Raw genomic sequence first — 57,671 nt, 5'->3', positions numbered from 1 at the left:
TACATTAGACGAAATGAGATAATATTTTTGATTTTCATTAGAAAATCAATACAGTGGCTCAGCCATGTAATTGTATAGGAGGAGAAAAATGACAAACCAAGAGCTAAAGAAAATTGCTACTGAGGTTCGCAAAGGCATCATTGAAGGTGTTCATGCTGCAAAAGCCGGACATCCAGGCGGATCACTTTCAGCAACAGAGGTATTTACTTACCTTTACTTTGAGGAGATGAACATCGATCCAAAGAACCCTAAGAAGGCAGACAGAGATAGATTCGTGCTTTCAAAGGGACACACTGCACCAGGTCTTTATTCTACACTTGCACAGAGAGGATTCTTCCCAGTTGAGGATTTGAAGGGTCTTCGTAGCATTGGAAGCCATCTTCAGGGACATCCATGTGTACAGCACACACCAGGTATTGATGCATCATCAGGTTCACTTGGACAGGGGATTTCTGTTGCAGTTGGTATGGCACTTTCTGCAAAGCTTTCAAATGATTCATACAGAGTATACACACTTTTAGGTGATGGTGAGATTCAGGAAGGTCAGGTTTGGGAGGCAGCTATGTTTGCTGGCGCTAAGAAGCTTGATAATCTTGTTGTAATCGTTGATAACAATGGTCTTCAGATTGATGGACCAGTTGATGTAGTTAACACACCATATCCTATTGCTGATAAGTTTAAAGCATTCAACTTTAACGTAGTTGAAGTAGCTGATGGTAATGATTTCGACCAGCTTCGCGATGCTTTCAATAAAGCTAGAGAGACAAAGGGAATGCCAACAGCTATCATCATGAAGACTGTTAAGGGTAAGGGCATTTCATTTATGGAAAACCAGGTAGGATGGCACGGAAAAGCTCCTAACGATGAGGAGTATGCTATCGCAATGGAAGAATTAGGAAAGGCTGGTGAGTAAGAATGGCAGACGTAAAGAAAATCGCAACTCGTGAGAGCTACGGTAACGCTCTTGTTGCTCTCGGTGAGAAATATGATAATTTAGTAGTTCTTGATGCAGACCTTGCAGAGGCTACAAAGACAGGTATTTTTAAGAAGGCTTTTCCAGAGCGTCACATTGACTGTGGTATTGCAGAGTCAAACATGGTTGGTATCGCTGCTGGTATCGCTAGCACAGGAAAGGTTCCATTCTGCTCTTCATTTGCAATGTTTGCAGCAGGACGTGCTTTTGAGCAGGTACGTAACTCAGTTGGTTACCCACACCTTAACGTAAAGATTGGTGCTACACACGCTGGTATTTCAGTAGGTGAGGATGGAGCATCACATCAGTGTAACGAGGATATCGCACTTATGCGTACAATCCCTGGCATGACAATCATCAACCCTTCTGATGATGTTGAGGCTAAGGCAGCAGTAGAGGCTGCTTACAAGATGGATGGTCCAGTTTACCTCAGATTTGGACGTCTTGCAGTACCTGTAATCAACGACAGACCAGATTATAAGTTCGAGATTGGCAAGGGTGTTGTTCTTAAAGAGGGCAAAGACCTTACAATCATTGCAACAGGTCTTGAGGTTAACGAATCTCTTGAGGCTGCTAAGAAATTAGCAGAGGATGGAATCGATGCTGAGGTTATCAACATTCACACAATCAAGCCTATCGATGCAGACCTTATCGTAAAGAGCGCATCAAAGACAGGAAAGGTTGTTACTGTAGAAGAGCATTCTATCATCGGTGGTCTTGGTGGAGCTGTTGCTGAGGTTCTTTCAGAGAAGTGCCCAACAAAGATGCTTCGCATCGGCGTAAAGGATACATTCGGCGAGTCAGGCCCAGCTGTTAAGCTACTTGAGAAGTACGAATTAGATGCTGCTGGAATTTACAAGCAGATTAAGGAATTTATATAAAAAAAGCCTTCCCCCTTTGGGGGAAGGTGGATGCGAAGCAGCCGGATGAGGGTCAATTGTAGTAATGCCCTCATCAGTCACCTTCGGTGCCAGCTTCTTCTCCGCTTCCGCTCCGGTCGGCTCAAAGCAGAGGTCCACTGGACCTCTTTCGCCCCAAAGGGGGAAGCCTTATTTTTTATACAAATTTATAAATTGTGGTTGAGTGAGCTTTAACGCCTGCTTTTGCGATTGGCTGATCAAACTCAGGTACGTTGATGGCATTTGGGAAGTACTGAGACTCGAAGCATACGCCGTGGCGCTTGTCGTAGACACATCCGCCCTTGCCAATGTGGCTTGTATCGAGGTAGTTACCAGCATAAAGCTGCATACCAGGTAAATCTGTGTAAACTTCCATCTTTCTGCCGCTCTGAGTTGACTCAAGTGTGCAACTTGGCTTATCTAATGTGTGGTGATTTAAGCAGTAGTTGTGGTCAAATCCACCTGCCCAGTTAAGCTGGTCGTAATCAACATCTGTATCCTTGCTAAGAGCCTTTGGAGTAGTGAAATCCATTGGAGTTCCCTTAACTTCGCGGCATTCGCCATGTGGGATAGACTCTGAATCTGTGTGAGTATATCTGTCTGCATCCATCCAAACAATGTGATCCATAACAGAACCAGTGTCATGACCATTTAAGTTAAAGTAAGTATGGTTAGTTGGGTTGAATATTGTATCAACATCTGAAACCCCTGAATAATCAAGGCGAATAGAGTTGTCATCACCTAATGTATATGTGATAGTGATATCCATTTCACCAGGGAAACCACATTCCATATCAGCCTTGTGGCATGTAAATGTAATGTGCTTATCATCAACAGATTCTACATCCCAAATACGCTTGTGCATTGGGTTAAAGCCTGAGTGAAGATTGTTCTTGCCATCATTAGCATCAAGCTTGTATTCTACTCCGTTAAGAGTGAATTTGCTGTCGCCGATGCGGTTGCCGTTAGGGCAAATGCAGCAGCCAAAGCCAGGTCCATTAACAAAATAATCTTCGATTTTATCATATCCTAAAACAACATCTGAAAGAATTCCCTCTGAATCAGGAACCCAAAGATCCAATAGATTACAGCCGAAATTCATAATCTTTGCCTGCATACCATTCTCGTTGATAAGAGTGTATGCAATAATATCTTCACCGTTTTTGGTGACGCCAATTTTTTCTTTTTCCACGGTTAAAACCTCCCTATTTTTTAGACTATATCTATCATACGAGTATGATGGTATAATTACAAGATTTTCAAAATAAAAAACAAATTTTTAAAGGTAAAAATGTCAAAGAAATGACATTATGGTACTATAGAAGTAGGACACATTTGTGGGGGTAAAAAAGATGAAATCCAGGGATAGGAAAATCCTTAGATTAATCAAAATTCAGATTGCATTGCTGCTTTTATTAATTGCAGGTGTTACCTACTATTACGTCAGCGGTTATGCAAAGACAGTCTCTGACCTAAAGACAGAGGCTAATCTTTTAGTGCGCAAATCTAATCCGAATACCTTTAGGCAGACAGAGACAAGTGAAGTTTATGATATAAATGGGGATACTATTTCTGTGCTAAAAGGGGAAAAGGATGTCTATTATATCACCTATGAACAAATTCCGGAGGATGCTGTAAAAGCCCTTATTTCTATTGAAGACAAAAAGTTTTTTAGCCACGATGGTGTGGATTATAAGGCTATAGCAAGAGCTTGTTATGTGATGCTAAAGGATAAAGAGATGACCCAGGGTGGAAGTACCATTACAATGCAGCTGGCGAGAACTATATTCTTAAGTAATGAAAAGACATGGCAAAGAAAGATAGAAGAAATCTACATAGCCTCAGAGCTTGAAAGAAAGTATTCAAAGGAGGAAATCCTGGAATTTTATCTTAACAATGTGTATTTCGCTAATGGCTATTATGGCATAGAAGCTGCGGCAAAAGGGTATTTTAGTAAAGATATATCAGAGCTTGATTTGGCAGAGATTTGCTATTTGCTGGCCATTCCAAATTCTCCCACCTATTACGATCCTGTAGTGAATCCAGATAATACCATCAAAAGAAAGAACTTGATTTTAAATGCAATGAAAGATGATGGCGTAATATCTGAAAAACTATATGATGAGGCAAAGGATGAGGTTATTAGCCTGACCCGTCCGGATAGTATAAAGAATAATTATGTTGAAACATACGTGTATACATGTGCTACCAGAGCTTTAATGGCTCAAAATGGATTTGAATTTAAGACGGATTTCAAAAATGATGATGCAAAAAAAGCATACGAAAAGGCTTATGACGAAGCCTATAACGAGGCAAATAAAAGCTTATTTACAGCTGGATACAGAATATATACATCCATTGATTTAAAGATGCAGCAGCAGCTACAGGATTCTATAGACCAGCAGCTAGAGGAATTTACCGATGTAAATGAAGAAGGAATCTATGCCCTACAATCAGCAGGAGTGTGTATTGATAATGAAACGGGAATGGTAAATGCTATAGTGGGCGGTAGGAGCCAGGAAGTAAACGGCTATACCCTAAATCGAGCATTTCAAAGCTTTAGGCAGCCTGGAAGCTCCATAAAACCTTTAAATGTGTATACGCCGGCATTAGAGATGGGGTACACTCCTGATTCCATTGTTATAGATGAGAAGCTGGAGGATGGCCCTGAAAATGCCAGTGGAAAATACAGTGGAGAGATAACTTTAAGGCAGGCAGTAGCTGCCTCTAAGAACACAATAGCGTGGCAATTATATACAGAAATAACACCAGATAAGGGCATGAGCTATCTTAAAGATATGGGATTTAGTCATATTGAAAAAGAAGACTATGGAATGGCTGCATGCCTGGGTGGATTAACTGTAGGAGTCAGTCCACTTGAGATGGCAAAAGGATATGCGACCATAGAAAATGATGGATATACGAGAGAACCGACCTGTATTTCAAAGATATTAGATGCTAAAGGAAATACAATCTATGAAGTAAATCAAGAAGATATTAAAATATATGAAGAAAATGATGCACGAAACATGACAGATATGCTACAATCTGTATTGACTGACGGCACGGCAAGGGGTGTATCACTTGGTGATATGCCTGCAGCAGGCAAGACAGGTACTACCAATGATAACAGAGATGGATGGTTTGTTGGATACACTAAGTATTACACAACCAGTATCTGGGTAGGCTATGATCAGCCTAAGAAGGTGCCAGGGCTTACCGGCTCTTCATATCCAGCTGCTATCTGGCAGGATTTTATGCTGGCTATTCATGAAGGTAAGGTGCCGGCAGAGTTTAAAAAGCCTGCAGTGTTTACAGGTCCACAGGAGCAGGAAGAAGATCCAGAGGCTGACTTGGAAGAAGGCGAGGAGCCTTATGGTGAATTTGATGAAGAAAATCCTGAGGAAATCCCTGAAGAACAAACTTATCAGGTTATAACACAGACATTTGACGGTCCAGAGGTTCCTGAGGGCATAATACCTGATAATGCCACAGATGTACAGATTACTACCACAACAGAACCAGTGGTTGAAGAATAGTTTTAAAATGGAGGATACAAAAAAGAAATGGCAAATTATGGATTTGGACTTGATTTAGGTGGCACAACATGTAAATGTGGTTTATTTACTGCAACAGGAGAGCTTCTTGAGAAGTGGGAGGTTCCAACAGACACATCTAATGGTGGTGTTAATATTCTTAAGGATTTGGCACAGACTGTTGTTAAGAAGATGGAAGAAAAAAATATTACATCTGACGATGTTCTTGGTGTAGGTATCGGAATTCCAGGACCTGTTTCAGATGATGGTGTGGTTAATAGATGCGTAAACCTTGGATGGGGCGTATTCAATGTTGAGAAGGAATTTTCAGAGTGCCTTGGTGGAATTAAGGTAAAGGCTGGTAATGATGCTAATGTGGCTGCTCTTGGTGAGTCTTGGATGGGTGCTGCTAAGGAGTACTCAAGCTCAGTAATGGTTACACTTGGAACAGGTGTAGGCGGTGGTGTAATCCTTAATGATGACATTATCCCTGGCGCTCATGGTGCAGCAGGTGAGATAGGACATATCAGAGTTAATTATACAGAGGAAAATACATGCGGATGTGGTAATCACGGGTGCTTAGAGCAGTATTGCTCAGCTACAGGTATTGCACGTCTTGCTAAGATTAGATTGGCTCAGAACGATGATGAAAGCACACTTAGAAGCGTAGAATCTCTTGATGCTAAGGCCGTATTTGACGAGGCTAAGAAGGGTGATACTGTTGCAAAGGAAATTGCAAAAAGAGCTTGTGAATATCTTGCACAGGGATTACAGGTAATTTCATGTGTAGTAAACCCAGAGGCATTTGTTATCGGTGGTGGAGTTTCTAAGGCTGGCCAGTACTTAATCGACGAAGTTGAGTACAGATTCAACCAGATTGCATTCCATGGCTGCCGCAATACAAAGATTGTACTTGCTACACTTGGAAACGATGCAGGTATTTATGGAGCTATGAAGCTCATTCTATAATAAAACAGCCTTCCTCCAAAGGGGGAAGGCTGTTAATTACTTATTTACAATACCTGAGTATCCACTGCCTAATAGCTTGCTGGCAGTTTCAGTAAGTACAGAGAAATCTGTGTCGCGCCCAGCTAGCAGCCAATCCTTATAGATAGCTGTGATAGCCTTTGTATACGAACGTACGATAGAAGGATACTTGGTCATAGAGAAGAATTTAGAAAATTCATCACTCTTTAGAACAGTATCTACAACTTCGTTATAGAAGAATGCATAGTGCTCATCACACATTAGCTTTTTTTCTACCTTTGAGCATGATTCAAGATATTTGTAGAAATAAGTAATACATCCTTCTAAATCCAGCTTTCTGGCATACTCGCCAATGTTATCTAAAATATCTTTAGACATTTCTTCCTCAACCTCTGCAACTAAATCATCAAGTGAAGAATAATGCAAGTAAAATGTTTTTCTGTTAATTCCGGCTTTTTCAGTGAGGTCAGTGATAGAGATTTCATTGTAATTGCGGGTTAGCACTAAGTCATTAAAAGCTTTTCTGACTGCAGTTAGGGTTCTCCGCACCCTTAAATCTTTACTTCGTTCTCTCATGTTTTCGCTCCTTTTTTCTATTATTAATTATTTATACTGACAAAATAATAGATTCATACTCTTTGTCTACTATACCACGTAATAAACCCCACGTGGAATTTTTAATAGATTTTTTAGAATTTGTTTATTGAATGAACACAAATTGACGTGTATAATACGAAATAGTTCGAATTCGGACAATACGGATTCGAACATTCCGAACTCGGACGAAAGGAGAAGTATGGACCATAAAGAATTTGATAGTAGAACACATTTAGGTTTTTTATGCGATTGCCTTAGCCGCGAAGTGAAGAATGCGGTAAACAGGGGGCTAAAGGATGCAAAGGGTTTGAGTGCAGCATCAAAGTATGGCTGGCTGTTAGCTTATTTTGTCCGCCAGACAGAGCCTATTTTCCAACGAGATTTAGAGCAAATCTTTCATCTTCCAAAATCTACATTAGCAGATATTATCCAGATATTTGAAAAGGAAGATTTAATCGAAAAGGTGCCTGTGGACGGGGACGGCAGAAAAAAGCAGATTGTAGTAACAACCAAGGGTCGTGAATTAAACCTCATTACCGAAGCTATGATAATGGAGGTTGAAGACTTTATGATGGAAGACATTTCAGAGGAAGAAAAAGAGGTTGTTGCAAAGGTGTTAAATAAAATGCAGCAGAATGTCAGAAAGTATAAATCACATATAATGCTAAAAAAGGAGGACTAAAGATTGGTTAAGAGATTATTACAGGAGACGAAAGAGTACACTCTTTCAGCTATACTTACGCCTGTATTTATGATTCTCGAGGTAGCAATGGAAATGATAATACCACTTCTTATTGCAGACCTGGTGGATAAGGGCGTGGAAGCTGGAAATATGGGTGAAATATATCGCATAGGTGGATACATGCTTATCTGTGCGGTAATAGGACTTTTCGGAGGTGTTATGGGTGGTGTCCTTGGTTCCAAGGCATCAGCAGGATTAGCTAAGAACCTTCGTAACAAGATGTTTGAGAATATCCAGACATATTCATTTGAGAATATTGATAAGTATTCAACAGCAGGTCTTGTAACACGTCTTACAACAGATGTAACAAATGTGCAAAACGCTTTCATCATGGTTCTTAGAATGGGATTTAGAGCTCCAGTAACAGTTATTGTAGCAATGATTTTATCATTCAAGATAAATGCAAAGCTTGCTTCTAATTTCCTTATTGCCATGATAATAATCCTGGTGTTTATGGGATTTGTTATGGTGGTAACCAGGAAGCTATTTGAAACATTGTTCAGAAAATATGATGATTTGAATGCATCTGTGCAGGAAAACATCACAGGCATCAGGGTTGTAAAGGCATACGTAAGAGAGGCCTTTGAAAAGACAAAATTTACAACTGCAAGCCAGGGCATTTATAAAGCCGCAACAAGCGCTGAAAAGATGATTGCAACAACAATGCCAATGATGAACTTGGTTGTATATGTATGTATCATACTAATAAGCTGGTTTGGAGCACATTTTATTGTTATAGATGGAACACTTACAACAGGTGAGCTTGTATCCCTATTCTCATATTGCATGAATATTCTTATGTCGCTTATGTTCTTTGCTATGATTTTTATCATGATAACAATGTCTATAGCAAGTATAAAGCGTATATATGAGGTACTTGAGGAAAAGACAACTATTACAAATGGCGACAATCCAATTTTTGAGGTACCAGATGGTTCAATCCAGTTTAAGGATGTGGTATTTGGATATAACAAGACAGCTGAAAGACCTGTGCTAGACCATATTAATCTTGATATTAAATCAGGTGAGACTATTGGTGTGTTAGGTGGAACAGGTTCAGCAAAATCTACATTGGTATCTATGATTTCTCGTCTATATGATGTGGACGAAGGCGAGGTAATCGTAGGTGGCCACAATGTAAAGGATTATGATGTGGAGACAATCAGAAACCAGGTTTCTGTAGTGCTTCAGAACAACGTGCTCTTCTCTGGAACTATTGCAGAGAACCTTCGCTGGGGTGACAAGAATGCAACAGATGAAGAAGTAAGACGTGCAGCAAAGCTTGCCTGTGCAGATGAATTCATCGAGAAGTTCCTAGATGGCTATGATACTTATATCGAGCAGGGCGGTACCAACGTATCTGGTGGGCAGCGTCAGAGATTATGTATTGCAAGAGCTCTTCTTAAGAAACCAAGAATCCTTATCCTTGATGATTCTACATCTGCTGTTGATACAGCAACAGATGCAAGTATTAGACGTGCTTTCAGAGAAGAGATTCCAAACACAACAAAGCTTATTATTGCGCAACGTATTTCATCAGTAATGGATGCAGATAGAATCATTGTTATGGATGATGGTAAGGTTAACGATTTTGGCACTCATGATGAGCTTATGGCCAGAAATGAGATATACAAAGAAATATTTGAGCAGCAGACAGGCGCCGGCAGCGGCGACTTCGATAAAGCAGAGGAAGGAGGCGAGGACTAATGCCTAGAGGACCACAACCAGGATCAGTACCAAAGCTGACAAAAGAACAAAAGGCCGCTAGACGAGGAGTTTTAGGCCGCCTTGTAAAATATGTTGGTGGAAGATATCCAATCCACCTTGTTGCAGTAGTAATCTGCATCTTCCTATCGGTAATATGTAATGCCAAGGGAACAGCATTTATGCAGCAGCTTATCGATTCCTACATCCTTCCAATGCTTGAAACTGGAAGCAAGGACTTTGGCCCACTTAAGGCTGCCATCTTCCACTTGATTGGATATTATGCAGTAGGTATCGCAGCAACATTTGCTTACAACTGGATTATGATTTTCGTAGGTCAGGGAACACTTAGAGACCTTCGTGACGAGATGTTTGAGAAGATGGAGGATTTACCAATCCGCTACTTCGATACACATGCACACGGTGATATCATGTCTATCTACACAAACGATATTGATACACTGCGTCAGATGATTTCGCAGTCATTCCCACAGATGTTTAACAGTGCAATCACTATTGTGACAGTGTTTGTGTACATGCTTATGTTATCACCAACACTTACAGGTGTTACAATCGCAATGATTGTTGTAATTATTCTTATTACTAAGACACTTGCAGGTACATCAGGTAAGTACTTCCGTGAGCAGCAGAAGGCTCTTGGTGCAGTAAACGGTAACATCGAAGAAATCATGAATGGTCAGAAGGTTGTTAAGGTATTCTGCCATGAGGATGAAGTAATTGATAAATTTAAGGATTTAAATGAGCAGCTATACAATAATTCATACAGAGCCAACAGATTAGCAAACTGCTTAGGACCTGTAAATGCACAGCTTGGTAATGTAAACTATGTTATCTGCGCTGTTGTTGGTGGAACACTTGCTCTTAATGGATGGACTGGACTTACACTTGGAGCACTCGTATCATTCCTTCAGTTTACCCGTTCATTTATCATGCCTATCATGCAGGTATCACAGCAGTTCCAGTCTATCGTACTTGCTATGGCTGGTGCCGAGCGTGTATTTGGCCTTATCGATGAAAAGCCAGAGACAGATGAAGGCTATGTAATGCTTGTAAATGCCAAGGAAGAAAACGGTGAAATCGTTGAGTGCGAGGAGCGTACAGGAATGTGGGCTTGGAAGCACTATCACAAGGCAGAGGGCACCACAACTTACGTGAAGCTTACTGGTGACATTGTATTTGATGATGTGGATTTCGCTTACAATCCTGATAAGACAGTACTTCACAACATCAAGCTGTTTGCAACACCAGGTCAGAAGATAGCCTTTGTAGGTGCAACAGGTGCCGGAAAGACAACAATCACAAACCTTATCAACAGATTTTACGATATCGCTGATGGTAAAATCAGATACGATGGAATCAACATTAACAAGATTAAGAAGGCAGATTTACGTCGTTCACTTGGTATCGTACTTCAGGATACACATTTGTTTACAGGAACTATTGCAGACAACATCCGCTACGGAAAGCTGGATGCTACAGAAGAAGAGGTTATTGCAGCAGCTAAGCTTGCAAATGCAGATAGCTTTATCCGCAGATTGCCACAGGGCTACGATACAGTAATCAAGGGAGATGGTGGTAACCTTTCCCAGGGACAGAGACAGCTGCTTGCTATTGCACGTGCTGCAATTGCAGATCCACCAGTGCTTATCCTTGATGAGGCTACATCTTCTATCGATACCCGTACAGAGAAGATTGTACAGGATGGTATGGATAAGCTGATGCATGGACGTACTACATTTGTTATCGCCCACAGACTTTCAACAATCAGAAACTCTGATTGCATCATGGTTCTTGATCAGGGCCGTATCATTGAGCGAGGCAACCACGAGGAGCTTATCGCAGAGGGTGGTAAGTACTACCAGTTATATACAGGAAAGATTCAAAATGCTTAAAATAAAGGCTGTAGTTGATAGAAATATCAACTACAGCCTTTTTGTGAACTAGGTTTTTAAAGATATTTAAATATGCTATAATAAAACCATATTTTGAAGGTACGAAGTGAATATTTAGGGGAATGGTTAGAAAATATGGAAATTAGACCGATAAATAAGGAGAGACTAATGTCTACAGATGAGAAAATCGCTAGTGTATCAGCTTCTTTTGCGATGGAGGATATGATTCTGACACCTCAGGAGCTAGAGCGAGGCAGAATGATTATTGAAAATGAGGTTGATGTAGAGGATGTAGTCCGTGAGATTACATCAAGGTATGTTTCAGTAGGATAAGCCTATGATGGATGAATATTACCGTTATGAGTACGAAGATAACGGCCAGTACTGTTATCCACACACTCATATCCTAAAGAACAAATTGGATATTCGCGATAAGGATGAGCTCTTTAAGGTAGAACAGGAGCTTAGTTCAGCGCGGTATTTTGAAATCGTCAAGCGTCCTATACCTGGCGATTTTTCTTTAAAGCATTTGCAGGCTATTCATAAGTATCTGTTCCAGGATATCTATGATTGGGCTGGGGAGATTCGCACAGTTGATATTTCAAAGGGCACCATTTTCTGCCTGACACAATTCATTGAAATCGAATTTAATAAGGTGCAGGAGTGGATAATCCAGAACAATTATTTATTGGATGTGGATGACAAGATAGTTATGTCTAAAAGACTGGCATACCTGATTGGTGAGATTAACATGATTCACCCATTCAGAGAGGGTAACGGCAGGGCTCAGAGGGTGTTCATTGAATACATCTGCAAGAACAGTAAACATTTCGATATTGATTTTTCAAAGACTACTAAGAATGATATGATACTTGCCAGCAAGGAAAGCTCTGTGCTGAACTACGCTCCATTCGAAGAGCTGTTGTTCAAGTGTTTAGTAGATATCTAGAGTTAAATTCTTAATATATATTTCATAGAAAATTCATATTTATAACGCGGGTTGTCTATAAACTTAATAATGAGATTTTCCGATATGGAAATTGTAGTGGAATGTCCATGTCTATTTTTTGTATCCAAAATTAGGGCAAGCACTGCAAAACACTTATTAGAAAAGATGTTAGAAATGGGTAACGCAAAGGGGAATTGGCCTATGAACAACAGATTAAATTTCTTCAAAAGATTGACAGCATTTTTGCTGGCCATGTTGCTTGTGACAACAATGATGGGAAATGATTTCTTCTCATTGGCAACAAGCGATGAAATAATTACGGAGGAAAGTGTGGAAACAGGTGACAGTAGTTCGGCACCTGAAGCTGCGCCTGCGCCAGAAGCAGTGGATATACCACAGGAGCCTGCAACAGAAGAGCAGCAGACACCAGCAGAGCCAGAACAGGTAGTAGAACCAGCGACTAATGAAGCTGAGATACCAACAGAACCACAGCCTACAGTTGATGAAAATGGAAACCCTGTAGTTGTTCCAACTGAAAACCAGCCAAGCCCAGAGACTCCAGCAGAACCAAAGGAGTCTATTGATGATGCAGAAGTTACCCCTAACCCTGAAAATATAGATAAACCAGAAACTGATAAGACTAATGAAGAAGATATAGAAGATCCTGATGCGAAAGATAAGGAAGAGGGAATCGATGATGAAGAAACAGAGGATGAAGAGGAATTAGTTAAAGAAGAGGAAGAAGAGTGTGAGCACGAATGGAAATATGTTTCTAATGGAAATGGTACGCATTTTAGAAAGTGCACTAAGTGCGGCGAGGAAGGAGAGCAGGAGGACTGCGACTACGATGAAAACGGAGTATGCCGCAAGTGTGGTTACGAAGATAATTCGCTAGTGTTCCAGACATTCTCTAAGGAAATCCTTGGAACAACTGTAACAGTAGAAGGTAATATGCCAAGAAATGCAGACGTAACAATTTACTACGTAGGCAAGAAGGCAATTGAAAATATAGTAAATGATAGCCTGGATGAGGGTGTATTCAAGGCATACGCTGCATATGACATCACAATCTATGACCGTTATGGAAACAAGTATCAACCAGACTATGATAACAACGCTGTAAAGGTTACATTTGAATCAGTTAACAAGCTAGAAGAGGTTCCAGATGAGGAAGTAACAGTATTTAGAATTGAAGATGACTACAGCGTAACTGAGATAGCAGCTGATGCATCTGGAGAGGATGTAAGCTTTGAGGCTGAGCATTTTAGTACTTATGTAACTGGTACAGTAGATACTAATGATTGGGTAGAAATTAATGATATTAATCAAGTTGCATTTATAGGAACAGCTGATACAGCTTATGCATACACAAGAGCAGCTTATGCAGGTTTTGATTTCTATGCAGATGCAATTGGCGATTATGTGTTTACTGCTAAATCATATAAGAACTTAACATCGTCAGATAATCCAACATCTGGAGATTTGGCATCCGAATCAAGTGGAACATATAAAGTTACAGTAGCATCTGTAGGATGGCAGACTGTAAAGATTCCGTTAGTAGAAAAGAGCGTAGGAAACGGATATGTATCAAGAGGATATAGCTATTCAGTCGTTGTAGCATTTGAATCATCACCAAGTAACCATGTATATTTCAAATTTAATAATGGAAGTGACTCTTCAACTTATATTAGTAAGGGTGATACTTGGAAGGCTGAGACAGAGCACAATGGTATTTTCGTGGTAACAACTAGTAGCACAAATCCAAGTGATTACACGCTTGAAGTAACAGATACACCAAGCGATTCTTATACTATAGCTTCGGTAAAATCAGAAAACGATAAATTAGCTTCTGAAAATACAGTAGTATATGCTATTGGAGAAACAGATACATTGACAGCTATTTTAAGTGAGGCTACTGCAGAAAGAACAATTAATTGGGCTTTAGACCCAAGTTCTTCTAATGTAATAACACTTTCATCTGTATCTAATAATCCAATGGCAACAAAGATTACAGCTGCAAATCCAGGAAGTGTTAAGCTTAATGCTACTTATAAAGGAAGTACGTTTAGTATTACTGTTAATGTAGTAGATATAAAGATAGGTGGAGATAGTAGTGTAGAAGGAACAGCTAGTCATTCAGAAAAATATACAGGAACTAACATAGTACCTACAGTAGCAGTTAATACTACAGATGCTGGTGGAACAGTAAATTCTTACTATTATTTATCAGATACAACAGTAAAATCTGCTCCTAATGGAACCGGCGCTATTAGTGTGTCTTCGCTTACCTATCCATACACTATAACTAGATGCGATTCTGCAACAAATATAAATGCTGGAACTGCTTCAATTAATATTAAATACTATTATTCTGCAAGTAAAGTATATTCATATGATAGATTATTTACGATTACAGCTCTTGATGTAAGTACGCAGAATGCGGCAGGAAAGGATGCTTTTGATACAGCTGAATTTGTAGTCGAAAACGGTGTGGTAGTGGATGTAAAGAAAGTAAATGAAAACGGAGTCCTTACTGCAACACCAGTATTTAGTGATGGAGATATTACAGTAACACTGGAAGGTACACCAGTGTTTAGTTCCACTGGAATAAAATATACATATCGCGTAGTTGGACATAACAATTTTACGGGCCAGGTTGATGTTGTTAAAGAGATATCTGGAAGTGATATTTCACAGATTGTTAGAGCAGAAATAAAGACAGATTCACCACTATATTACTATGAATATACTGGAAAGGCATATAGCTTAAACGACTATGTTAATGGTGATAATTGGACAGATTTAGCATTTTATGATATGCAAGGTAATGAATTACCTGCAGGAACAATTAATAAGAATAATGCAACCGCAACAATTAATACAAGTGGAACAACAGATGGCGATTCCATTAACGCAGGAGCTAAGGAAATAGTTATTAGCCCTACAAGTGGATTTAGTGGAAGCATTGTAGTGCCATTTACTATTTACCCAAGATCACTGAGTGAAGTGGAGATTCACTGGGTTAATGGAACAGGTAAGTTCTCCTATACAGGAAACCCTATCGAGCCACAGGAATGCACATATGGAACTACCGATAAAGATTTCTATGTAACATTAAATGTAAGTGGAGATTCAGGTGATGAAATCAGAATAGACAATACAAATCAGCAGGAGTATAAGATTTCATATTTACCAGCAAATAACCACACAAAGATTACAGATTCTCCAACATTGATGCTTACAGCAACTGGAAAGAATTTTGAAAATCTTTCTACTCAATCCCTAGGCTACACTATCCAGGCAAGCTATGACCTGAATATGACTGTAAGAATTATTGATGGTGGTACATATAATGGTACTTATGATAAGAGGGACGGGAACGGATATTACCAAACAGGATATCAGAAGTACTATGATACAACAAATAGCATCCCTACAATTAAAGTTTTAGTAGGTGGAAATACAATTAGTTTATCAACAGACTATGATATCGAGGTTGATGATGATGCAAGTGCGCCAAATGGCTCATCTGATTTATCACCTTCGGTAGGAACAAAATATATAAAGGTTACAGCAAAAGCTGGTGGAAAATATGAAGGCGGTGGCACAGTAATAGCAACCTATACTGTAGTGCCAAGGCCTATTAATAGTGCTGTAATTACAGTGACTGATAAAACATCAACAAGAGATAAGATATTCAATAATTCTATATGGGGCTTGGTAATTGCGGAAAGTGATGCAGATACTGATTATGATCTCAAGATAAATTATGGAAACACATATCTAAAATATGGGGATGACTATACTATTGAATATTCAGGCGACCAGGTAAATGTTGGCACAGTAACATATACAGTAACGGGCAAGGGTAATTACACAGGTAGCTTGCCATCTAAATCATTTACTATAAAACCAGCAAGTCTTGCAGAAAACACAGGAACAGCTGTTGCAACACTTGATTTTACAAATCCAGTATTGAGCCTATCATATGATGGAAATCCAAAATATCCTACAGTAAATGTAAAGGTTAACAACAGCACATTTACGGAAACCTACAAATATAAAGAAGCAACACTAGAAAGCACGAACTTTACAGTAAGCTACGAGAATAATACTGCACTTTCTACAACAAATAGTCCAGCAAAGGTGACTGTAACAGGAAAGAACAATTTAACAGGAAGTGTTGTGTTAACATTTAACATAACAAGTAGCAAGGATAAATATCAGATTTCTATCAATGGAAAAGCAGCTGATTTATATAGCGAAGAAAAATTTGAATCAGACCATTATAGAGAATACTATTGTGACTTAAACGCAGTCTACAATGGTACAACTAACTATGGTGCTCCTGTAGTTATTAACCCTGCAACAAATGAAGTTCTTAACAAGAATGGTAGAAAGACGGATTACGGTTATGCATATTACAATACGGATAAGGTAAATCCATCAAAACCATATTCAACTGCAACATGGCCATATCTTAAGATTACAGGCATTAATTCTTTTGATGGAAATGATGCAATTGTATATTTTAAGATTTTACCTGTAAGTATTGCAGATGCAACAATAAATTTTGAATCAAATAATTCAAAGCTTGATTATGATGCTAATAATGTAGTAGTTCCTACATTTACAATCACATATGGAAATACTCCATTAACACTTGGAACGGATTATGAAGTAACATGCTTCGATGATGAGGCATGCACAGTTCCCGCTACAAAGAAGGCAGGTAAAAAGTATGCTGTTATCACAGGTAAGGGAATATATGAAGGTGAAGTGATAAAAGCATACACTGTTGGTGTTGATATAAGCGATGCATTAGTACGAATCATAGAACCAACAGATTCAAACCCAGCAATATTTGTTCCATCAGAGGAAGAGCGAAATGCTGGAACATTTGCAGCTAATAATAATTCTGATGCTTCCAACCCATTCAAAGGTGTTAAGTGGAGAGAGAATAAAGCAGCTAAGATTGAATTATATGATGGCGCAACTAAAATTGAACCTGAAAATCTAAATGCAGCTGAAGTAACATCTAAGTTCAAGGATGCATCGGGTGGAGTTTCTTATGTAGCAAGAAATTCTAAGGATAAAGAGGATTATAACTATAATGTAATTACTTATACAGTAAGTGCAAAAGAAGGAGCAAGTAAATATTTCGGAAGTACAACAATATACTACGAAATCCAACCACAGAGCATTATTATCGGAAACGGTATGGATTGGGAAAGCACAAGTAGTGTTATCTATTATGATGGAAATGCTGGTGAGTATAGACCTAAATTTGTACTTAAGTATGGCAATGATGCATATAGCCTGGTAGGAGGGGAGGATTATGTTCCATACCCAGTAAACATTGGTACCCCAGCTGACTATGAATCAGTTATTGATAAACCAGTTTATACCGTATACGGTGTAGGCAATTTTACAGATTCATATAATATGAATAACCTTAAAGTCGAGCGTGGCTATGTAATAGTAACAGCCAAATGGAGCGATGATACAGACGGTTCCTATACAGAAACTACAAGCAGCGCAACAACAACTAAGGATTTAGGCGCAATATATGCATATAAAGAGAACAAAGCTCAATGTCCTGAAATCACATTAACTGCGACAAATGGAACAACTAAGTTAGTTAAGGGAACTGATTACGATATTACATATCCTACAGAAGCTGAGCAAAAGGGTCAGACTAAACTTGATGAAGATTTAACTATTAAAATCAATATCAAGGGTGCTAACTATGTGGCTCAGACAATTACTATTACCTATAAGATAGCAAGTAACAATATTAAGGACTTCTATGGCACATTAAGTGACATACCTTATACAGCAACTACTGTAGATATAAATACGGTAAAGAAGGCCACATTGAAGCTTGCTACAACTAAGGGCGGCGCAGAGCTGACAAAGGGTATAGATTTTGAATTAGTAGAGACAGATGCTGAGACTCAGGAAGCTAAATTCCAGGCACAGTTTGGTAATACATATGATAAGGCTGTAGTTACAGAATCATTGCCTTCATATCAAACAAACTACATATTTGTTAAAGGTATTGGTATATACAGTGGCTATTGTAGAATACCATTTAGCATCATCCTTGATTTAGGTAATGATGCTTACACTAAGGTAAGTATGCCTAAGGATAGTTATGAGCTTGGTGATGATGGCAAGCCTACAGGTACTGAGTATGTTCCAACTATAATGTACAGAGATGTCAATGGAGCACAGGATACATATACCAAGCAATTAACAGCGCCAGAGGTTCAAGTATCAGAAACAGATGGAACAACAACTACTAAGACCTTAACAAACTATACGATAACCAGAGACCGTGAAGGTAAACCAGGTCCTGATGGAAGTATTGCAGTAACAGGTGCTTATAATTGTACGGGAACAGCTAAGAATGTTCAGTCAGTTAATGCTAAAGATGTATGCTTCCAGATTAGACTATCTAATTATGGTGATTTGGCTATAAGTGGAAATGGCATTTATACATACACAGGAAGTGCGGTAATTCCAGCAATCAATGGACTTATAGATATTGGAGCTGTGGCTGCACCAGTAACGGTAAATGCTGACCAGACTATAACCATACACAATGGAGATGGCACAGATTATGCTTTAACCTATGAATATACAGATGGAAAGGTTACAAATACTGCAATTAAGGCAGGAAAATGGAAGGTTAATGTTGTACCTACTACTACAAGTAGATTCTTTATTCCTGGTACGTCTAAGTCACTAGAGTTTTACATAAAATATGATTTAGATAATGCAACGATGACATTTGCTAATGCATCTTACGATACTGATGACCCAAGTAACCCTCCAAAGGTAGGCTATACAGGAAATCCTTATAGCTTTACTGATAATGTAACTATTACAGATTATGATGGCACAACAGAGATATATTCAAAGGACAATAATGCTCTTGTTACACTAAATCCGACTGAAAAGACGGATATGGGTACATATACAATTACAGCAACAGCGAAGGATTCAGATTATTGTTATGGTACATGTACTGCAAAATTTGCTATATCTGGAATAAGTCTTGCTGATGCAGCAGTCACTCTAGAGTATGATAGTAAGGAATATACTGGAAAAAATTTAGCGCCAAAGGCAACAGTAAAGATTCAAAATGGTGCTATAACACTTACTGAAAATACAGATTATACAGTAAAGTACGAAGATAACATTAATGCTGGAACAGCAAGAGTCTTAATATCAGGTATTAACAATTATTCTGGAAGTATAACAAAGACATTCACTATTACAAAGAAGGATTTAAGTGGATGTACAGTAAGCTTTGGAGATGCATATTATGTAGGAAATGCCGCTGGTCTTAATGTTGAGCCTACAGTTACTGTAAAGAATGGTACAGTAGAGCTTAGGTCAGGGGTAGATTATAAAGAAATCACATCTGCTGATTTTGCAAATAATGGTTCGATTGCAACAGCTGTATTAAATGGAAACACAGAGGAAAGCAGCTGGACTATGAGGCCAAGCGTGACTATTACTGCAACAGCAAATGGTAACTACACTGGCTCTATCACTGCTAAATTTACAATTGAAAAGCTTGATATCGAAACAAATCAGGCAGTTAATATAGCGGCAACTTCAGCAGAGTTTACTGGTGATGTAATCGACCCTTATGAAGCAGTAGCTTTATCTGTAACATACAAGAATGTTGAAACACCATTAGTAAAATATGAAACTGCAACTGGTAATGGAGATTATAGTATTGAAATATTAGATTCAGCAGGTAATGCTGTAACATCGCTTATCTCCATGGGTTTATATAAGATGATTATCACAGGTAAGAATAGCTGTACCGGTGAAAGAATAATTGATTTCACAGTTACTCAGCGCTCATTACCAAATAATTATCACTATTATTACTCTACAGAAAAACCTGGTTTTGAGGGAACCTGGAGAGAATTAACTACAGCTGATTTTGATACAGCAGAAAACTATAAGCCTGGTTTTGTTACTGAAGGTGGATTAGCAAATGATAAATTAAAGATTTACATTTATGATTGCACAACAGTAAAGGCAGGCGAAGATAACGTACCTGAAATTGCCATTATAGATGCAGGTGTAAAAGATCCTGATGATTCATCAAAAAATTATGAGCTGATAAAAGAAAAGGATTACACTGTAACTGTATCTAATGCCCAGAAAGCTGGTACTGCAGAGTGGAATAGAGCGGCAACAGAAGATAAACATGCAACAGTTGCAGATACATCGCCAGCTATAACAATCACTGGCCAGGGCGATTACACAGGTAGTATCACATTGCCATTTAACATTGGTAAGAATATTAATAATCAAGGTCTGAAGATTACATATTCTGTCAATGGTACAGACTATGCTTATGATGCAAGCTTTGGCACATATTCATCAACAAGTCCAAGATGGCAGTATACATACAATGGAACTGCACAGGTACCAGTAGTAAAGGTAACAACCAGCAGTGATGTAAGACTATCAAGCACTAAGGATTACACTGTATCCTACACAGATGGCGTAGGAAATGATGACAGTTCAATTAATGCAGGGTACAAGTATGTTGTAATAACTGGTAAGGGTGATTATTGTGGAACCATGATTCAACGATACCAGATAAATAGAAAGAAGATTACGGCAGAACCTGTAATAATGAATCCAAAGACGACTGCAGCAGGTGGAACATACTTTACAACAGAGGTCAATCCATATGCAGCTGATAAGACGGATGCTGGAACCTATGGAAATCCTGTATTAACATTCCGACTTACTGGATTAAACAAGCTAACAGACGAGACCGCTAAGAAATATCTTGCAGCCCATGGATTAAAGACTGATGATGACAATAATCAGACTGCTGATTATGTTGGATACTATTATGGAATATATTCAGGTACTGCTATTAAGCCTGAAATAACAGTGTATGATAATACCCTTGGTACTGCAGGAACTACAACAAAGCAAATCGCTGGCGGAGACGATGGTGACCTGGATATTAATTATTTGAATGATAATACCAAGACACTGTTTAACGATGATGGAACAATCTTAAGATGTGGAGAAGTAACAATTGGCTTTAAGGCAAATACTAATACACTTGAATCTACATCCAAGGGAAATTATTACGTTGGCAGTGAGTCAGCTAAGTATCGTTTCAGATACATCATCGTTGCAAGAGATATTACATCAGATGACTTTGTAGCAGAGTTTGTAGAAGGTCTTGATAAGCCTCAGGATTACACAGGAAGCTTCATTGAGCCAGAAGTATCTGTTACAAATGGTGGTTCACCACTTGTTAAGTACGATGAGAGTACTGATGAAGGTGATTACAAGCTAACATATGAGGATAACGTAATTCCAGGTACAGCTACAGTAACTATTACAGGTGTAAATAACTATACCGGTACCAAGACATTGCACTTTGACATCATGGGTAACCTAAATAATGATACCGTGGAATGCTCAAAGGATGATAATGGAAATTACATTAAGGGCGCACCTAAGCAAATCTATACTGGAACATCCATTACAAAGGGTAATCCACAGATATATTTGATGCTTGAAGGAACAACAGATTATCCTGAAGATGTAATCCTTACCTATGGTGAAGAGTACATGGTATCTGGTGTAGGCGATACTGATAATTATGTATCTTATGGTACTATTATCTACTCAGGTGTTGAGGCTAAGTATTGGAAGGGCGATAAATCGGTATATTATGACATTGAGTTCAACGAAAGTGAAATTCATGTTAATAATAACGAGGGTGATTATAAGTTTACCGGATTCCCAATCGTTCCTAAGTTTACACTGAATGTATCTACTGCAGAGATTAAATCTACTAAGTACTATCAGAATAGTAAAGAGATTGACCCTACCGCAGATGCAGATAAGCAATACTTTACAAATAACGGAACAATAGACGTAGTAATAACCTATGATGTAGGAAATAAGAAGGGTAATACCGCTACTACACAGTACAATATTGTTCCAAGACCTATCGAAGAATGTAATGTTGAATATGCTAAGGACTTCCATAGATACACCGGAAATGCAGTAGAACCAGCATTCTCAATAAGTATCATTTCAAAGAATCTGCAAACAGATAAGGAGCAGATTTATACTGATTTGCAAGTCTTCGATGAAGCAACAAATACTGGTGATTACACAGTTGATTACGGTAATTTTGTATATAGTACAAGCGAAGATGATTGCTATATTACACTTACAGGAAAGTCTGATAAGCTTGAAGGAACAGCTACATATCCATATACAATCAGCTTGCAGGCAGTTGCAAATCTGAGAGTAACAGAAAATACTGGCGATTCTATGACAGTCAAGTGGGTTAAGGATCTGTTCTCTGATGGAACACAGCTGAAGTTTGAAGTGATGAATTCAGATGGAACCTACAAGGATTATATGGTAACCAGAATTGCTGGAAATGGAAATGAATATAAGCTAGAGGGACTTAAGGGCAGCACAACCTACAGAATTACTGCAACAGCTTATGCAAACCCAGCAACAGGAGTAACAATTTATAGTGATGATAAGACTATAGAAAAGACTACCGATGTAGAGAAGTCATCTATTACTGTAAAGAGAAGTAGTTCAGACCCAACCAGAGCTACAGTTACTCTTCCAAGCGATGGCGATGTTGTTATCTACTACATTTATAGATCAACAGATACAACTAGCAAGGGTACATTGTGTGCAATCTTACCAAGAGATACAGGAGCTTATACAAACACAAATCTTAACAGTGGAACAACATATTATTATTACGTAGTAGGATATGGCTTCTCATCTACAACAGGTAAGCTAGAACAGGTTAATCAGTCAGAATATGTAGAGGCTGTAATTCAGTAAAATTAAATAATAATTCTAGAGGCTAAGAGCTTTCGGGCTTTTAGCCTCTTTTTGTTATCTAAAAAAAATATTACCCAGCCAAAAGTGGTAAAAAAATTAAGATTTGGCTCGATAATGATTGACGCCTAATTATTAAATGGATTATATTATAGATATGAATACTAAAAAAATAATCGGACGAATTGAAGAATGTGAAAGGCTAAATGAGGTTCTTGAGGCTGATTCTGCGCAGCTTGTGATAGTATATGGCCGTAGAAGAGTAGGAAAGACTTATCTTATTAATCAGTATTTTGAGAATAAGTTTGCATTTAAAGTCACTGGTGCATATATGCAGCCGAAGGCTGTTCAAATAAAGAATTTTATACAGGAGCTTTCTCGTAAAACTAAGCAAAAATACGAACAGCCTACAGATTGGTATGACGTTTTTGAATTAATTAGAAACTATATTGAAGATTTACCTGAAGATGAGAAGCAGGTGTTTTTCTTTGATGAACTTCCTTGGATGGATACTAATAAATCTGATTTTTTACCTGCCTTTGAATGGTTTTGGAATGATTATGCATCTACAAAGGATAATGTAGTATTTATTGTTTGTGGCTCAGCAACATCATGGATGGTAGAACATATATCTCATAATAAGGGCGGTTTATTTAATCGCCAAACCTGTAGATTATATCTAAAACCATTTACTCTAGCGGAGGTAGAGCAATATCTGCTAAACAAGAATTTCATATGGTCTAGATATGACATTGCAGAATGTTACATGATTATGGGAGGAATTCCATATTACCTTAGTTTACTTAAGAAGAATCTGTCTTTATCTCAAAATATAGATGCACTGTTCTTCAAAGACAAAGGTGAGTTATGGGATGAATTTGAGCACTTGTATGCCACACTTTTTTCTAATAGCGATGTTTATGTTAAGATTGTGGAACTTTTAAGTAAGAAGCGCTCTGGTCTTACAAGGCAGGAAATTATAGAAAGCGGTGCTTTCCAGTCAAATGGATCTTTATCAAAGATTTTAAACAATCTGGTCGATTCAGGCTTTATTAGAATAAATGCATTCTATGGCAAGAAAAAGAAGGAAATACGCTATCAGCTTTGCGATTACTATACTGCTTTTTATCTGTATTTCATTAGAGATAACTATGGTAAGGATGAGCATTTTTGGACTAATTCAATAGATAACCCTTCAAAACGTGCCTGGACAGGGCTTACATTTGAACAGGTATGTAAGGATCATGTGTATCAGATAAAGAAAGCTCTTGGGGTATCAGGTGTATTATCCGAGGAGTCAGTTTGGCAGATAAAAGGTGGCATAGATGAAAATGGCACAGCTCAAAAGGGTGCTCAGATTGATTTGTTAATCGAAAGGCGCGATAGAGTTATAAACATATGTGAGATTAAGTATTCTCAAAATGAATATGAAATCGATAAATCATATGATATGGAATTACGCAATAAGATAGAACGTTTTAGAAGAGAAACAAATAATAAGAATTCCCTTCAACTTACCTTAATCACTACCTATGGTTTAAAACGAAATATGTATAGTAATATTGCATCTAATCAGGTTATATTAGATGATTTGTTTGAATAATAGCTAAGCCAAATCTATCCAAATTTTATAGATTTGGCTAAGCTATTTTTTGATTATTCGACTTGCTGAAATATTTACAATTAGGTAGAATTTTATTAGAAGGTAAATGTGTATGGCGGAGAAAAAAAGGTTCATCATAGGCGGGTTTGAATTTGAGACTCACTATGAATATCGTGCAGCCCAAGAGGATGTAAAGAAAATAGAGTGCATCAATGAGGAGCTTGATATCCAAGATCCTGAGGTTGCTTTGCGCCTTTATAATGATATTCGCGATGGTATTATTACATTTAATAGCCCTATTGGGGCTCAGTATACAGAGCATGTGGCAGATATTGTGGCTAATAAGTCCGCTGGCCTACTTGATGATAGGGAGCTTATCGAAGAGGCTGCTACAAAGGCCAAGAGTTCTAGGCGCTTAGGCCTTATTTTTGTGGGGCTTGCAGTAGCTCTTATTGGCATTTATGCCACAATAGAAATCAAAGAGGTAATGGAGACCAGACGTCTCGCCAAAATTCAAGAAGAAGTCAAGTCCGCTCAGGACACTAATAATTCACAAAAAAACGTTAATATAAACAATGAAAATGACGATATAGATTCTGTAGAGAACTCAAATAGTGAAAATGTGTCTAGTAACACAGCAAAAGCCAATGAAATTACGGAGGATATAATTACTAGCCCATGGGATACAAATTATGCTCCTGAGGACAGAGAAATTCTTCCAGAATTAACAGGTTTATATGCTGAAAATCCAGATTTGGTAGGCATTTTGGAGGTGGTAGGAACAGATATCAACTACCCTGTTGTTCAGACACCAAGTGATCCAGAATACTATTTGAGAAGGGATTTCTATGGAGAGGATAGTACAGCAGGTACTTTATTCGTTGATTATCGTTGTGACATAGTAAATCCGACTACCAATACCATCATATATGGTCACAACATGCGCTCTGGAACCATGTTTGGTGGATTGAAGCGTTACTTGAAACAGGATTACTATCAGTCGCATAAAACGATAATCTTTAAGACTCTTTATGAGGAGCAAGAGTACGAAATTGTAGGAGTGGGCTTATCGGCGGTAGGCTATGATGACGATGAAAACTACAAATACTACAATTTCATCAACGCGGTTACAGGTAGCGAGCTCAAAGAGTTCTTAGACAATATCCAAAGTTTATCAGTTTATGATGAGACAATTGATATCAGCGCGACTGACAAGATATTGACTCTCAGTACATGCAACACCTACACCGAGGATGGACGAATGTTTGTTGTGGCCAAGAGAGTCAAATAACAACACTAGAGTCTATAAACTTGGAGTTTAAGGGTGGAAGCTATGGTGAAAAAGGGATTTTTAAAAAAGACAGGATGTATTCTAATTAGCGCGTCTATCATTTTGACAGGCGTGACTTTCTTTGGTAGCTCAACGTCTGAAGCTGATGATGAAGATTTGAATTTAGTAGAAGAGAGTCTTCCAGAAGATGTTCCACAAGACATTCCAGATGAAACAGGGGAAAAGAAAGATGTTGAAGAACCTTCTGAGTTGCCTGAAGAGGGAAAAGATGGAGAAGAGACTACAACACTTGATTTAACAACCCTTGAGGAAGATAATTTAACACCTTTGAGTGGAAATAATATGAGAATGATGCTGGGGGCTTCATTGAATGCCACTAGCTCTTCTGATGACACAACAGAGGCAACATACAGTGCTGACGGTACAGAATTAATATATGTTCCAGCTGGAGTAGGAGAGAGCTTTACTGTGCCATCGTCAGTAACATCTATAAGAGCTGATGCATTTAGTAGCAGTAGTGTTAGCACGATAACATTTGAAGGTGGTGGAGACAAAGTTAGCAGTTTTGGCTCACAGAGTAATGATTGGCCTGCTAATGGAACAGTAGTATATTGTTATGGTTCTTCTGAGAAGGCAGCTTCAACAGTATCACAGTTTTTCTTAGCAAGAATTACTTCATCAAGAAAGATTAGTATTTATTATTCAGAATCTGATATTACACCAGATGATCCTACACCAGAGACAACTGTTATTGTAAATGTAACTGAAACGGCCAGCGATAGTAGCTTTGAAGATACAACTACCCCTTATTCTTTAGTAGCTGGTTCAACGTATACACCAAATACAAGAACTGGTTACACAGTTAGCCCAAAAAGCTATAGTGTAACTTCAGAGGCTATCCAGTCGGTTACATTTATATACTCGCCAGAAGCTACAGCAGATGACCCATTAGTAGATGTAATAGATGAGTATTATGATTCTACTGGAAATACAAAGGTTAGCTCAAATACAGATAGAACGCAAAATTATAAGGAAAATGATATTATTAAGCCATTATCTATATCAGGCTATACATTGTTTGAAGGCAGCAATTATACAGTAACTTCAGAAAAAACTGGACAGACAGTAACATTTAAATATAAGGCCAACGGTACAACACCAACACCATCAGGTGGTGGCTCATCAAGTTCTTCAAGCAGCTCAAGCTCACCAGCTGCCAAAACAGCTACAAGCAATATAAATGCTGGTTTAAAGGGTATCTACCAGGTAACACAGGGAGCTAATCAGACAGTGGCACGCAATGGAGGCCCTGTAAAAATTGTCTGCAACGGCGAGTTAAACAAGCTTACAGGAATCTTTGTGGATAAGGTTAGAATCGATCCAAGCAGATATACCCTGGAATCTGGTTCTACAATCCTTACATTTACCGGTGGATTTGTTAAGCTGTTTTCCACAGGCGACCATGTAGTCAGATTTGAGTACGTGGATGGATATGCAGAGACAGGTCTTAAGGTGACAGAAGGAAAGACAACTACCACAGTTACCTACAAGGTTAGCAGTGATGGTTCTATATCATCTGGTCATACTAAGGACACAACACCAAAGACAGCAGATGGCTTTGATAACAAGTATCTACTTTGCATAGCAATCTTCTTACTTGGTGCAGGTTCTATTCTATTTGGTAACCAGAGAAAACTGGAAGCAATATTGGCAGGGGAGAATGACGACGAATAGTCAGGTGGAAAAATGATTATAGCAGAAACTATTATTTATGTAGCACTAATAATTGCATTATTTGCTGTATGTGATAATAGATATTCAAGGAGATACTATGTCCCATTAAAGGTGGTGTGTAGCATCTCCTTTTTGGTGATTTTCTTTATTAACTATTATTACAGCGCAAAGCTTGGACTTTTGGTATGGGCACTACTGGCATGCTTTGTAGGGGATATATTGATGGGATTGTATAATACCTATATGCGAAAGCAATTTATAGCTCTTGGAATAATTGCCTTTATGCTAGGCCATGTGGGATTCCTTAATTATATGTGCAGGATTACCAATAGAACCAGCGTGATGGTATATATCGCACCTGTTGTGGCATGCCTGATATTACTTTGGATGAAGAAAAGGTATCATTTGCACATGGGTTCCCTTTTAATCCCTTGTGTTATCTATTGCTACTTTGTATCAACTATGACCTTAAAAGCCGTAGAATGTGCCCTAAACGGATTAACACTACTTGGGGTTGCAGGAGTATTATTTTTAATAAGTGATTTTACAATTCTTTTCTTATATTTCTATCATTTTAGCCACATAAAAAATAAGCGCGCGGTCCACTACGTAAACCTCGCGACGTATTATCTAGCTATTTTATTATTTATTTTTAGCCTTTAAGTGAGCTGGTAGTCTACAAACATAATAATTCCTAAGCGAATAATCTTATGAGCGTGGATTTATTATGTTTGTAGACGTAACCAGCGGACTATCGGACTGTGTCTATTCGATATAGGATACGAATACGTTTCCGAAGGATTCGAAGTATTCGCTGGCCTCAGTCATGCCCATCTTAGCATTTTTGCTTGTCTGAGGGTCGAAATATATGATAGAAGAGGCATCATAGCCTACTATAAGTACGGCAGTATCTTCACCAGTAAAGGCGTAAACAGGGATTCCCTGGCTTACATAATAAAGTACCTGGCTAAGCTTAGCTCCTGTTAAATCAAGAATATCATAATCCTTAAGGGTCTTTCTAAGGATTGAAATAGGCGTCTCGCCTGATTCTAATAGAGTGTGGACTTGTACATTTTCCCCGGCATGAACTAACATAGCGGATAAAGCCTTGGCAGAACCTGATGCCTCAGCATCGCTAGAACCGTATGCGATACCTGTAATGGCGTTCTGGTAAGCTTTGCCACCGCGCTTCCATATATATTTAGGAGTGTTATCAAGTACAATGCCCATTTCCTCATCAGCCAGGCTGATTGCAGAGAGCAAATCGTCTGTGGCAAGTGCCACCTTATTTCCTACATATACATAGTACTGAGTAGAAGCAGTTGCGGATGATACAGAAATATTTCTGCTTTCGTCTGCAAGGACAAGGCCTGTAATATCGTATTTAACAGTGCCTAGCTTTTCGTCCTCAGCCAGTGGTGTCATGGTAAGGGTAACCACCTGTTGCTTAACATCATCAGTGGCTAAAGCTATATCAACAGCTTTGTTTTGTTCACCGGCGCTGTTTTTGATGGTGTCACCCTCAGCTGCGGTAATGATGCCATCCTCACCAATCTGAATTCTATCAAGATAGATGGTGTATGAATCAATAGATGTATCAGTAATGTAATAGCCGTTCTTCTGATAGGTCATTAGCTCTCGGCTGCTATCTGAAGAAACATCTGCAATAGTGAGCTTGTACATAGGATAGATTGTAGAGCCGGCACCATCAGTGGTGATATCGCTCTTGTTAAGTGTTCCGTAGATTAAATCGTCATCCAGGAACTCTAGAGGCTTCAGTAGCTGCCCGCTATTTGCTTTGATATCAAAGGATGAGCCTGTTTCTAAATCCATAATGTGGATAGTGTCAGACATATTGTCTTCATCCATCCATGCGAAATATCTGCGAGAACCTGATACTGCATATTTGGCATCATCAAGCCCTGTCATCAATTCCTTGGTGGTTAGCTCGTTAAGAGATATATAAAGCAGAGTGCCATTTACCATGATATAAAAATCATTGTTAGCAGTCTCGTATAATAGCTCAGAAAAGTTGGCATTCAATATCTGATAAGAGCTTGTTGAGGTAATGAAAACCTGCTCTGTAGAGGTATCTTCTATGGCATCGTAGTGGAACAGGTTGATACCACATTCTCCTTCGTGGGAACCGGAATTCATGTAGCCGTATACAACATAATCCATAGTACCGCTTTCATCTATGTTTAGTAGAAGGATTTGGTGCTGGTCGTAGATAGAGCGGATGTCGGTAGCGTCATCTACAAAGCTGAATATCTGCTTAAGCTTTCTATCTGTCTGGTTGTACTCAAAAAGAGAACCATTCTGTACAAATGAAACAATGGTACCTGTTTCGTTTGACAGATATTGCAAATTGGAATCAGTAATACCGATAGTAAGAATATTATCAGTAAATGAAGCCGAATCAGCATCAAGAATCTGATTCATAGTTCTATTGTAGGATAGCAGGTAGATTCTATCGGCTGTGTAGCGAATACGGTAGTCTTCCGAGCAAGTGTAATATTCTGTCTTGCCAGAGTTATCTCTTGATAATAAATAGGAAAGAGTAAGGCTAATGTAGTTAGTGCTGATATCTGTAAGCGCCACATTACATTCCCCTAACTGAGTTCCATCAAAATTACCGTAGGAAACCTGAGACAGGTTAGAATTAATATCCACATGGCTCAAATCATTGCTCTCAGTGGATTTTGGCTCAATATATGTAGCAAGGTCTGTAGTGTCTTCTGAAAGGGCCGTATTGTGGAAATACTGAGCGAAATCCAGTATCTCTTCCTCATGGCAACCATCTGGCTGCATTATACGAGTATAATAGTAGATTTCCTTATTAGGGTTTGCCAGAGTAATGATGAGCAGGTATTCCTCGTTCTTTTCAATAAGGTTTTCAGCCTGGAAGCTGGCTGTTAATACACCATCATCGTTGGTAAAATCCAAATCGTTGTTGGAAATATTACGCTGAGTATCCAAAGAGCGAATTTCGTATGAAACAGTATCGATATCGTAATTCTTGGCATCAATAGATAAGGAAACTGTTCGGTTGGAATCTAAAGGGATGATTGCATCACGCATGTATGCAGGGTCCATTTTAGTAACATAGCCGTGGAGTTCACTTGATGCATCACCTAAATAATTGATAGAAACCACAGGAAGTGTTGGGCTTTTTAGCTTAGAAACTTCTTTGGGCTCCTGAATATTTGTAATAACCTCAAAAAATATTATTGCAACCACAAAAATGGCAAATAATATGCTAGATCTTTTGATAATTTTGGTAGGTATGCCTTTTTTATAGAACTGTAATTTCATATATTCTCGCTTTCTTGCTTAATAAAAAATAAAGTGTTATAATCCGTTAGACTTTCGATTAATATTAAATCGGAATAAAGTTTATTTTATCACTATTTTTTCATACTGTCTTAGGTTTTACGGAGGATTCATGAAAAAATTATTATTGAAAATTAAAACCGGCGCTGGCTGGCTGGGGAAAGTTATAAAAAAACCATTTGTTAAGTTTGGTAATTCTAAGCTGGTACAAGGATATCTTGGAAGCAAGTTCCACAAGACCTGGATAATGCTATGGAGCGATTATTCACTGGCTATGCATATACCACTGGCACTTATCATAGTGTATATAATGGAGTGGATGTCCAGACATTCATTTGCAGCAGCCTGGGGATTTGTAGTAGACCATACCGGACCGTACCTTTTTAACTCATATTGTGTATTCGTTGCCTTATCAATAGTTTTCCTTAGTAAGAGAAGAGGTTGGTGGCGTGTTTTCATCAGTATGATATTTATTATCCTCGGTATAATAAATTGTATCATTTTGTTGAATCGTGTTTCACCATTTGGTTATACAGACCTATATATGATTAGCGACCTGCTTACAATGCAGGATTCTAATTACTTTTCAGCTGAGCAGGCTATGATATCTGTGATTGCCCTGGTGATTTACATAATTCTTATGTCTATCTACATGGCTAAGGGTCCTAAGAAGCAGAATTCAAAGCCATTTTGGCAGAGATTGATACTTGTGATTGTATTGTTTGTTTCACTTTATCCATCAACAATTCTTCTTAGACAGACAGGTATCATGACATCTTACTTTGGTAACCTGGCTCAGGGATATTTGGATTATGGCTATTTATACGGATTTTCAACATCAGTACTTGATAGAGGTATGAATAGACCATTTGGTTATTCTGAGAGCAAGATTGATGATATTTTAAAGAAGGATGCTTCATATGTTAACACTATAGAGATTCCTTCAGAGGATAAGTCCCAACCTAACATAGTAGTTATGCTGCTTGAATCATTCTATGATGTATCGGAATCAGAGTTCCTAGAGACTAGTGAGGATCCAATCCCATTTATCCATTCATTGGAGCAGAACTATTCTACAGGACATTGTATCGTTCCTGTTGTAGGTGCCGGTACTTGTAATTCAGAGTTTGAGGTTCTTACAGGTATGAGCTGTAGTTTCTTTGGCCCAGGTGAGTACCCTCAGAAGACCATCATCAAGGAGACTGATTGTGAGTCTTACGCAGATGTGCTTCACGATAATGGCTACAGCACCCATGTAGTTCATAATAATGGTGGTAACTTCTATTCAAGAGCAAACGCCTTCTCAATGATGGGCTTTGATACCTTTACATCAAAGGAATTGCTTGATATTACAGATTACACACCACTTGGCAACTGGCCTACAGATGACATCCTTATTGATGCCACAGTTGATGCCATGGATGTGGATGATAAGCCTGATTTTGTATATACAATCACTGTAGAAGGTCATGGTGCTTATCCTACATACCCTGTTGAGGAAGACCCTGTTATCAAGGTTAATGCCAAGGGTAAGACAGAGGAAGAGCAGAATGCATGGACTTATTACATTAATCGTATCTATAATGTAGATGATTTTGTTAAGAATTATATTGAAGCGCTTGATGCAAGAGGAGAGGATACTCTTGTTATCATGTTTGGTGACCATCTCCCAACTATGGGTCTTACAGACAGCGAAGTAGCTACAGGAGACCTTTACAAGACCAAGTACTTTACATGGAACAACTTTGGTATGGAGAAGATTGATCAGGATTTGGCTTCATATCAGCTTGTATCAGAGTTTTTAAACAGACTTGATATTCACAACGGCAATATTAATGCTTATCACCAGAGAGTGATGGCAGAAGGTGAAAAATACGGCAGCAATGACTATATGGGCGGCCTTAAGATGCTTCAGTATGATATCCTTTACGGTGACAGATACACCTACAAGGATGGCACAAAATACGGCCCTACAGAGATTACAATGGGCGTTAATGATGTTGTAATTGACAGCGCTTACTTTTTTAACGGTAAGCTGCATATTTACGGTGATGAATTCACCAAATGGTCTAAGGTATTTGTAAATGGAGAGCAGGTTCCTACCAAATACGAAAGTGGACAGGTTCTATCAATTAACATTGGAGATGTAGCTAATGGGGATACCATTAAGGTGTGCCAGATGGGAAGCTCTAATACGGTATTTAGGGAATCTAATGAGTATAAGGTTTACGACCCTAATTACATTGAAGAAGAACCAGAAATAGAAGAAACTGAAGAAGATGCAGAAGAATAAAAAAAGGCTTCTCCCGCAACCAGCGGGAGAAGCTTTTTTTTAATATTCGCCGTTTTTATAACGGGTAATGAGCTTTTCGATACGTCCGTATGGGTTGAGAAGCTCTGAGATAGAGCACTCATGATTAAGTGTATCGATAATATATGCGATGTACTTAGACATATCACATGTGATGAAGTAATCCTTGTTAAGAACTTCCTCTGGAAGGTAAGTAAGGTTTGTGCATACAACCTTGTAAATGATACCGTCCTCAACAGCCTGATCAAATTTAGCCATACCGTTTGTAAAGAGGCCGAATGTTGCAACAACAAAGATACGCTTAGCATTACGCTTCTTAAGCTCTGTAGCAACATCTATCATTGACTCACCAGAAGAAATCATATCATCAACGATGATAACATCCTTACCAGCAACATCATTTCCTAAGAATTCGTGAGCGACGATTGGGTTACGGCCATCAACAATGCGGCTGTAATCACGACGCTTATAAAACATACCAACATTAACACCAAGAACTGAAGCCATGTATACGGCTCTCTTAGTACCACCTTCATCAGGTGAGATAATCATAAGATTATCATTATCAAGCTTTAAGTCCTTGCAGTTCTTAAGAATGCCCTTAAGGAACTGATATGTAGGAGAAACTGTCTCAAAGCTGTTAAGTGGAATAGCATTCTGTACACGAGGGTCATGAGCATCGAATGTGATGATGTTATCAACACCCATTGCTACAAGCTCCTGAAGTGCCATAGCGCAATCAAGTGATTCACGAGCGCTTCTACGGTGCTGTCTACCTTCGTAAAGGAATGGAATGATTACAGTGATGCGCTTAGCCTTACCCATTGCAGCAGCAATAATACGCTTAAGGTCGCAGAAAATATCATCTGGGCTCATGTGGTTCTCATGTCCACAAACAGTGTAAGTAAGGCTGTAATTAGTAACATCAACAAGGATGTATAAATCAAGACCTCTAACAGACTGCTTGATGATACCCTTAGCTTCTCCTGAACCGAAACGTGGGCAGTCAGCGTCAACAATGTAGGAATCACTGCGATAACCAGCAAGGGTAATAATTGACTGGTCGCTTTTGCGTTCCTGTCTCCATGCAAGAAGGTAATCATTAACTCTCTCCGCGATGGCTGTACAACTCTTGTGTGGGATTAACCCAAGCTCAGCCATAGGTGGTGTGTTTTCCAACACGATTTCATTATTTGGCATGTTTTGCTCCTTGATTCTATTAAATTATTATTTTGATATTACTTTTTTCATGCGAATATCGTTTCCTATGAGCTTAATTACATCATAGTTAGAAAATACTCGCGAAGTAATACGTTCGCTGTAGGTGTCTCTCAAATCCTTAAGAGAGAGATTAGTGGAAATAATTGTTGATTTGTTGCGAAGTAATCTTTCATTTAAGCATTGAAATAGGCGAGCTGTAGTGAATGAATTCTGAAATTCTGTGCCTAAATCATCAATGATTAATAAATCGCAATCGAAAATATGATCATGAAGTTCTGCCACATTGGCATTCTTCTTAAATGTCTGTTCCTCAAAAACTCTAAATAATTCGCTTGATGTGAAATAAATAACTGAAGTACCCTGATCAAGCAAAGCCTTAGCTATGCAGTTTGACAAGAAGGTTTTACCACAGCCTGTCTTTCCAAGCAACAAGAGATTACCACCTTTTTGCCTAAAATTCTGCACAAAATTAGTGGCTCTTTCGTAAGCTATTTCAGCATTAGCCCGAGCGCTAACCTCAGAACCAGGCTCAAAATAGTCATCATCATACATATTGAGGTCAAACGCCTGGAAATTTTCCTTTGAAAGAATGTTGCTCATATTAGACTGACCATAGACGATATTGATAGCAGCCTGCTTAAAGCAATGGCAACGTTTGCCATTAACATAGCCTGTATCTTTACAATCTGGACAGTCGTATGGAGGCTCAAGATAATCCTCAGGGAAGCCAGCAGCCTTCATAAGCTCCATGCGCTTGTTCTTAAGAGCTTCCAGCTTGACTTTAGAATCAGCTGATGCCACTGCTACATCCTTTCCCTCGAAAATAGATGTGATAGACGATATTGAAACTCTGGAAACTTCTTCATCAATAGAAGAAAGCGAAGGAATGGCAGAATACAATTCTTTAGTACGGAAAGATATAATTTGATTGTTTCTAGACTGCTTGTGATTGTATTCACGCATAAGTGCGTCGTATTGCTCATTTGTGAGTGCCATATCAATTACCTCCCTTTAATTTCCAAGTAGTTTCTTTTCTAACGCATTAAAATCATAGTTTTGACGTTGTTCGAAATTTAAAAACTTGTTATTAGATTTTCCTCTAGAGCTTGCAGAAGCAGAGTTTGCAAAGCTAGAGTTCTTTACTCTTGAAGCATCTGAAAGCTTTGCAACCGAAGCCATTGTAAACTCCTGGTCAAGGCGGGCAATATCATCCAGCGATTTGACAGCTGATCTGTTCCAGCTTGTTAAAATAGAATCAGTGTACTTAAAGCTTGGCTTATTAGTAGCAGAAATAGTACGTTCACATGCCTCTAATATAATGTCTAAGCTAAAGCCGAATGTATTAACCCATTTATCGATAAAGTTGAGCTCTGAATCAACTAAATCTCTGTTTCCAATGCCAAGTGCCTTCTTAATAGAATAAACTGTGTTAGTGTGGGCACTAGATGACTTTCTAGCATCCTCTACAGTTGTGATACCGTCCTCTGTCCAGTTTCTGGCTACTGTATCCATGTAATGGAAGCTGTTGTGTCCATTATCAAGACATGTCTCAATAAGATACTGAATTAAATCTACAGACATGTGAAGACCATCGTACCAGAACAGTAATGTGTTGGTATCTGAATTAGAAAGTGGTCTGCCAAGGTATGTCTGAGTGGCGAAAATTAAATCCGATACTTCGTCCTCTTCCTTGAATGCATCTAATTCGTCTGGACTGTAGCTAGGTTTGAATGGTGCTGGTATATTTGAAACTGTAGGAGCCCCAGCATTAATAGCAACTGCTGGTACCGCAGCATTATTTACTGATGTGAATGAGCTGTTAGTACCATTCACATCCACTAAGCAGATTCCTGAAAGCTCATTGTCCTCAGAGTACTCAAGACGAAGCAAACCCACTTTCTCCCAATAAGTAAAAGCTCGCATGATATCCTTTTCTGTGTGGTCTAAGCAGTCCGCCAACTGTGAGATGGAAAAATCATAATCCTCTCGATTTAGACAACGCAGCAAGTAAAGGTAAATCTTTACGTACTCTCCATTGGCATCTTTCATGAAATCGTCAATAAAAGTATTAGAAATGCAAGTAAAACCAGAATTATTACTGGTGTGTAGCATGATGTCAGCCATATTTATTATCCTCTCCCTCGAAACTAAGGCAAATTATAGCAAAGTCATTTCAAAAAGAAAAGGGTGTGAAGTCCGCAAACCATTGTAAATAAAGGGTTTGTGAGTAGTGTGGATAATGTGGATAAACTATATGAGACCTTAAAAAAAGGGCAAAAAAAAATCCACATTTTTACAGTAGCAAAACCATGTAAAAAATGTGGATAATGTGGATAACTATTTTGCAAGTAGATGTTCGCCTACTAAATACACATCTCCGGCGCCCATAGTTATCAACAGGTCATTGTTCAAAAGATTTTTTTGTAAAAATTTTTCGCAGGCCTCAAAATTGCCTAAATAATGGACTTCTGTTCCTAACTTTTCTATCCTATCTGCAATGTCTTTTGCACTTACTCCATAGATATCTGGCTCACGGGCTGGATAAATATCTGCAAGCACAACCATATCTGCAACACTAAGTGCCTTAGCAAAATCATCTAAGAAGCTAAGTGTACGTGTGTATGTGTGTGACTGGAAGCAAACAATAAGTCTATCGTGTGGATAGTTCTTGGCAGCAGCAAGGCTTGCTGCAATCTCTGTTGGGTGATGGGCATAATCATCGATAATAGTTGCACCATTATATGTACCCTTAAGTTCAAAACGTCTGTGAGCACCGCCAAATTTAGCAAGTCCTGCAAGTATATTCTCGTAAGAAATACCCATTTCCATAGATAGAGCAATAGCAGCAAGGGCATTTGAAACGTTGTGAACGCCTGGTACATTAAGGGTTACCCTATCGCAGGATTTGTCATTAAATACAGGAACAAAGCTTGCACAGCCCTTTTCGTTATATGTAATATCTGTAGGATAGATATCAGCATCATTCTTAAGTGAATAAGTAATTACCTGACATTTAAGTCCTTCGGTAAAATATTTAACATCATCAATTTCGTTATTGATGATAAGAATTCCATCATCTGATGTGTTAGAGGCAAACTTCTTAAAAGAAGCGCGGTAATTCTCAAGATTCTTGAAGAAATCTAAGTGGTCAGCCTCTACGTTAAGGATGATATTGTACTTAGGGAAGAATGAGTGGTATGAATTAGTGTACTCACAAGCCTCTGTAATGAAAACATCACTGTCACCAACATGAACGTTGCTGTGGATAGCATCTAAAATGCCACCTACAGATATAGTAGGGTCATCAGCTGTTTCAAGAAGTATCTGGCTAATCATTGAAGTAGTGGTGGTCTTGCCATGGGTACCAGCTACAGCAATGGATCTTGCGTAGTTTTCCATAATCTCGCCTAAAAGCTCTGCTCTTGTAAGCATTGGCTTACCTGATGCCTTGGCTGCAGCAAACTCAGGGTTATCCTCATGGATTGCAGCAGTATAAACAATAAGGTCGATATCATCAGTGATATTAGCTGCTGATTGTGGATAATTAACCTTTGCACCAAGTGCCTCAAGGTGTTTTGTTAAGTCTGACGAATCTCTGTCAGAACCGGAAATGGTGAATCCAGCTCCAAGCAATATCTCAGCAAGACCTGACATGCTGATACCACCAATTCCTATAAAATGCACGTGAATTTTGTTGTTAAAATCGATTTTATACATAAATAATCCTTCTTAAATTAATATCCGATAAATTTAATCAAAAATTTACCTATTTAACTCTAAACCCAAACGTGGTTACATGCAAGATAAAATGAATATATTGTAGATTTTGCTAGTGAATTGTCAAACAATTAACAATGGTTTGGTAAAAATTATTAATAATATTGCAGTAAATAGTGGCATTTGCTATACTAATGTTACAAAGGGGAGTGCTATGGGTTATTACATGCACATCCTTGACTGACACCATGAGAAAGGCAGATGATAGGATGATTAGAAAAGAAATGATCGCAATGCTTCTCGCTGGCGGGCAGGGAAGCAGACTCGGAGTATTAACATCCGATGTAGCAAAGCCAGCTGTTTCTTTTGGAGGAAAGTATCGTATTATCGATTTTCCTCTATCAAATTGTATCAATTCAGGCATTGATACAGTTGGTGTGCTAACTCAATATCAGCCATTAGTCCTTAATTCTCATATCGGAATTGGTATTCCTTGGGATTTGGACAGAAACAATGGCGGAGTTACAGTTCTTCCTCCTTATGAGAAGAGCGACACAAGTGAGTGGTATTCAGGCACAGCCAACGCTATTTTCCAAAACCTTAAGTACATGGAAAGCTACAATCCAGAATATGTGCTTATCCTTTCAGGAGACCACATCTACAAGATGGATTATGAGGCCATGTTAGATTTTCATAAGGCTAAGGGCGCAGACGTTACAATCGCTGTTATCCCGGTTCCTATTGAGGAAGCATCACGTTTTGGAGTTGTTATTGCTGATGACGAAAAGCGTATCAGCGAATTTGAGGAGAAGCCAGCAAATCCTCGAAGCAATCTTGCTTCAATGGGTATTTATATATTCAGCTGGAAAGTATTAAAGGAGTCATTGCTTGCACTTAAGGATCAAAGCAATTGCGATTTTGGTAAGCATGTACTTCCATACCTCCATGAGAAGGGGGCACCAATGTATGCCTACGAATTCAACAGCTATTGGAAGGATGTAGGAACACTTGGATCATATTGGGAAGCCAATATGGAGCTTATTGATTTGATTCCAGAATTTAACTTATATGAAGAGTTTTGGAAAATATACACTAATCAAAATATCATCGAGCCACAGTTCGTTGCAAGCACAGCGGTAGTTGAAAAGGCTATTGTAGGAGCAGGTGCACAGATTTATGGCGAGGTTTATAATTCGGTATTAGGTGCTGGTGTTGTGATTGATGAAGGCACAGTAGTGAGAGATTCAATCATCATGGAAGGCGCTGTTATCGGTAAGAATTGCGTAGTAGATAAATCGATTATCGCAGAGAACACTGTTGTTGGTGAAGGAACTAAGATAGGACAAGGCGAAGAGGCAGAGAGCAAGCTTAATGCAAGTATCTACTCATTTGGACTTGCTGTTATCGGAGAAAACTCATTTATACCAGCAAATGTTACTATAGGCAAAAATACAGCTATCAAAGGCGAGACTAGCGAGGCCGATTATCCTGACGGACAGTTAGCTAGTGGCGGCTACATTATCAAGGCAGGTGATCGATTATGAAAGCATTAGGAATTATACTAGCAGGTGGAAACTCAAGCAGAATGCAACAGCTTACTGAAAAGCGTGCCATTGCCGCAATGCCAGTAGGTGGTAGCTACAGATGTATCGATTTTGTTCTTTCAAACATGACAAATTCGCATATTCAGACAGTAGCAGTACTTTCACAGTACAACGCAAGATCTCTAAATGAGCATCTTAATTCATCAAAATGGTGGAACTTTGGTAGAAAGCAGGGAGGTCTATTCCTATTTACACCAACAGTTACTACTAATAATAGCTGGTGGTACAGAGGTACTGCCGATGCCATTTGGCAAAATATTGATTTTTTAAAGAAGAGGCATGAGCCATATGTTATAATTGCAAGTGGTGATTGTGTTTACAAGCTGGATTTCAACAAGGTTCTTGATTATCACATTCAAAAGCAAGCTGATATCACAGTAGTATGTGCTAAGCTTCCTGAGGGAGACGACATCAACCGCTATGGTGTGGTAGAGATGGACAGAGACGGCAGAATCGTTGAGTTTGAAGAGAAGCCTATGGTTGCCAATTCAGACATTGTTTCGGCTGGTGTATATGTCATCAGAAGAAGAGCTCTTATCGATTTGTTGGAGGAATGCAACAGAGAGGGCAGATACAATTTTGTAACAGATATTCTCATTAGATATAAGAATATGAAGAAGATTTACGGATACAAGATGGAAGGCTATTGGGCTAATCTTGCAGACGTAGATAGCTATTTCAAGGCAAATATGGACTTCCTTAGAAAGGATGTTAGAGATAGCTTCTTCCATACTGAGCCGGGTGTATTTTCAAAGACTCACGACCTTCCACCTGCAAAGTTTAACACAGGTTCTAAGGTCACCAATTCACTTGTTGCTGGTGGTTGCATTATAAACAGCACAGTAGAGAATTCTGTACTATTTAAGAAGGCGTTTGTTGGAAACAATTCTGTTGTTAAGAACTGCGTCATTTTAAATGGAGCATACATTGGCGATAACGTGCATGTAGAAAACTGCATTGTAGAAAGCCATGAGACATTGCTCAGCGGATCAACATATATTGGGGAAAACGGTATCCGCATTGTAACCGGTAACAAAAACAGATACGATATGCCAGTTGGGGAGGTATAACAAAATGCAAATTACAGACATTAGGATTCGCAGGATTGAAAAAGAAGGCAAGATGAAAGCAGTAGTCTCTGTCACAATTGACGAGGAGTTTGTAATTCACGACATCAAGATTATTGAAGGAGATAAGGGACTGTTTATAGCAATGCCATCAAGACGTGGTTCTGAAGGCGGCTATAAGGACATTGCACATCCAATTCGCTCTACTACAAGGGAGCAGATGCAGACAATGATCCTTAACAAGTATAAGGAAGAGTTCCCAGAGTAAGATTTATGTATTTAATAGTAGGTTTAGGCAATCCAGAAAGAAAGTATGAAGGAACCAGACATAACGTAGGGTTCGAGGCAATCGACACCTTGGCAAAGCATTTTTCCATTGATATTAATCAAAGAGAGCAAAAAGGCATTGTTGGAAAGGGTATGATAAACGGCCATAAGGTAATTTTGGCAAAGCCTATGACCTATATGAACCTTAGTGGTGAATGCGTACAGCCACTTGTAGATTATTACCAGGTTGACCCTGAGACGGAGCTAGTAGTCATTTCCGACGATGTATCTCTATCAACAGGGAACATTAGAGTAAGAAAGAAGGGCTCTGCCGGTGGACATAATGGATTAAAGAACATTATAGCCCGCCTGGATACAAACCTGTTCCCTCGCATTCGCGTAGGCGTAGGTGAGTGTGAAAACGGTGATATGGTAGCCCACGTGCTTGGCAGATATAGTGCCGAGGACCGCGAGAAGGTGGATGCATCATTTGACAAGGTTATCGGCGCAGTAGAATTGTTTTTAGAAGGTGACATTGATGCTGCAATGAATAAATACAACGTAAAAGAAAAGATTGACTAAAGGATTGGCCTGCATAAATTGTTATGCAGGCTATCTTTATTTTGTTATTTACAATAACTGTTTATTATTCTATACTTAAAAATATAATGATATTGCACTATATTATATAAAATAATTAATAAAGAAAAGGGAGCGACATGTACGAACCAAATGTAATTTTTAATGTCAATTTTTTAGGAACGGTAGACATTTCATGTGAAGGCACACCAATTGTGTTGGAGCGAAATAACACCACAAAGGTTAATCAGCTATTTCAGATGCTTCTATATTATCAAAATGGAATAGCCAGGGATCAGGTTATCTATAATCTGTTCCACAACGAGGACATCGCTGATGAATCAAACAGCCTTAGAGCCATTGTATTCAGACTTAGAAAGGCTCTTCTTAGCCTGGGCATTCCTGACGAGGATTATGTCTATATCAAGAGGGGAACCTACAGAATCAATCCTAATGTAAAGATTGAGTGCGATGCTGTGCAGTTTGAGGAGCTGGCTAAGAAAGCCCTTAGCTCAGAGGATGTTAGTGAGCAGCAGAAGCTTTTAGAGCAGGCTATTGAACTATACAATGGTGATTTCTTGCCTACTCTTAGCGGATATGAGTGGGTAGTTACCACACAGGTTAGATTAAAAAAGCTGTTTGATAGATGCTTGAATCAGCTTCTTGAAATGTACAAGGTGCAGAAGGATTATTCATCTATGTACAATATCAGCCATAAGGCTAACAAGCTTTATCCATACGATGGATGGCAGACCTTTGAAATGGAGGCTCTTATTGAGGAGGGTAACACAAAGGATGCCCTTAAGCTTTATGAGGATACTGAGACTCTTATGTTTGAGGAGCTTGGTGTATCAGTGTCTTCTAGCATGACAAAGCAGCTTGATAAGCTAGGTGAGCAGGTTAAGAATAACACTGATATGATTAGCGAGGTCAAGAGAAATCTTGATACATCAAAGGAAGATATTGAGGGTGCCTTCTATTGTACATATCCTGTATTTGTAGAAAGCTATAGATACATTAAGCGAGTTATTCGCCGTTCAGGACAGGCTGCATGGCTTATGCTTTGCACTATTACAGATGGTAAGGGTTTTGCTCTTAACGAATCAGATAGATTAGACACACTTGCTGATGAGCTTTCAGAGGCTATTCGTACATCTGCAAGAGGTGGCGATATGTACGCGAGATACTCTAACAATCAGTTTGTTGTATTGCTTCTTGATATCACACAGGAGGATTGTGTTTTAGTACAGTCAAGAATTAACGAGAATCTTAGCAAGGAATCTAGAAAGCGCTACATTAAATATCATTTGGCGCCTGTTAATCTTGCAAGTGCAGGTACTGATAATGACACCGATGAGTTGCAGGATATTGTAAGAGGTGAAGAATAATGGCAATTTCAGATAGAATGTTAAGAATGCATAATTGCGTGGGTATCACCCTTAAAAACGATGGTTTTAAAGGTGAATTGTACACTTGCTTCGAGAATGAGCCTAGAACATTTAATGATGTAGATGGGTTTTTCAATATTGTAAATGCATTTTTGGATGCGCTGGAATTTCCGGCACAGAAGATTAAATATAGAGCCTTTAAAAAGACTCTTCCTACTATGGAGCTTGTGGATATTGACCCTAATGAGAAGCTTTTCGATACTGAAAAGCTTTTAGAGCTGTGCAAGCGTAATGCTTATATCATTATGGTGACAGCCAGAGATAACGCTACATGGCAGGGAATGATTTACAGCAAATCAGAAGATAAGGAATACAGCTTTAATAGCGAAGTTGAGTTAATTAGAATAATAAATAAATAATAAACGGGCAGTGAGTGGAGGAAGCAAATGGGACGTTTTAGATATTTGCTTTCACTGATTGTTCTGAGTCTTAGTGTAACTTCTTGTGGTGACCAACAGCCGGCTTATAGTGAAACAGCTTCTGTATCCGAGAGCAGTTCATCGGCGGCAATGGCCAAAGAATTAGGCGGTAAACGGGATAATGCCATCCATGTGCTTACTCCGGAAGCCAGTGGAGTGACTGTATATTCCAACGCTGATGCGGCTATCGATGCCAGCAATGCCACCGATGGCTATGTTATGGTCAAATACACAGGAGATGCAGCTAAGGTAAGAATGCTTATAGAGACGCCAGCAGGAAACACCTACAACTATCTGATGGCTTTGGATGGCAATTATGATGTTTATCCACTATCGGAGGGAAGCGGAACCTACAAAATCGGCGTATATGAGAACCTACATGATGACCAGTATGCAACAGCATTTACTCAGTCAGTGAACGTAACCCTAAAAGATGAATATAGTATGTTCCTGTATCCAAATGCGTATGTGGATTTTAATGCCAATTCCAATGCGGTTAAGAAGGGGCAGGAGCTTGCAGCAGGCGCTAACACTGATATTGAGGTGGTGCAAAATGTCTATCATTACATTACCAAGAATGTAACCTATGATTACGACAAGGCCGAAACAGTGCAATCAGGCTACATTCCAACAGTGGATGAAACCTTAGCCACAGGCAAGGGGATTTGTTTTGACTATGCATCACTGATGGGGGCGATGCTAAGAAGCCAGGGAATACCAACCAGGCTTGAGATAGGCTACGCTGGCACAGAATATCATGCGTGGATATCGGTGTACACCAAGGAAACAGGCTGGATTGATAAAATCATTCAGTTTGACGGCAAGAATTGGATTCTTATGGATCCAACACTTGGTTCTTACGCAAGTAACAGCACAGTTAAGAAATATAGGGAAGATGATACGTACTATCAACTGAAATATAAATATTAAGGGTGTTATTATGGGTGAAAATTCAAAAAAGAGGTTAACTTCAGAGGAGTTATATGCATTCTCAGATGAGATGGGAATGATGATTAGCAGCGGTGTTTCTTCAATACAGGCCATCACAATGATGCTTGATGAATCGGAAGGCGGCGAAGAAAAGGACCTTTTAACTGACATGGAAAAGGTGGTTGGAGAGACTGGCTCCCTATCAAGGGCCATTGAGGAATCAGGAGTGTTTCCTGATTATTTTGTGGAGATGGCCAAGATGGGTGAGACCACAGGTAAGATGGATTCAGTGCTTACGAACCTGGCTGCCCATTATTCAAGGGAAATGGCTATTAGCAGTGCCATCAGAAGTGCAGTTACCTATCCTCTTATGATGGTTGCCATGATGCTTGTAATTATCATAGTGCTTGTGACAGAGATAATGCCAGTGTTTAATAGGGTGTTCAAACAATTAGGCGGCACCATGGATGGGCTGTCAGCAGGCTTTTTGGCAGTTGGTACATTTATGAAGGCACATGGAGTGATATTACTTCTTATATTGCTTGCAATAGTTATATATCTAATTGTTCTTAATAAGAGCAGTTGGGGCAGGGCAAGAAGAAATAATCTTCTTTATAAGAGCCGCAGATTCAAATCAATTCATTCTAAGATTGCCACAAGCCGTTTTGCATCTGCAATGGCAATGACTCTTTCAAGTGGTATGGATGTTATGCAGGCACTTGATGTTAGCGGCAGGATTGTAGATGCCCCTGATTTTGAGAAAAAGGTAGAAAAGTGCAAGGATTCCTTTGCAGAATCTATGGATATAGGAAAGGCATTTTCTCTTTCTGGTATATTTGGTGGTCTTTACGGAAGAATGGCTATCCTTGGAGCTAAGACAGGTAACATGGAGAACGTTCTTGAAAAGGTGGCTACCACATATCAGGAGGAGGCTGACGAGGAAATCAACGATTTGATTGCTGTAGTGGAGCCTACACTTGTTATTATTCTTTCGGTAATTGTAGGTATCATTCTGTTATCAGTAATGCTACCACTTCTTAACATAATGTCGGGGATGATTTAATATGGCAAAAACCAGATTTGGAAGCCTTGATGGCATTCATCAAATCAAAAAGAAGAACGCAGCAGAGACTACGATTATCTCTGCGGTATTGTTCATTCTCATATTTGTTGTATTTTTGTTTGCTGTATCAAAGGCATCTGAGGGCTCAGAGCACGAACAAAGGCAGAGCCTTACTGATGCTATAGATAGGGCTATTATTCAGTGCTATGTAACAGAGGGAAGATACCCTGAAAGCTTTGATTATCTGCAAAAGAACTATGGCATTATCTATGATGATGAAGAGTTTAGGGTGGATTATGTAATCTACGGAAGTAATATGCGTCCAGAGGTTACTATAATCAGTCTTAAGTAGCATGAGAAAGGAGCAGCTTTGAAGAAGGGGCAGCTTAGAAAACATAATATAGATATCATGTTTTTGATGGTATTGTTCTTGATATTCACTTTTTCTGCAGTGAGTGTTCTTTTGATGGCTGTAAATTCATATAGATCGGTAGTGTATGCCAACGAGGCAAACGCCAACGCTCGTATTGCCACATCATATATCAGAGAGCAGGTAAGGCAGCACGATAAGGCAGGAGAGGTTTCACTTTCAAAGCTTGATGGGGTAGATTGTATCAAAATGTCAGAGGGCGATGGGGTAAGCCTTTATATCTATGAATATAACGGATTTCTCATGGAGCTTGAGGCTAAGGATACAGCTGGTGCGACAGCTGATTTTGGCAATAAGATTCTTCAGATAAATAGCTTAGATTTGACGGAAGATAATGGCACTATAAATGCAGTGATTACTGATACTAAGGGTGAATCTTTAGATGTATTAATCGGTGTTAAGTCGACGGAGGTGGAATCAGATGAAAATTAGAAATAATGGTTCCAGAATCTTTATGACGGAGCTGATGTTTTCCATATTCTTTTTTATTATAATATCTGCTATATGCCTACAGTGCTTTGCTGGAAGCTACGCCAAAAGTAAGAGTGCCAAGGAAATTACCAGGGCAGTAAATCTTGCAACTAATGAGGCAGAAGAGTATCTTTTAACAGATGAATACAAAAGTGATACCTACTATTATGATAAAGACTGGAAAAGCGTCAGTGATGATAAAGCCGCCTACAAGCTTACAACACTGGTGATAGAGCCAGAGAAAAAGGGGCAATGTCAAACTATGCATGTGGTGGTATCAACCATTTCAGATGAAGAGATATATTCACTTGAGGTTGAAAAGGCACTTAAGTAGGAGAAGTCATGGAGCAAAAGAAAAGAGAGCAGAGGACAATAATAAATATAGGAACATCCCTGATGGTGGTTATTCTCATAGGCTTGGCTTTTGCTGTGATTGCGGCTCTTGCCATTTCATCCAGCCACAATAACTACAATCTAAGCATCAAGCTTAGGGACCATACAGATGAATATTATAAGGCATCTAACATAGCTTACGAGAGAATTGCAAAAAATAATTGGGAAAATCAGGAATTTATTGTTGATATTAATGACAATCAGGTGTTAAATGTCAAGGTGGATAAGGGAGAAATAGTTTGCTTTCAGGTGGAAAATACGGCTGATTGGGAAGCCGATAGCACCCAGCCTGTTATCACAATCGACGATTAAGGGGAGTGGAGTATGAGTGTGAACATTATTAGCTATTTAACCGACGCTGTTAGAAAGTACAAGGCCTCAGATGTGTTTATTATCACAGGCCGTGAGGTTTCCTTTAGAGTGAATGACCAGGTCATGACCCGTTCTGAGCTAGAGGCTACCTATACCGAAAAATCTGAACCTGACGATGGTCCAATTGTGCCTAAGATGGCGGAGGACTTAGTTGGCCAGATTTATGAAATTGCAGGAAGAGATATTTCTAAATATAAAAACTATGGTGATGATGATTTTTCGTTTGCCATAAAGGATGTATCAAGGTTTCGTGTGAATGCATTTAAGCAAAGAGGTACCTTTGCAGCAATCATTCGTGTAATCACATTTACACTTCCAGATTACAAGGAACTGATGATACCTGAATCAGTTATCAAGCTATCTAACGAATCAAAAGGACTGGTGCTTGTTACAGGCCCTGCCGGCAGTGGTAAATCCACCACTTTGTCTTGTATCGTAGATAGAATTAATAAAAATTATAATAAACATATTATTACCCTAGAGGACCCGGTGGAATACTTGCACAAGCACTCTAAATCTATAGTGTCGCAGCGAGAAATCCACTTAGATACAGAAAACTATGTGACAGCACTTCGTGCCTCACTTAGACAGAGTCCAGATGTTATCTTGCTTGGAGAAATGCGTGACGCTGAAACCATTTCTGTTGCAATGACTGCGGCTGAGACAGGTCATTTAATACTGTCTACATTGCATACAATTGGAGCAGCAAACACCATTGATAGAATAATCGATGTTTTCCCATCTGAGCAGCAACACCAGATAGCATTGCAACTTTCTATGGTTATTAAGGCGGTTGTATCTCAGCAGCTGGTGCCAGCAGTAGATGGCACACTTGTGCCTGCTTTTGAGGTAATGACAGTAAGCCCAGCCATTAGAAACATGATTAGAGAAAATAAGGTACCACAGATAGAAGGTGTTATTTATTCCAGCGACACTGAGGAAATGGTATCTATGGACTCTAGCTTATTCAAGCTTGCCAAGGCAGGCAAAATTACAACAGCAACTGCTATGGATTACGCAGTTAATGCAGAAATGTTAGGAAGAAGATTAGGAGTTTGATTTAAAAGATGGAAAGTTTTAAACCAATGCTGTTTACTTGCATGAAAAGCTACAGCAAGGAACAGTTCTTTAAGGATTTAGTATCAGGAATTATCGTGGCAATCATCGCATTGCCACTTTCTATTGCCCTAGCCCTTGCCTCAGGCGTTGGCCCAGAGCCAGGTTTATACACAGCAATTGTGGCAGGCTTTTTGATTTCCTTCTTCGGAGGAAGTACAGTGCAGATTGCAGGACCTACCGCCGCATTTGCCACTATTGTAGCAGGTATCATTGCCACAGATGGTATGGATGGTCTTATCATCGCTACAATTATGGCAGGTATTATTTTGATAATCTTAGGCTTGGTAAAAGCCGGAGCACTTATCAAATTTATACCTTACACAATCACAACAGGATTTACAGCCGGAATCGCAGTTACTATTCTCATTGGTCAGTTCAAGGATTTCTTTGGTGTAGATTTCCGCGGGGAAAAGCCAATCGAGACTATTGATAAGCTAAAGGTATTCTTTAGCAATATTGATTCACTTAATGTAGAAGCTATGGTAGTAGGTATTATCTGTCTTGCAGTGCTTATTATCTGGCCTAAGTTTTTCTCGAAGATACCAGCATCTATCATTGCAGTATTTGTCAGTATCGCAATTGTTCAGGGATTACACCTTAACGTAAATACGATAGGTACTCTTTATCCAGATTTGAAGGCAGGTTTGCCAAGCGTTTCAGTACCTCATCTATCATTAGGTGTTATTAGAAGAGAAATGCCAAATGCATTTACAATCGCAATCCTTGCAGCTATCGAGTCACTTCTTTCAGCTGTAGTTGCAGATGGTATGGTAAACAGCAAACACAGAAGTAATCAGGAGCTTATTGGTCAGGGTATCGGTAACATCGGTTCAGTTTTATTTGGCGGTATCCCAGCTACAGGCGCTATCGCACGTACAGCTGCCAACATCAAAAATGGTGGACGTACACCAATCGCAGGTATGGTTCATTCAATCACACTTTTAATCGTACTTGTAGTACTTATGCCTTATGCTAAGTTTATTCCAATGCCATGTATCGCAGCTATTCTGTTCCAGGTAGCTTACAACATGTGCCAGTGGAGACCATTTGTAAGACTTGTAAAATATGCTCCAAAGTCAGATATCATTGTACTTGTACTTACATTCATCCTTACAGTAGTATTCGACCTTGTTGTTGCTATTGAGTGGGGTATGATTGTTGCATGTATCCTTTTCATCAAGAGAATGAGCGAGGAGACACAGGTAAGTGGTTGGACATATCAGTCTGATGACGAGGAATTCGTTGATGACCTTAGACCAGTTGAGAAGGAAATCCGTGTATTCGAAATCACAGGACCTCTTTTCTTCGGTGTTTCAGATATGCTTGCAAATGATATCAATGTAAAGCACTTCACTAAGGTACTTGTTATCAGAATGCGTTCCGTTCCAGCTATTGATGTTACAGCACTTAGAGCATTAAAGGATCTTGTTGCCCGCGCTAAGGCCAAGGGTGTTACAGTTGTGTTCTCCCACGTAAATGAGCAGCCAAGAAGAATGATGGAGAAGGCTGATTTCATCAATGAAGTGGGCAGAGAAAATTTTGCACCAAACATTGATGCAGCACTTGATAGAGCAGAAAAAATTATAGGCAAATAAATTATGAAAACATTTTTAGAACCATTTGAAAATCTAACAGCGGTAGAGTCTCTTCGTGAGGCTCTAGCTCGCCGCGGGAAAGTCTATGATATTACAGGGTGTGCCGATAAGGCGCACCTTATTTTTGGTATTGGACATGATATAAACTATAAGCTGATTATTACAGCAGATGAATTAAAGGCAAGGGAGCTTGTGGAGGAATATCGTTTTTACGATGAAAATACGGTATTTTTCCCTGCAAAGGATTTCCTGTTTTACCAGTCGGATATCAGAGGTAACGCCCTTACCCGGGAGCGTATGAGCGCCATAGAGGCAGTTATCAGCAATAATTCATGTACTGTAATAACCACCATAGATGCGTTGATGAATAAGCTGCCTGCACTTTCTTATTTCGAGGATGGTGTGGTAGCTATATCTGATACGGATACAATCGAGCTTGAGGCGTTGCGCCGCAAGCTGGTTGCCATGGGCTATGAGAATGTAGGCACCTGCGAACATCCAGGTGAGTTTGCAGTTAGAGGTGGAATCATCGATGTGTTCCCACTTACTTCGGATTTGCCAGTTCGTATTGAGCTGTGGGGTGATGAGGTTGATAGCATTCGTACCTACGATGCCAGCAATCAGAAGTCTATCGAAAATATAAATTCAGATTTAATTTTTCCTGCAGTCGAGCTAATACTGGGGGCTGACGAGGTGGAGGCTGGTCTTCAGAAGATTGAAGCCGAACGAGATGAGCGCTATGAACAGTATCGTAAGGAAATGAAAACAGAAGAGGCATATCATCTGAAAACCTATGCCGACAGAGTTGTGGAGGAGACAAGAGAATGGGGATTATCCCAGGAGCTGGAGACTAATCTTACTTACTTTTGTGATAAGCTGGGTTCATTTATAGATTTCATGCCAAAGGGAACCTACGTGTTTATTGACGAGGTTCAGAAGGTAATAAACAAAGGCGAGGTTACAGAAACTGAATTCGCTGATGCCATGACACGTCGCGTTGAGGCTGGCTACATGCTAAAGGGCCAGATGGAAATGCTTTACAGCGTGTCTGAGATATTTGGAAGAATCGAAAAATATCCTACTACACTTATGTCTGTTTTGGATGCTAAAAACAAGCTGCTTAAATCGGCAGACCATTTCAGCATTGCAGTGCAGGGTGTTAATGCCTACAATGGTTCGTTTGAGCTATTGACTAAGGAATTGCTCCAGTATAAGAAGCGTAAATACAAGGTGCTACTTGTGACCAGCTCATCTACTAAAGGACAGCGCCTGGCACAGGATTTGTTGGATGAAGGATTAAATGCATATTTCACTACAGATTTAGATCATAAAATCAATCCTGGGGAAACAATGCTATGTGTTGGAAATATTAAAAGAGGATTTGATTATCCTGATTCGGCATTTGTAATGCTATCTGATGGAGATATCTTCGGACATGTTCGTAAGAAGAAGCGCAGGGTAAAGAAATACGAGGGCGAATCTATTTCTTCCTTTCAGGATCTTCACGTTGGAGATTATGTTGTTCATGAAAACTATGGCTTGGGCGTGTACAAGGGAACCGAGCAGATGGAAGTGGACAAGGTAATCCGCGATTATATAAAGATTGAGTATGCTAAGGGAAGCAATCTGTACGTGCTTACTTCCCAGCTTGATATGATACAGAAGTATTCTGGTCCTGATGGCAAGAAGCCAAAGCTGAATTCTTTAGGTGCCGGTACCCAGGAATGGACCAGAACAAAGCAGAAGGTTCAATCGGCTGTTGGTGTTGTTGCCAAGGAGCTGGTGGATTTGTATGCTTTGCGTCAGAATACAGATGGATTTGTGTATGGGCCTGATACTGTATGGCAGAAGGAATTTGAAGAAAGCTTTCCATACGAGGAAACAGAGGGTCAGCTTACAGCTATTGAGGCTGTTAAGAAGGATATGGAATCAAAGAAAATCATGGATAGACTTATCTGTGGTGACGTAGGCTTTGGCAAAACAGAGGTTGCTATGCGTGCTGCATTTAAGGCTGTTCAGGAGGGCAAGCAGGTTGCATATCTGGTACCTACAACTATTCTTGCACAGCAGCATTATAATAACTTCGTTCAGCGAATGGGTGGCTATCCTGTAAACATGGGATTGCTATGTAGATTTAGAACTGCTGCGGAGCAGAAAAAGACTATTGAGGATTTGAAAAAGGGCATGGTAGATATCGTCATCGGTACACACCGCCTGCTTTCAAAGGACGTAGAGTTTAAAGATTTAGGGCTTCTTATTATAGATGAGGAGCAGCGATTTGGCGTTAATCATAAGGAAAGGATCAAGCAGATGAAAAAGACGGTAGACGTACTGTCACTTTCTGCTACACCTATTCCTCGTACACTTCATATGTCTTTGGTCGGAATCCGTGACATGAGTGTACTGGATGAAGCACCAATGGAGCGTACTCCTATACAGACCTTTGTATTTGAGTACAACGAGGAAATGGTTCGCGAAGCTATCGTGCGTGAAATGGCAAGAGATGGCCAGGTGTACTACGTATTCAATAGGGTGCGAGGCATTCAGGATATGGCTGCTGAAATAGAGCGCTTGGTTCCAGAGGCAACAGTGGGCTACATCCACGGCCAGATGACCGAGGCAAAGGTTGAGGATGTAATGATGCAGTTTATCAACCATGAGATTGATGTGCTTGTAGCTACCACCATCATTGAAATCGGTCTTGATATTTCTAACGTAAATACGATAATCATTCACGATTCAGACAATATGGGATTGTCTCAGTTGTATCAGCTAAGAGGCCGTGTTGGCCGAAGTAATCGTACCGCATATGCGTTTTTAATGTATAGAAGAGACAAGATGCTAAAGGAAGTTGCAGAGAAGCGTCTTGCTGCCATTAAGGAATTTACAGATTTAGGTTCTGGCTTTAAAATCGCCATGAGAGATTTGGAGATACGTGGAGCCGGCAATCTGCTTGGTGTAGAGCAGCACGGCAACATGACTGCAGTAGGCTACGACCTATACTGCAAGATGCTTAACGAGGCCGTAAAGATAGAAAAGGGCGAGGTGAAGGAAGAAAACTTCAACACCTCAGTGGATATAAATATCGAAGCATATCTTCCAGATACCTATGTTTCCAACGAAGAGCAGCGTATCGATATCTACAAGCGTATTGCTGCTATCGACAGTGAGGAAGCCAGAGACGATATGCTTGACGAGCTTGTGGACCGCTTCGGCGAGCCAAAGCGATGTGTTCAAAATCTGCTTTGGGTGGCAATGCTTCGCGTGAAGGCCCATGATGCTTATGTATCAGCCATCGAGCAAAAGGGCGACATCATCCGTATCGTCATGTACGAAAAGGCCAAGATAGATGTGGCTCAGATTCCAGCTCTCCTAGAGCGCAACAATCCACACATCACCTTTGCGGCAGACCCTAAAAACCCGGCCTTTATATTTAATACCAGAGCCAACACACGCATCAAACCATCAGAGGTATTCGAGTATCTCCAGGACTTTTTGCTGGATTTGAAGACCCTGAAGGTGGAGGAATAAGACCGGTTACTATCTGCAGGTGAGAATTGGTGATAGATAGTAGTCATCTTTGGAGAAATTACTGCCTGTGACATGAATTTAGCTACAGATAGTAGTCTTTTGGTAGTATGCTACTATCTGTGGTGGAAATTTTGCTATAGATAGTAGCTGTTTAGGATGATGTTACTATCTGTAGGAGAAAATAGGCTGTAGATAGTAGTTTTAGTTAGAGATATTACTACCTGTGGAAGATAATAGTTTATAGGTAGTAGTTAAAGTTAAAATAGTTACTACCTGGTAGATAAAATGGCATACAGGTAGTAGCCTAAGTAAAAACTACTACTATCTATGCATGAAAACTGATTGTAGATAGTAATGGAGTGTTAAATGATAGATTTATAAGAAAATAGTATATATAAAATAATTAGCAAACAAACTTTCGAAAAAGTGTTGACAATCGAAAATATGTTTGCTATATTATATTCATCGCTACTGAGGGAAGTAGATACGGCAAGGCAATGTGAAAGTCAGACAGACATTTCTATACAACTGGCACTAAGGAGGCGAGAATAATGGAAATACACATTGCATGTCCATGCTGTAATAACAAACGATTATTTGATGCAGAAGATACTACTGATGGAATAATTAAAATCAAATGCCCCAGATGTAAATCAGTAATAGCAGTTAGTATGCATAATAAGAAGATTCGTACTGAGCAAATAGGTACACAGTCTTAATTGATTAGTAGTAACCAACGCCTGACGAAGTAATAGAGATTATAGATAATCTCTATGCTTTGTCAGGCGTTTTTTATTTGTTTAATTACAGCAATATTAAAAATGAAAGGAAGTGATGAAAATGGGAAAACTAACAGAACTTGTAAAACTCTTAGCAGAACTTAAGAGTGCAGCAGAAGTGTTGGTGACAGTGATTGATTCACTGGAAGACATGGTTGGCTCAATTGATAAAGTAGCCAAATAAGAATTTTAAAAAGTACAAAATATCATTTATATGAAGAGGAGATTAATAAAATGGATTTAATGGTAAAGAAGACACAGGAATGGTTAAACACAACTTATGGAAATAATCCTAATTTTGTAAAGGTTACAGAAGATGGTATTACAGGAAATGGAACAGTAAAGGGACTAATTAGAGCCTTACAGATTGAGTTAGGTGTAACAGTCGATGGTTCTCTTGGAACTAAAACACTTGAGAAGTTTGGAACATTAACAAGAGGCTGTAATAAGATTAGTGAGTCAAAGAGACGACAGGTATTCATTCTTCAGGGAGGTCTCTATTGTAAGGGATATAATCCAAATAGATTAGATGGAGGATATGGAGCAGGTGCAGAAAAGGCTGTAAGATTATTAATAATTGATGCAGGCCTTTCTAATCCAAATGGCAATGCTGATGCTGCTTTCATGAGAGCCTTGTTGACTACAGATGGATATGTATTGGCAAAGAATGGTGATGCTGGAATTAGAACAATTCAGCAGGCCTTAAATAGGAATTATTCATCATTAATAGGTTTAATTCCTTGCGATGGACGTTTTGTAAAGCAGACACTTAGGTCTTTAATCAAAGGTTTGCAATACGAGATTAAGAAAGAATGGCCTGAGATGGTTATTGATGGAATCTGGGGCAGTAATACATATATACATTGCCCAGTACTAAGAAAAGGCGATGCTGTAAAAAATAAAAACTATATCTATCTTTTACAGTATGCTCTTTATGCAAATGGGTTTCCAACAGGAGACTTTAATGGAGTGTTTAATGACAAAGTGGAAACGGCTGTTAAGAATTTTCAGAAGTTTTCTAATATAAATATCACAGGAATGGTACAAAAGCAGACATGGGCATCTCTTATGGTAAGTTATGGAGACAAGAACAGAAAGGGAAAGGCATGTGATTGCAAGACTCCTATAACAAAGCCAACTGCCATTTCATTAAAAAATGATGGTAGAGAAGTTGTAGGTAGATATATTGTAGGCGGCGTAGACAAAATCCTAACACTTGACGAAGAAAGAATTATTTATAATAAAGAATTAAAGATAATGCCAATCTACCAGACTACAAATAATTCTACAAGTTATTTTACAAAGGAACAGGCATTAAAGGATGCGTCAAGGGCATATATTAATCTATGTAAGTTGAAGTTTCCTAATGGAACAACTTTTTATGTTGCTGTAGATTATGATGTTAACGAGAAGGAAGTTGCAAATGTAATTATCCCATACTTTAGAACCTTCTGGGAACAGTTCAGATCACTTAATAACAGGAATTATAAAATTGGCGTATATGGACCTAGATATGTTTGTTCAGAGTTAACTAGAGCAAATCTTGTAACAAGCAGCTTTGTTTGTGATATGTCATCAGGGTTTGCGGGTAATATCGGAAAGCCACTACCACCAAACTGGGCTTATGATCAGATTTCTACGGTGAAGATTGGAAAAGGTGCAGGTTTACTTGAGATTGATAATAACATCATGTCTGGAAGAGATGGAGGTGTTTTAGTAGATCCTGATGTGCCATTCAATCTTATTGAAAGCGAGAAGAAGGAGTACATACGAAATAAAACGAACGAAATTCTAAGTAGCCTTAAATTAAGGGAGATAACAGGTGCTGAATATGGTATAAATGAAGAAATACCAATCGTAATAACAGAAAATGTTGAAGTATATGCTAAAATATCTTATGATGTGACAATTAATAAAAACGCAATATATTCTGTAGGTATTACTCATCATCAGTTTAATGATCCAGATTTTTCAGTAGAGTTTGCAAATATGAAGGCATCACTAAAAGGCATTGATAAAAACTTAATTCCTGATGTAGATAGTCTAGCTACAGAAATTGGAAATGGAAGACTGGAAATATCTGTTTCTGGGGATGCAAATAGAACAGTTTTTGAAATCAAATCTATTGTATTATCTACAGAAAATGATACACTAAAACAGGACTTTGCGGTAATAGTGAAGATTGTTTATCATAATAATATGGCAAAGCCGGAAAGTATCACTCAAGAGTTGTGGGACGAACTTATGGAAAATCTACAAAAAGTAAAGGCACCAGAAATATCATATGTTGATAAAATAAGATATGTTTTATACATTGTGATTATCGCTCTAGCTATAGCGGCATTGTATTCCATGATAACTGTGTAATATGGTAGAAATAATAGACCAAGATAAGATTTCACAATTCTTGGTCTATTATCAAAAAATGAATACTTGTGCGCTAGGAAGGATTAGCATGTTTGAATTAAATTATAAATATACAAATATATTTGAGAGGAATACAAATGATATTTATTACCAAATAATAGGTGGAAAGTTAAAAAGAAGACAGGCAAAAGCAATGATAATAGCTTTGGGACCATTTTTTTTGTTTTTTGTGTATATTTTGCAAAAAGATTGTATGAAAATCATTGATAATATTTTAGACATAGCATTAGATATATTGTGTCTATCATTAATTATTATTGCTATATCTATATCAATCTTTGCTTGGCGTCGCTTTTTTTTATATCTTAATAGAAAAATATATTTCGACAGATTTAAAGATAATGACCCAATAAATGTTAATATAACTTCGGACGAAGCTTATATTACATATCATTCTGAAAAGATAATATTATTACCTAAGTATCCGTTGTTTCAAATTAATAAGAACAAGCATTTTCGCGTATTTGTATATGATACGCAAAAGTATATTTTTTTTACAATGACAAATTCATACTATTTTATATACATAGATAAGGAACAGTTCTCCGCCGATAAAATAAAAGAGTTACAAGAAAACTTGCAAAACATCTATGGAAAATGTTATGTAAAAAAATACTAATAGGATACTCAATGTAGTCAAAGTATAGGGGCTGTTAAAAAACTCCCCTAAAAAAGGACTGGATTCAGTGACTATCCTCGGATAGCCCCTGAATCCTCTTTTATTTTGTTTTTGGATTTTCTTTTGCCCCTATAATTATAAAAAATAGAGTCACTAAGCAAAGCCAT

The 57,671-nt window shown here is 38.8% G+C and carries 42 protein-coding genes (1 of these 42 running past the window's edge); 35 read left to right on the top strand and 7 right to left on the bottom strand.

Annotation, left to right across the window (positions count from 1 at the left end; all coding sequences use genetic code 11):
• From IJ535_RS04530 to IJ535_RS04520, 3 genes are all read left to right on the top strand, one after another.
• Nucleotides 1-22: the final stretch of an ATP-binding protein gene (locus IJ535_RS04530; RefSeq protein WP_294299386.1), read on the top strand. The gene continues 1,406 nt to the left of window position 1, outside the view; 22 of the gene's 1,428 nt are visible here — the last part of the coding sequence; its start codon lies off the left edge, out of view; it ends in the stop codon at nt 20-22.
• Between the two features lie 66 nt (nt 23-88).
• Nucleotides 89-913 carry a transketolase gene (locus IJ535_RS04525; protein WP_294299384.1) on the top strand — a complete coding sequence of 275 codons (825 nt, stop codon included), beginning with the start codon at nt 89-91 and terminating at the stop codon, nt 911-913.
• Between the two features lie 2 nt (nt 914-915).
• Entirely contained in the window at nt 916-1,854 is a 939-nt protein-coding gene (locus IJ535_RS04520) for a transketolase family protein (RefSeq protein WP_294299382.1), read from the top strand.
• Between the two features lie 175 nt (nt 1,855-2,029).
• Here the strand turns inward: IJ535_RS04520 and IJ535_RS04515 are convergent, their stop codons facing one another.
• Nucleotides 2,030-3,064 (bottom strand): aldose epimerase family protein, encoded by a 1,035-nt coding sequence (locus IJ535_RS04515; protein WP_294299379.1) that lies wholly within the window; start codon nt 3,062-3,064, stop codon nt 2,030-2,032.
• A gap of 145 nt (nt 3,065-3,209) precedes the next feature.
• On the opposite strand from IJ535_RS04515, the gene IJ535_RS04510 reads away from it, so the two are divergent.
• Together IJ535_RS04510 and IJ535_RS04505 are read left to right on the top strand one after the other, a co-directional pair.
• The gene (locus tag IJ535_RS04510; protein ID WP_294299375.1) at nt 3,210-5,411 is read left to right on the top strand and encodes a transglycosylase domain-containing protein; all 2,202 of its coding nucleotides are present in this window, start codon (nt 3,210-3,212) and stop codon (nt 5,409-5,411) included.
• Nucleotides 5,412-5,438: 27 nt separating this feature from the next.
• The gene (locus tag IJ535_RS04505; protein WP_294299373.1) at nt 5,439-6,377 is read left to right on the top strand and encodes an ROK family glucokinase; all 939 of its coding nucleotides are present in this window, start codon (nt 5,439-5,441) and stop codon (nt 6,375-6,377) included.
• 36 nt (nt 6,378-6,413) lie between these two features.
• On the opposite strand, the gene IJ535_RS04500 is transcribed toward IJ535_RS04505, so the two are convergent.
• Nucleotides 6,414-6,971, bottom strand: a complete 558-nt coding sequence (locus IJ535_RS04500) for a TetR/AcrR family transcriptional regulator (protein WP_294299372.1) — start codon at nt 6,969-6,971, stop codon at nt 6,414-6,416.
• A 220-nt stretch (nt 6,972-7,191) separates the two neighbouring features.
• Here IJ535_RS04500 and IJ535_RS04495 point away from each other — a divergent pair, with 220 nt between their 5' ends.
• The 10 genes from IJ535_RS04495 to IJ535_RS04450 all read left to right on the top strand — a co-directional run bounded on the left by IJ535_RS04495 (nt 7,192) and on the right by IJ535_RS04450 (nt 28,472).
• A complete protein-coding gene (locus IJ535_RS04495) occupies nt 7,192-7,674 on the top strand; it encodes a MarR family winged helix-turn-helix transcriptional regulator (protein WP_294299370.1) in 483 nt (160 codons plus the stop codon).
• Between the two features lie 3 nt (nt 7,675-7,677).
• On the top strand, nt 7,678-9,441 hold the full coding sequence (locus IJ535_RS04490; protein WP_294299367.1) for an ABC transporter ATP-binding protein: 1,764 nt from the start codon (nt 7,678-7,680) through the stop codon (nt 9,439-9,441).
• Complete coding sequence (locus tag IJ535_RS04485; protein WP_294299364.1) at nt 9,441-11,351, top strand: ABC transporter ATP-binding protein; 1,911 nt, start codon at nt 9,441-9,443, stop codon at nt 11,349-11,351. The genes IJ535_RS04490 and IJ535_RS04485 overlap by 1 nt, the downstream gene beginning before the upstream one ends.
• Before the next feature lie 168 nt (nt 11,352-11,519).
• The gene (locus IJ535_RS04480) at nt 11,520-11,684 is read left to right on the top strand and encodes an antitoxin VbhA family protein (protein ID WP_294299362.1); all 165 of its coding nucleotides are present in this window, start codon (nt 11,520-11,522) and stop codon (nt 11,682-11,684) included.
• Nucleotides 11,685-11,688: 4 nt separating this feature from the next.
• Nucleotides 11,689-12,300 carry a Fic/DOC family protein gene (locus IJ535_RS04475; RefSeq protein WP_294299359.1) on the top strand — a complete coding sequence of 204 codons (612 nt, stop codon included), beginning with the start codon at nt 11,689-11,691 and terminating at the stop codon, nt 12,298-12,300.
• Nucleotides 12,301-12,501: 201 nt separating this feature from the next.
• Nucleotides 12,502-23,184: a fibronectin type III domain-containing protein gene (locus IJ535_RS04470; protein WP_294299355.1), complete on the top strand. Its 10,683-nt coding sequence runs from the start codon at nt 12,502-12,504 to the stop codon at nt 23,182-23,184.
• Nucleotides 23,185-23,338: 154 nt separating this feature from the next.
• Nucleotides 23,339-24,784: an AAA family ATPase gene (locus IJ535_RS04465; protein WP_294299352.1), complete on the top strand. Its 1,446-nt coding sequence runs from the start codon at nt 23,339-23,341 to the stop codon at nt 24,782-24,784.
• Nucleotides 24,785-24,896: 112 nt separating this feature from the next.
• Nucleotides 24,897-26,075, top strand: a complete 1,179-nt coding sequence (gene srtB / locus IJ535_RS04460) for a class B sortase (RefSeq protein ID WP_294299350.1) — start codon at nt 24,897-24,899, stop codon at nt 26,073-26,075.
• 42 nt (nt 26,076-26,117) lie between these two features.
• Nucleotides 26,118-27,809: a hypothetical protein gene (locus IJ535_RS04455; protein ID WP_294299347.1), complete on the top strand. Its 1,692-nt coding sequence runs from the start codon at nt 26,118-26,120 to the stop codon at nt 27,807-27,809.
• A gap of 12 nt (nt 27,810-27,821) precedes the next feature.
• Nucleotides 27,822-28,472, top strand: coding sequence for a lysoplasmalogenase family protein (locus tag IJ535_RS04450; RefSeq protein ID WP_294299345.1), 651 nt, complete (start codon nt 27,822-27,824; stop codon nt 28,470-28,472).
• Between the two features lie 102 nt (nt 28,473-28,574).
• On the opposite strand, the gene IJ535_RS04445 is transcribed toward IJ535_RS04450, so the two are convergent.
• A complete protein-coding gene (locus IJ535_RS04445) occupies nt 28,575-31,124 on the bottom strand; it encodes a hypothetical protein (RefSeq protein ID WP_294299344.1) in 2,550 nt (849 codons plus the stop codon).
• A 130-nt stretch (nt 31,125-31,254) separates the two neighbouring features.
• Here IJ535_RS04445 and IJ535_RS04440 point away from each other — a divergent pair, with 130 nt between their 5' ends.
• A complete protein-coding gene (locus IJ535_RS04440) occupies nt 31,255-33,435 on the top strand; it encodes an LTA synthase family protein (protein ID WP_294299343.1) in 2,181 nt (726 codons plus the stop codon).
• 39 nt (nt 33,436-33,474) lie between these two features.
• Here the strand turns inward: IJ535_RS04440 and IJ535_RS04435 are convergent, their stop codons facing one another.
• The 4 genes from IJ535_RS04435 to murC all read right to left on the bottom strand — a co-directional run bounded on the left by IJ535_RS04435 (nt 33,475) and on the right by murC (nt 38,391).
• Nucleotides 33,475-34,653 carry a ribose-phosphate pyrophosphokinase gene (locus IJ535_RS04435; protein WP_294299339.1) on the bottom strand — a complete coding sequence of 393 codons (1,179 nt, stop codon included), beginning with the start codon at nt 34,651-34,653 and terminating at the stop codon, nt 33,475-33,477.
• A gap of 27 nt (nt 34,654-34,680) precedes the next feature.
• Nucleotides 34,681-35,670 (bottom strand): ATP-binding protein, encoded by a 990-nt coding sequence (locus tag IJ535_RS04430; RefSeq protein WP_294299336.1) that lies wholly within the window; start codon nt 35,668-35,670, stop codon nt 34,681-34,683.
• A gap of 15 nt (nt 35,671-35,685) precedes the next feature.
• On the bottom strand, nt 35,686-36,798 hold the full coding sequence (locus IJ535_RS04425) for a DnaD domain protein (RefSeq protein ID WP_294299332.1): 1,113 nt from the start codon (nt 36,796-36,798) through the stop codon (nt 35,686-35,688).
• 213 nt (nt 36,799-37,011) lie between these two features.
• Nucleotides 37,012-38,391, bottom strand: coding sequence for a UDP-N-acetylmuramate--L-alanine ligase (murC, locus tag IJ535_RS04420; RefSeq protein ID WP_294299329.1), 1,380 nt, complete (start codon nt 38,389-38,391; stop codon nt 37,012-37,014).
• Nucleotides 38,392-38,660: 269 nt separating this feature from the next.
• Between murC and IJ535_RS04415 the strand changes: the two genes are divergently transcribed.
• The 19 genes from IJ535_RS04415 (at nt 38,661) to IJ535_RS04325 (ending at nt 57,504) form a co-directional block, all read left to right on the top strand.
• Nucleotides 38,661-39,935, top strand: coding sequence for a glucose-1-phosphate adenylyltransferase (locus IJ535_RS04415; RefSeq protein WP_294299394.1), 1,275 nt, complete (start codon nt 38,661-38,663; stop codon nt 39,933-39,935).
• Complete coding sequence (gene glgD / locus IJ535_RS04410; RefSeq protein ID WP_294299327.1) at nt 39,932-41,065, top strand: glucose-1-phosphate adenylyltransferase subunit GlgD; 1,134 nt, start codon at nt 39,932-39,934, stop codon at nt 41,063-41,065. The genes IJ535_RS04415 and glgD overlap by 4 nt, the downstream gene beginning before the upstream one ends.
• Before the next feature lie 4 nt (nt 41,066-41,069).
• A complete protein-coding gene (gene spoVG / locus IJ535_RS04405) occupies nt 41,070-41,330 on the top strand; it encodes a septation regulator SpoVG (RefSeq protein WP_294299324.1) in 261 nt (86 codons plus the stop codon).
• Nucleotides 41,331-41,335: 5 nt separating this feature from the next.
• Nucleotides 41,336-41,911, top strand: coding sequence for an aminoacyl-tRNA hydrolase (gene pth, locus IJ535_RS04400; protein WP_294299319.1), 576 nt, complete (start codon nt 41,336-41,338; stop codon nt 41,909-41,911).
• 137 nt (nt 41,912-42,048) lie between these two features.
• Complete coding sequence (locus IJ535_RS04395) at nt 42,049-43,296, top strand: BTAD domain-containing putative transcriptional regulator (protein WP_294299316.1); 1,248 nt, start codon at nt 42,049-42,051, stop codon at nt 43,294-43,296.
• Nucleotides 43,296-43,715, top strand: a complete 420-nt coding sequence (locus tag IJ535_RS04390; RefSeq protein WP_294299311.1) for a hypothetical protein — start codon at nt 43,296-43,298, stop codon at nt 43,713-43,715. Before IJ535_RS04395 ends, IJ535_RS04390 begins: the two co-directional genes overlap by 1 nt.
• 27 nt (nt 43,716-43,742) lie before the next feature.
• Entirely contained in the window at nt 43,743-44,705 is a 963-nt protein-coding gene (locus IJ535_RS04385) for a transglutaminase-like domain-containing protein (protein WP_294299310.1), read from the top strand.
• 10 nt (nt 44,706-44,715) lie between these two features.
• Nucleotides 44,716-45,768 carry a type II secretion system F family protein gene (locus tag IJ535_RS04380; RefSeq protein WP_294299307.1) on the top strand — a complete coding sequence of 351 codons (1,053 nt, stop codon included), beginning with the start codon at nt 44,716-44,718 and terminating at the stop codon, nt 45,766-45,768.
• A 1-nt stretch (nt 45,769) separates the two neighbouring features.
• On the top strand, nt 45,770-46,120 hold the full coding sequence (locus tag IJ535_RS04375; protein WP_294299305.1) for a hypothetical protein: 351 nt from the start codon (nt 45,770-45,772) through the stop codon (nt 46,118-46,120).
• Nucleotides 46,121-46,138: 18 nt separating this feature from the next.
• Nucleotides 46,139-46,630 carry a DUF4860 domain-containing protein gene (locus tag IJ535_RS04370; RefSeq protein WP_294299302.1) on the top strand — a complete coding sequence of 164 codons (492 nt, stop codon included), beginning with the start codon at nt 46,139-46,141 and terminating at the stop codon, nt 46,628-46,630.
• Entirely contained in the window at nt 46,620-47,003 is a 384-nt protein-coding gene (locus IJ535_RS04365; RefSeq protein ID WP_294299300.1) for a hypothetical protein, read from the top strand. The genes IJ535_RS04370 and IJ535_RS04365 overlap by 11 nt, the downstream gene beginning before the upstream one ends.
• 8 nt (nt 47,004-47,011) lie before the next feature.
• Nucleotides 47,012-47,374, top strand: coding sequence for a hypothetical protein (locus IJ535_RS04360; RefSeq protein ID WP_294299298.1), 363 nt, complete (start codon nt 47,012-47,014; stop codon nt 47,372-47,374).
• Nucleotides 47,375-47,386: 12 nt separating this feature from the next.
• The gene (locus IJ535_RS04355) at nt 47,387-48,493 is read left to right on the top strand and encodes a type IV pilus twitching motility protein PilT (protein WP_294299296.1); all 1,107 of its coding nucleotides are present in this window, start codon (nt 47,387-47,389) and stop codon (nt 48,491-48,493) included.
• An 8-nt stretch (nt 48,494-48,501) separates the two neighbouring features.
• Nucleotides 48,502-50,148: a SulP family inorganic anion transporter gene (locus IJ535_RS04350; RefSeq protein WP_294299293.1), complete on the top strand. Its 1,647-nt coding sequence runs from the start codon at nt 48,502-48,504 to the stop codon at nt 50,146-50,148.
• 3 nt (nt 50,149-50,151) lie between these two features.
• Complete coding sequence (gene mfd, locus IJ535_RS04345; protein ID WP_294299290.1) at nt 50,152-53,679, top strand: transcription-repair coupling factor; 3,528 nt, start codon at nt 50,152-50,154, stop codon at nt 53,677-53,679.
• 551 nt (nt 53,680-54,230) lie between these two features.
• Complete coding sequence (locus IJ535_RS04340; protein ID WP_294299286.1) at nt 54,231-54,398, top strand: hypothetical protein; 168 nt, start codon at nt 54,231-54,233, stop codon at nt 54,396-54,398.
• A gap of 121 nt (nt 54,399-54,519) precedes the next feature.
• On the top strand, nt 54,520-54,642 hold the full coding sequence (locus IJ535_RS04335; RefSeq protein WP_294299283.1) for a hypothetical protein: 123 nt from the start codon (nt 54,520-54,522) through the stop codon (nt 54,640-54,642).
• A 50-nt stretch (nt 54,643-54,692) separates the two neighbouring features.
• Complete coding sequence (locus tag IJ535_RS04330; protein WP_294299280.1) at nt 54,693-56,825, top strand: glycoside hydrolase domain-containing protein; 2,133 nt, start codon at nt 54,693-54,695, stop codon at nt 56,823-56,825.
• Between the two features lie 88 nt (nt 56,826-56,913).
• Nucleotides 56,914-57,504, top strand: coding sequence for a hypothetical protein (locus tag IJ535_RS04325; protein ID WP_294299276.1), 591 nt, complete (start codon nt 56,914-56,916; stop codon nt 57,502-57,504).
• Nucleotides 57,505-57,671: the final 167 nt, after the last annotated feature.

Origin of the sequence: Pseudobutyrivibrio sp. (genome assembly GCF_017471675.1) — a bacterium.
In the GTDB taxonomy this organism is placed as follows: Bacteria; Bacillota; Clostridia; order Lachnospirales; family Lachnospiraceae; genus Pseudobutyrivibrio.
The sequence above is the reverse complement of the archived record's forward strand: the minus strand, read 5'-3'. Positions and strand labels throughout refer to the sequence as shown.

Coding starts and splice junctions, on each gene's coding strand:
- IJ535_RS04525 (WP_294299384.1), top strand. CDS start 89: ATGACAAACCAAGAGCTAAAGAAAATTGCTACTGAGGTTCGCAAAGGC.
- IJ535_RS04520 (WP_294299382.1), top strand. CDS start 916: ATGGCAGACGTAAAGAAAATCGCAACTCGTGAGAGCTACGGTAACGCT.
- IJ535_RS04505 (WP_294299373.1), top strand. CDS start 5,439: ATGGCAAATTATGGATTTGGACTTGATTTAGGTGGCACAACATGTAAA.
- IJ535_RS04500 (WP_294299372.1), bottom strand. CDS start 6,971: ATGAGAGAACGAAGTAAAGATTTAAGGGTGCGGAGAACCCTAACTGCA.
- IJ535_RS04495 (WP_294299370.1), top strand. CDS start 7,192: ATGGACCATAAAGAATTTGATAGTAGAACACATTTAGGTTTTTTATGC.
- IJ535_RS04485 (WP_294299364.1), top strand. CDS start 9,441: ATGCCTAGAGGACCACAACCAGGATCAGTACCAAAGCTGACAAAAGAA.
- IJ535_RS04480 (WP_294299362.1), top strand. CDS start 11,520: ATGTCTACAGATGAGAAAATCGCTAGTGTATCAGCTTCTTTTGCGATG.
- IJ535_RS04475 (WP_294299359.1), top strand. CDS start 11,689: ATGATGGATGAATATTACCGTTATGAGTACGAAGATAACGGCCAGTAC.
- IJ535_RS04470 (WP_294299355.1), top strand. CDS start 12,502: ATGAACAACAGATTAAATTTCTTCAAAAGATTGACAGCATTTTTGCTG.
- IJ535_RS04465 (WP_294299352.1), top strand. CDS start 23,339: ATGAATACTAAAAAAATAATCGGACGAATTGAAGAATGTGAAAGGCTA.
- srtB (WP_294299350.1), top strand. CDS start 24,897: ATGGCGGAGAAAAAAAGGTTCATCATAGGCGGGTTTGAATTTGAGACT.
- IJ535_RS04455 (WP_294299347.1), top strand. CDS start 26,118: ATGGTGAAAAAGGGATTTTTAAAAAAGACAGGATGTATTCTAATTAGC.
- IJ535_RS04450 (WP_294299345.1), top strand. CDS start 27,822: ATGATTATAGCAGAAACTATTATTTATGTAGCACTAATAATTGCATTA.
- IJ535_RS04445 (WP_294299344.1), bottom strand. CDS start 31,124: ATGAAATTACAGTTCTATAAAAAAGGCATACCTACCAAAATTATCAAA.
- IJ535_RS04440 (WP_294299343.1), top strand. CDS start 31,255: ATGAAAAAATTATTATTGAAAATTAAAACCGGCGCTGGCTGGCTGGGG.
- IJ535_RS04435 (WP_294299339.1), bottom strand. CDS start 34,653: ATGCCAAATAATGAAATCGTGTTGGAAAACACACCACCTATGGCTGAG.
- IJ535_RS04430 (WP_294299336.1), bottom strand. CDS start 35,670: ATGGCACTCACAAATGAGCAATACGACGCACTTATGCGTGAATACAAT.
- IJ535_RS04425 (WP_294299332.1), bottom strand. CDS start 36,798: ATGGCTGACATCATGCTACACACCAGTAATAATTCTGGTTTTACTTGC.
- murC (WP_294299329.1), bottom strand. CDS start 38,391: ATGTATAAAATCGATTTTAACAACAAAATTCACGTGCATTTTATAGGA.
- IJ535_RS04415 (WP_294299394.1), top strand. CDS start 38,661: ATGATTAGAAAAGAAATGATCGCAATGCTTCTCGCTGGCGGGCAGGGA.
- glgD (WP_294299327.1), top strand. CDS start 39,932: ATGAAAGCATTAGGAATTATACTAGCAGGTGGAAACTCAAGCAGAATG.
- spoVG (WP_294299324.1), top strand. CDS start 41,070: ATGCAAATTACAGACATTAGGATTCGCAGGATTGAAAAAGAAGGCAAG.
- pth (WP_294299319.1), top strand. CDS start 41,336: ATGTATTTAATAGTAGGTTTAGGCAATCCAGAAAGAAAGTATGAAGGA.
- IJ535_RS04395 (WP_294299316.1), top strand. CDS start 42,049: ATGTACGAACCAAATGTAATTTTTAATGTCAATTTTTTAGGAACGGTA.
- IJ535_RS04390 (WP_294299311.1), top strand. CDS start 43,296: ATGGCAATTTCAGATAGAATGTTAAGAATGCATAATTGCGTGGGTATC.
- IJ535_RS04385 (WP_294299310.1), top strand. CDS start 43,743: ATGGGACGTTTTAGATATTTGCTTTCACTGATTGTTCTGAGTCTTAGT.
- IJ535_RS04380 (WP_294299307.1), top strand. CDS start 44,716: ATGGGTGAAAATTCAAAAAAGAGGTTAACTTCAGAGGAGTTATATGCA.
- IJ535_RS04375 (WP_294299305.1), top strand. CDS start 45,770: ATGGCAAAAACCAGATTTGGAAGCCTTGATGGCATTCATCAAATCAAA.
- IJ535_RS04365 (WP_294299300.1), top strand. CDS start 46,620: ATGAAAATTAGAAATAATGGTTCCAGAATCTTTATGACGGAGCTGATG.
- IJ535_RS04360 (WP_294299298.1), top strand. CDS start 47,012: ATGGAGCAAAAGAAAAGAGAGCAGAGGACAATAATAAATATAGGAACA.
- IJ535_RS04355 (WP_294299296.1), top strand. CDS start 47,387: ATGAGTGTGAACATTATTAGCTATTTAACCGACGCTGTTAGAAAGTAC.
- IJ535_RS04350 (WP_294299293.1), top strand. CDS start 48,502: ATGGAAAGTTTTAAACCAATGCTGTTTACTTGCATGAAAAGCTACAGC.
- mfd (WP_294299290.1), top strand. CDS start 50,152: ATGAAAACATTTTTAGAACCATTTGAAAATCTAACAGCGGTAGAGTCT.
- IJ535_RS04340 (WP_294299286.1), top strand. CDS start 54,231: ATGGAAATACACATTGCATGTCCATGCTGTAATAACAAACGATTATTT.
- IJ535_RS04335 (WP_294299283.1), top strand. CDS start 54,520: ATGGGAAAACTAACAGAACTTGTAAAACTCTTAGCAGAACTTAAGAGT.
- IJ535_RS04330 (WP_294299280.1), top strand. CDS start 54,693: ATGGATTTAATGGTAAAGAAGACACAGGAATGGTTAAACACAACTTAT.
- IJ535_RS04325 (WP_294299276.1), top strand. CDS start 56,914: ATGTTTGAATTAAATTATAAATATACAAATATATTTGAGAGGAATACA.